Origin of the sequence: Pseudomonas resinovorans NBRC 106553, from assembly GCF_000412695.1 — a bacterium.
Classification (GTDB): Bacteria; Pseudomonadota; Gammaproteobacteria; order Pseudomonadales; family Pseudomonadaceae; genus Metapseudomonas; species Metapseudomonas resinovorans_A.
Genome location: NC_021499.1, coordinates 6,230,830 through 6,285,863, shown reverse-complemented (window position 1 = coordinate 6,285,863; position 55,034 = coordinate 6,230,830). Strand labels below are relative to the sequence as shown.

The window sequence follows — 55,034 nt, the reverse complement described above, 5'->3', positions numbered from 1 at the left end:
CGGGGGCCACTTCCGGCCCGTAGTGACCACCAGGTAAAGCATCATGAAACGCACTTTCCAACCCAGCACCATCAAGCGCGCTCGCACCCACGGTTTCCGTGCCCGTATGGCCACCAAGAATGGCCGCGCAGTCCTGTCGCGCCGCCGCGCGAAGGGCCGCAAGCGCCTGACCGTCTGATTATCCGGAACGGGTGGTGAGTCAGGACTTCGGTCGGGAAAAGCGTCTGCTGGTTCCCCGACAATTCAAGGCAGTCTTCGACTCACCGACCGGGAAGGTTCCCGGCAAGAATGTCCTGCTCCTCGCGCGCGAAAACGGCCTCGATCACCCCCGCCTGGGACTGGTGATCGGCAAGAAGAGCGTCAAGCTCTCCGTCGAGCGCAATCGCCTCAAACGCCAGATCCGCGAATCCTACCGACACAACCTCGAGTTGCTGGCTGGTTGGGACATCGTGATCGTGGCGCGCAAAGGCATTGGCGATCTTGAGAATCCTGAGCTGAGACATCAGTTCGGCAAGCTCTGGAAACGCCTTGCGCGCAGCCGGACCCGCCCTGAACCCGCTACCGGATCAGGGGTGTCCGACAGTCCCCATGCGTAAACTGGCCCTCGCTCCGATCCAGTTCTACCGCTATGCCATCAGCCCACTGATGGCCAGTCACTGTCGTTTCTATCCCAGTTGTTCCTGCTACGCGCTGGAAGCCATCGAACAGCATGGTGCCCTGCGTGGCGGCTGGCTGACCTTGCGTCGGCTCGGTCGCTGTCATCCGTGGAATCCGGGCGGTTATGACCCGGTGCCACCCGCCAACACATCCCAACCCTCTTCGATGGCCGAGTAATCATGGATATCCAACGCTCGATCCTGATCGTCGCCCTGGCAATCGTGTCCTACCTGATGGTTCTCCAGTGGAACCAGGACTACGGTCAAGCCGCGCTGCCGACCGCCAGCACCAGTGCTAGCAGCGCCCAGTCGACCCTGCCGGACGACAACGCAACCGCCAAGACCAGCGACGATGTGCCGACCGCCACCAACGCGGAACGCAGCGAACCGGCAGCCACCCAGGCCGTGGCTCCCAGCAACGACCTGATCCGCGTTGAAACCGATGTGCTCCACCTAGCCATCGATCCGGTCGGCGGCGACATCGTCCAGCTGACCCTGCCGCAGTTCCCCCGTCGCCAGGATCGCCCGGACGTACCCTTCCAGCTGTTCGACAACGGTGGCGAGCGCGTCTACCTGGCGCAGAGCGGCCTGGTCGGCGCAGGCGGCCCGGACGCCCGTGCCAACGGTCGCCCACTGTTCAGTGCCACCCAGCGTAACTTCAAGCTGGCGGACGGCCAGGACCAACTGGTGGTCGACCTGACCTTCAGCGAAGCCGGCGTCAACTACATCAAGCGCTTCACCCTGACCCGCGGCAAGTACGACCTGCAGGTCACGTACAAGATCGACAACCAGAGCGCGCAGCCCTGGACCGGCAGCATGTACGCCCAGTTGAAGCGTGACGCCAGTGCCGACCCGTCCACCACCACCGCTACCGGCGTGTCCACCTACCTGGGCGCCGCGGTCTGGACTCCGGACGAGCCGTACAAGAAAGTCTCCATGAAGGACATGGACAAGCAGCCCTTCAAGGAGACCGTCCAGGGCGGCTGGGTAGCCTGGCTGCAGCACTACTTCGTCACCGCTTGGATCGCCGACAAGGAACAGAACAACGTCATCCAGACCCGCAAGGATTCCAGAGGCAACTACATCGTCGGTTTCGTCGGCCCTACGCTGAACATCCCGGCTGGTGCCTCCGCCGAAACCTCCGCGACCCTGTTCGCCGGTCCGAAGGTCCAGAGCCACCTGAAGGAACTCTCCCCGGGCCTGGAACTGACCGTCGACTACGGCTTCCTGTGGTTCATCGCCCAGCCGATCTTCTGGCTGCTGCAACATATCCACAGCCTGCTGGGCAACTGGGGCTGGTCGATCATCGTCCTGACCATCCTGATCAAGGCCGCGTTCTTCCCGCTCTCCGCCGCCAGCTACCGCTCCATGGCGCGCATGCGTGCCGTCTCGCCGAAGCTGCAGGCGCTGAAGGAACAGTTCGGTGACGATCGCCAGAAGATGTCCCAGGCGATGATGGAGCTGTACAAGAAGGAGAAGATCAACCCGCTGGGCGGCTGCCTGCCGATCCTGGTCCAGATGCCGGTGTTCCTGGCGCTCTACTGGGTACTCCTGGAAAGCGTGGAAATGCGCCAGGCCCCGTGGATGTTCTGGATCACCGACCTGTCGATCAAGGACCCGTTCTTCATCCTGCCGATCATCATGGGCGCCACCATGTTCATCCAGCAGCAGCTGAACCCGACTCCGCCGGACCCCATGCAGGCCAAGGTACTGAAGCTGATGCCGATCATCTTCACCTTCTTCTTCCTGTGGTTCCCGGCCGGCCTGGTCCTGTACTGGGTGGTCAACAACGTCCTGTCGATCGCGCAGCAGTGGTACATTACCCGGCAGATCGAGGCGGCCAGCAAGAAGGCAGCAGCCTGACAGCGACGCCAGACAGCTTGAACATGACGCCCCCTCTGGGGGCGTCTTGCTATCCGCCATTCGCAGACCCAAAGGTATCCACAGATGAACCCTGTCCGTGACACCATCGTCGCCGTCGCTACCGCCCAGGGTCGTGGCGGCGTAGGCATAGTCCGCGTCTCCGGCCCGCTGGCCGCGCGCATAGCCGAGACCATCGGCGGCCGTGTACCCAAGCCACGCTTCGCCCACTACGGGCCCTTCCTGGATGGCGCCGGACAGACCCTCGACGAAGGTATCGCCCTCTACTTCCCCGGCCCCAACTCCTTCACCGGCGAAGACGTCTTCGAGCTCCAGGGCCACGGTGGCCCCGTTGTCCTCGACCTGCTGCTGCGCCGCTGCATGGAACTCGGCGCCCGCCAGGCCCGCCCGGGCGAGTTCAGCGAACGCGCCTTCCTCAACGACAAGCTCGACCTGGCCCAGGCCGAAGCCATCGCCGACCTGATCGAAGCCAGCTCCGAACAAGCCGCGCGCAACGCGCTGCGCTCCCTGCAAGGGGAATTCTCCAGGCGTGTCCATGGCCTGACCGAGAAACTGATCGAGCTGCGTATCTACGTAGAAGCCGCCATCGACTTTCCCGAGGAGGAAATCGACTTCCTCGCCGACGGCCATGTGCTGGGCTTGCTGGACGGCGTGCGGGAAAACTTATCCACAGTGATTCGCGAAGCGGGACAGGGTGCCCTGCTGCGCGACGGCATGACAGTAGTGATCGCCGGCCGTCCCAATGCCGGCAAATCCAGCCTGCTGAACAGCCTCGCCGGGCGCGAAGCAGCCATAGTCACCGACATCGCCGGTACCACCCGTGACGTGCTGCGCGAACATATCCACATCGACGGGATGCCCCTGCACGTTGTGGATACCGCTGGCCTGCGTGATACCGACGACCATGTGGAAAAGATCGGCGTCGAGCGCGCGCTGAAGGCGATCGAGGAAGCCGACCGCGTACTGCTGGTGGTGGACGCCACCGCACCGGAAGCAGCCGATCCCTTTGCCCTGTGGCCCGAGTTCCTCGACAGCAAGCCCGATCCGGCCAAGGTCACCCTGATCCGCAACAAGGCCGACCTCAGCGGTGAGGAGATCGGCCTGGAAGTCAGCGACGATGGCCATGTCACCCTCAGCCTTTCCGCCCGCTCCGGAGCAGGCCTGGATCTGCTGCGCGAGCACCTGAAGACCTGCATGGGTTATCAACAGACCGCCGAAAGCAGCTTCAGCGCCCGCCGCCGCCACCTGGAAGCGCTGCGCCAGGCCGGCAGCTTCCTCGACCATGGGCGTTCACAGCTCACGCTGGCCGGTGCCGGCGAGCTTCTCGCCGAAGACCTGCGCCAGGCCCAGCACGCGCTGGGTGAGATCACCGGCGCCTTCAGCTCCGACGACCTGTTGGGTCGTATCTTCTCCAGCTTCTGCATCGGCAAGTAAGCCGAAGCCCTCGACTTTTTATCCACAACGAACGCGACTGCCTGCTTGCCAGGCGGTCCGTTCCTGCCTGCGCGCCCCAAAAACCAGTGGATTAAACCCTGTTGATAACTGCCCTTCAACCCAGTCCATAACCCTGGTGAAAAGCCACTGGATAAAACCGCTGTGCATAACTTCCCTATCGGTGCACAGCTTGCTGACGGCTTACGCAGTGCCTACCGGCAGGAATATCACAGGATTATCATCCTCTGTAAGCAGCGTCGTAGATGGCCTTGAATCACTTATCCACAGAAAACCTCCTCCCCAATGCATAAACATAAAAACAGGCTTTTTAAGAAATTCTTCTCTTCTTTATATTTTTACCCACAAGGACTTTTCCACTTTTGGATAACTCACGCTAAAAGCAGGACTGGAGCAGGTTGGCTATTTTTTGGCCAGACGGCTTCATGAAAGGCGGTGATTTCCCCTATACTGTGCGGCTTTCTCTATTTCCCAGCCTTGAAGAGGCACGAGGTGCGTGGTGGATTTCCCTTCCCGTTTTGACGTGATCGTGATCGGCGGCGGCCATGCCGGCACCGAGGCCGCCCTGGCGGCCGCACGCATGGGCGTGAAGACCCTGCTGCTGACCCACAATGTGGAAACCCTCGGGCAGATGAGCTGCAACCCGGCCATCGGTGGCATCGGCAAGAGCCACCTGGTCAAGGAAATCGATGCCCTGGGCGGCGCCATGGCGACCGCCACCGACCTCGGCGGCATCCAGTTCCGTGTGTTGAACAGCCGCAAGGGCCCGGCCGTACGCGCCACCCGTGCACAAGCCGACCGCGTGCTCTACAAGGCAGCGATCCGCGAGATCCTCGAAAACCAGCCGAACCTGTGGATATTCCAGCAGGCCTGCGATGACCTGATCGTCGAGAACGACCAGGTCAAAGGCGTAGTGACCCAGATGGGCCTGCGCTTCGTCGCGGAGTCCGTGGTACTGACCACAGGCACCTTCCTCGGCGGACTTATCCACATAGGTTTGCAGAACTATTCCGGCGGTCGCGCCGGCGATCCGCCGTCGATCGCCCTGGCCAAGCGCCTGCGCGAAATGCCGCTGCGTGTCGGTCGCCTGAAGACCGGTACCCCGCCGCGCATCGATGGTCGCTCCGTGGACTTCTCGGTGATGACCGAGCAACCTGGCGACACCCCGATCCCGGTGATGTCCTTCCTTGGTTCCAAGGAGCAGCACCCGCGTCAGGTCAGTTGCTGGATCACCCATACCAACGCACGCACCCACGAGATCATCGCCAGCAACCTCGATCGCTCGCCGATGTATTCCGGTGTGATCGAAGGCATCGGTCCGCGCTACTGCCCGTCCATCGAAGACAAGATCCACCGCTTCGCAGACAAGGAAAGCCATCAGGTATTCATCGAGCCGGAAGGCCTGACTACCCACGAGCTGTATCCCAACGGCATTTCCACTTCGCTGCCTTTCGATGTGCAGCTGGAGATCGTGCGCTCCATCCGTGGCATGGAGAACGCCCACATCGTGCGTCCCGGCTACGCCATCGAGTACGACTACTTCGATCCGCGCGACCTGAAGTACAGCCTGGAAACCAAAGTGATCGGCGGCCTGTTCTTCGCTGGCCAGATCAACGGCACCACCGGCTACGAAGAAGCCGGTGCCCAGGGCCTGCTCGCCGGCGCCAACGCCGCCCTGCGTGCCCAGGGCAAGGAAGCCTGGTGCCCGCGCCGCGACGAGGCCTACATCGGCGTACTGGTCGACGACCTGATCACCCTCGGTACCCAAGAGCCCTATCGCATGTTCACTTCGCGCGCCGAGTACCGGCTGATCCTGCGCGAAGACAACGCCGACCTGCGTCTCACCGAGAAGGGCCGCGAACTGGGTCTGGTGGACGACCGGCGCTGGGCGGCCTTCGAAGCCAAGCGAGAAGGCATCGCCCTCGAGGAACAGCGCCTGAAGAGCACCTGGGTTCGCCCCGGGACACCGGCCGGCGATGCCGTCGCAGAGCGCTTCGGCACTCCGCTGACCCACGAGTACAACCTGCTCAACCTGCTGAGCCGCCCGGAAATCGATTACGCCGGCCTGGTGGAAATCACCGGCGGCGGCGCCGAAGACCCGCAAGTGGCCGAGCAAGTGGAGATCAAGACCAAGTACGCCGGCTACATCGACCGCCAGCAGGACGAGATCGCCCGTCTGCGCGCCAGCGAGGACATCCGCCTGCCGAACGACCTGGACTACGCCACCATCTCCGGCCTGTCCAAGGAGATCCAGCACAAGCTCGGCAACAGCCGTCCGGAAACCCTGGGCCAGGCAGGTCGTATCCCGGGCGTGACCCCGGCGGCGATTTCCCTGTTGCTCATCCACCTGAAAAAACGCGGAGCCGGCCAGAAGCTGGAGATAAGCGCCTGATGTCCTTGGTCAACCAACGCCACGCCGACGAACTGTCCCGTGGCGCGCAACAACTCGCTGTCGAACTCACCCCGCAAAGCCAGGATGGCCTGCTCGCCTACCTGGCCCTGCTGATCAAGTGGAACAAGGCCTACAACCTCACCGCGGTGCGCGATCCTGACGAAATGGTCTCGCGCCACCTGCTCGACAGCCTGAGCGTCGTGCCATACGTAGCCGCGCTCGGCGACAACTGGCTGGACGTCGGCAGCGGCGGCGGCATGCCCGGCATCCCGCTGGCAATCCTGTTCCCCGAGCGACGCTTCACCCTGCTCGACTCCAACGGTAAGAAGACCCGCTTCCTCACCCAGGTGAAACTGGAGCTGAAACTCGACAACCTCGACGTTGTCCACAGCCGGGTCGAGGCCTTCACCCCGGAGCGGCCGTTCAGCGGCATCGTCTCCCGCGCCTTCAGTTCGCTGGAGGACTTCAGCAACTGGACCCGTCACCTGGGTGACGGAGAAACGCGCTGGCTGGCGATGAAGGGATTGCATCCGAACGATGAGCTGCAGGCACTGCCCGCGGACTTCCGCGTCGAGTCGGCGCATCAGCTGGAGGTTCCCGGTTGCCAAGGTCAGCGCCATCTGCTGATACTGCGCCGCACGCTATGAGGGGGAAGGCAGCCATGGGCAAGGTATTCGCTATTGCCAATCAGAAAGGTGGGGTCGGCAAGACCACCACTTGCGTCAACCTGGCCGCGTCGTTGGTCGCCACCAAGCGTCGCGTGCTGCTGATCGACCTCGATCCCCAGGGCAACGCCACCATGGGCAGCGGCATCGACAAGCTGGCCCTCGAGCATTCGGTCTATGACGTGCTCACCGGTGAGTGCGACCTGGCCACCGCCATGCAGTATTCCGAGCACGGTGGTTACCAGCTGCTGCCGGCCAACCGCGACCTCACCGCGGCGGAAGTGGCGCTGCTGGACATGCCGAACAAGGAGCATCGCCTGCGCGAAGCCCTGGCGCCGATCCGCGAAAACTACGATTACATCCTCATCGACTGCCCGCCTTCGCTGTCGATGCTGACGATCAACGCCCTGTCCGCGTCCGACGGCGTGATCATCCCCATGCAGTGCGAGTACTACGCGCTGGAAGGCCTGTCGGACCTGGTGAACAGCATCCAGCGCATCGGCCAGCTGCTGAACCCGAACCTGAAGATCGAAGGCCTGCTGCGCACCATGTACGACCCGCGCATCAGTCTCACCAACGATGTCTCGGCGCAGCTCAAGGAACACTTCGGCGACAAGCTCTACGATGCGGTCATCCCGCGTAACGTGCGCCTGGCCGAAGCCCCGAGCTTCGGCATGCCGGCCCTGGTCTACGACAAGCAATCCCGTGGCGCCATCGCCTACCTGGCACTGGCAGGCGAGTTGGTCCGCCGCCAGCGCGCCAAAGCCAAATCCGCTACCGCATAAGGAATCCGCATGGCCGCGAAAAAACGAGGTCTGGGCCGTGGCTTGGACGCCCTGCTGGGCGGCAGTACCGTCACCAAGCTCGAAGACGAGGCCGTCAAGGTCGATACCCGCGAGCTTCAGCACCTGCCCCTGGACCTGATCCAGCGCGGCAAGTACCAGCCCCGCCGCGACATGGACCCCACCGCGCTCGAAGAGCTGGCCCAGTCGATCAGGGTCCAGGGCGTCATGCAGCCCATCGTCGTGCGCCCCATTGGTGCGGGCCGCTTCGAGATCATCGCCGGTGAGCGCCGTTGGCGCGCCAGCCAGCAGGCCGGCCTGGAGAAGATTCCGGCCATGGTCCGTGAAGTGCCCGACGAGGCCGCCATCGCCATGGCGCTGATCGAGAACATCCAGCGCGAGGACCTCAATCCCATCGAGGAAGCCATCGCCCTGCAGCGCCTGCAGCAGGAGTTCCAGCTCACCCAACAGCAGGTCGCCGAAGCGGTGGGCAAGTCGCGGGTGACCATCACCAACCTGCTGCGCCTGATCGGCCTGCCGGAAGAGATCAAGACCCTGCTTTCCCATGGCGATCTGGAAATGGGCCATGCCCGTGCCCTGCTCGGCCTGCCCCTCGAACGACAGGTGGAAGGGGCGCGACATGTTGTCGCACGAGGTCTGACCGTGCGCCAAACCGAGGCACTGGTACGGCAGTGGCTGAACAGCAAGGAGAAACCTGTCGAGGTGGTCAAGGCCGATCCCGACATCAGTCGGCTCGAACAGCGCCTGGCTGAGCGGTTGGGCGCTCCCGTGCAGATCAAGCATGGGCAGAAGGGCAAAGGCCAACTGGTGATCCGCTACAACTCCCTCGATGAGTTGCAGGGCGTCCTGGCCCACATCCGCTGAAACATTTGGCGCTGTAGCGACGGTCGGAAATCACTACCCGGCAGTTGAACGGGGGGGGTTCCCCCCCTATACTCTGCGCGCAATTTTGTCGGCACAAAGTATGCCAAGTCGTTGATTCCAGCGGCCGACACCAGAGGAACTGCTGCGATGGAAATCCGCACGCCAAACCGCTTGCCCTTCCATCGTCTACCGGTCTTTCCGGTCCTGTTGGTTCAGCTGGTCGTCCTGTTGCTTGCCGCTGTCGTTGTCTGGCAGTGGCGTGGCACGGTAGCTGGATACTCTGGCTTGTGCGGCGGCTTGATCGCCTGGTTGCCGAACTTGTATTTCGCCCGCAAGGCGTTCCGTTACAGCGGAGCCCGAGCAGCCCAGGCGATAGTCCGGTCTTTCTATGCGGGCGAGATGGGCAAGATGATTCTGACGGCAGTGCTGTTTGCACTGACGTTCGCAGGAGTGAAACCCCTGGATGCGCCGGCAGTTTTCGGCGTTTTCCTGCTGACCCAGTCGGTCAGCTGGTTCGCGCCCCTGCTGATGAGAACAAGACTTTCGAAACCTTAGGGCGTTTGAGGCAAACATGGCAGAGCAAACCGCTTCGGGCTATATCCAGCACCACCTGCAGAACCTGACCTTCGGTCGTCTGCCCAATGGCGATTGGGGCTTTGCCCACAGTGCCGAGCAAGCCAAGGAAATGGGCTTCTGGGCCTTCCATCTGGACACCCTGGGCTTCTCCATCGGCCTTGGCCTCATTTTCATCATCCTGTTCCGCATGGCAGCCAAGAAAGCCACTACCGGCGTTCCCGGTGGCCTGCAGAACCTGGTCGAAGTGATGGTCGACTTCGTCGACACCAACGTCAAAGACACCTTCCATGGTCGTAACCCGCTGATCGCCCCGCTGGCCCTGACCATCTTCGTCTGGATCTTCCTGATGAACGCCGTGGACCTGATCCCGGTGGACTGGATCCCGATGCTGGCCGCGAAGATCTCCGGTAACGAGCACCTGTTCTTCCGCGCCGTACCGACCACCGACCCGAACGCCACCCTGGGCATGGCCTTCTCGGTGTTCGCGCTGATCATCTTCTACAGCATCAAGGTCAAGGGCATCGGCGGCTTCATCGGCGAACTGACCCTGCACCCGTTCAGCAGCAAGAACATCTTCGTTCAGATCCTGCTGATCCCGGTGAACTTCCTGCTCGAATTCGTCACCCTGATCGCCAAGCCGATCTCGCTGGCTCTGCGTCTGTTCGGCAACATGTACGCCGGCGAACTGGTGTTCATCCTGATCGCTGTAATGTTCGGCGCCGGCATTCTGTGGCTGAGCGGCCTGGGCGTTGTGCTGCAGTGGGCGTGGGCTGTGTTCCACATCCTGATCATCACCCTGCAGGCCTTCATCTTCATGATGCTGACCATCGTCTACCTGTCGATGGCGCATGAGGACAACCATTAATAACGCGCAGCGCATCCGATGACCTTCTCCCCTCGGGGAGGAGGTGCCCGAAGGGCGGAAGAGGGTGTGCGGTCTGTTAGAGATGGTCCCGCGCCGCGAGGCAAGGGAAAGCCCGCAAGGGCAGTGGGAATAAAACGATTTCGCTTTACCGCTTCACTTAAACCTTAACCAACACGACATAAAGTCGGGAGGAAAAATGGAAACTGTAGTAGGTCTGACCGCGATCGCCGTAGCTCTGCTGATTGGCCTGGGTGCTCTGGGTACCGCCATTGGCTTCGGTCTGCTGGGTGGCAAGTTCCTGGAAGGCGCTGCTCGCCAGCCGGAAATGGTTCCGATGCTGCAAGTTAAAATGTTCATCGTGGCCGGTCTGCTCGACGCCGTAACCATGATCGGCGTTGGTATCGCTCTGTTCTTCACCTTCGCTAACCCGTTCATTGCTCAGGTAGCCCAATAATCCTCGATTTTCGAGGATTGGACTGACAACGAACGAGCGAGGTGTTGGCGTGAACATTAATGCAACCCTGATCGGCCAGTCCGTTGCTTTCTTCATCTTCGTACTGTTCTGCATGAAGTTCGTATGGCCTCCGGTCATTACAGCTCTGCAGCAACGTCAGAAGAAGATCGCTGATGGCCTGGACGCTGCCAACCGTGCGGCTCGTGACCTGGAGCTGGCCCATGAGAAAGTGGGTCAGCAACTGCGCGAAGCCAAGGCTCAGGCAGCTGAAATCATCGAGCAAGCCAAAAAGCGCGCTACCCAGATCGTCGACGAATCTCGCGATCAGGCACGTGCTGAAGGCGAGCGCCTGAAGGCGCAAGCTCAGGCTGAGATCGAGCAGGAACTGAACAGTGTCAAAGACGCGCTGCGCACCCAACTGGGTAGCCTGGCCGTTAATGGTGCCGAGAAGATCCTGGGTGCCACTATCGATCAAAACGCGCACGCGGAGCTGGTTAACAAACTGGCAGCCGAAATTTAAGCGAGGGCGATCATGGCAGAACTGACCACGCTGGCCCGACCTTACGCCAAGGCTGCTTTCGAGTACGCCCAGGCCCATCAGCAGCTGGCCGCTTGGTCGGCCATGCTAGGCCTGGCCGCTGCGGTGTCGCAAGACGACACCATGCAGCGTGTGCTCAAAGCCCCGCGACTGACGAGCGCAGAAAAAGCCGCCACCTTTGTCGAGGTGGTTGGTGACAAGTTCGACGCCCAGGCACAGAACTTCATCCACGTTGTTTCCGAGAATGGCCGCCTCGTGCTGCTGCCGGAAATCGCCGAACAGTTCGAGCTGTACAAGGCCGAACAAGAGAAATCGGTCGATGTGGAAGTAACCAGTGCCTTCGCATTGAGCGATGAACAGCAAGACAAACTCGCCAAGGTTCTCAGCGCACGGCTCAGCCGGGAAGTGCGTCTGCACGCCGTGGAAGACTCCAGCCTCATAGGTGGTGTAGTCATCCGCGCCGGCGACCTGGTTATCGATGGCTCGGTTCGCGGCAAGCTCGCGAAACTGGCCGAAGCGTTGAAATCTTGAGTTTGAAGGGGCAGCAGAGCAATGCAGCAACTCAATCCTTCCGAAATTAGTGAAATCATCAAGGGACGTATCGAGAAACTCGACGTCTCTTCCCAAGCCCGTAACGAGGGCACCATCGTTTCCGTTTCCGACGGCATCGTGCGTATCCACGGCCTGGCCGATGTGATGTACGGTGAAATGATCGAGTTCCCGGGCGGCGTCTACGGTATGGCGCTGAACCTGGAGCAAGACTCCGTTGGTGCCGTAATCCTGGGCAAATACACCGGCCTGGCCGAAGGTATGAGCGCCAAGTGCACCGGCCGCATCCTGGAAGTACCGGTTGGTCCGGAACTGCTGGGTCGCGTCGTTGACGCCCTGGGCAACCCGATCGACGGCAAAGGCCAGATCAATGCCCAAGCCACCGACGCTGTGGAAAAAGTCGCTCCGGGCGTGATCTGGCGTAAGTCGGTCGACCAGCCCGTACAGACTGGCTACAAGGCCGTTGACGCCATGATCCCGATCGGCCGTGGCCAGCGTGAGCTGATCATCGGCGACCGTCAGATCGGCAAGACCGCCCTGGCCGTCGACGCGATCATCAACCAGAAAGACAGCGGCATCCGTTGCGTCTACGTTGCCATCGGTCAGAAGCAATCGACCATCGCCAACGTGGTTCGCAAGCTGGAAGAGAACGGCGCCCTGGCCAACACCATCATCGTTGCCGCCAGTGCTTCCGAATCCCCGGCTCTGCAGTACATCGCTCCGTACTCCGGCTGCACCATGGGCGAGTACTTCCGCGACCGCGGCGAAGACGCCCTGATCATCTATGATGACCTGTCCAAGCAAGCTGTAGCCTACCGCCAGATCTCCCTGCTGCTGCGCCGCCCGCCGGGCCGCGAAGCCTACCCGGGCGACGTGTTCTATCTCCACAGCCGTCTGCTGGAGCGCGCTTCCCGCGTTTCCGAGGAATACGTAGAGAAGTTCACCAACGGCGCTGTGAAAGGCAAGACCGGTTCCCTGACCGCCCTGCCGATCATCGAAACCCAGGCTGGTGACGTTTCCGCGTTCGTTCCGACCAACGTGATCTCCATCACCGACGGTCAGATCTTCCTGGAATCCGCCCTGTTCAACTCGGGTATCCGTCCGGCCGTGAACGCCGGTATCTCGGTATCCCGTGTTGGTGGTGCTGCCCAGACCAAGATCGTCAAGAAGCTGTCCGGTGGTATCCGTACCGCTCTGGCCCAGTACCGTGAACTGGCTGCGTTCGCGCAGTTCGCTTCCGACCTGGACGAGGCTACCCGCAAGCAGCTCGAGCACGGTCAGCGCGTTACCGAGCTGATGAAGCAGAAGCAATATGCGCCCATGTCCATCGCCGACATGTCGCTGAGCCTGTATGCCGCCGAGCGTGGTTTCCTTGCAGATATCGAACTGACCAAGATCGGCGCCTTCGAACAAGCCTTGATCGCCTACTTCAACCGTGATCACGCCGCTCTGATGGCGAAGATCAACGAGAAGGGTGACTTCAACGACGAAATCGATGCCGGCATCAAGTCTGGTATCGAGAAGTTCAAGGCCACCCAAACCTGGTAAGCCGCAGCGGGGGGTCGCAAGATCCCCCGCCTGCTAACCCGAAAGGTGTTACATGGCAGGCGCAAAAGAGATTCGCAGCAAGATTGCGAGCATCAAAAGCACGCAGAAGATCACCAGCGCCATGGAAAAGGTGGCGGTCAGCAAGATGCGCAGGGCTCAACTGCGCATGGCTGCCAGCCGCCCCTACGCGGAGCGCATCCGCCAGGTGATCGGTCATTTGGCCAACGCGAACCCGGAATACCGCCACCCGTTCATGATCGACCGTGAAGTAAAGCGCGTCGGTTACGTCGTGGTGAGCAGCGACCGCGGTCTGTGTGGCGGCTTGAACATCAACCTGTTCAAGACCCTGGTCAAGGACATGGCGGGTTACCGTGAACAAGGCGTGGAGATCGACCTCTGCGTGATTGGTAGCAAGGGTGCGGCCTTCTTCCGCAACTACGGCGGCAACGTCGTGGCAGCTATCAGCCACATCGGCGAGGAACCTTCGATCAACGACCTGATCGGTAGCGTCAAGGTCATGCTCGATGCATACCTGGACGGCCGTATCGACCGCCTGTTCGTGGTTTCCAACAAGTTCGTCAACACCATGACGCAGAAGCCGACCGTGGAACAGCTGGTTCCGCTGGTGGCCGACGCCGATCAAGAGTTGAAGCACCACTGGGACTACCTCTACGAACCCGACGCCAAGGAGATCCTCGAGGGTCTGCTGGTGCGCTACGTGGAATCCCAGGTGTATCAGTCCGTGGTTGAAAACAATGCCTGCGAGCAGGCCGCACGGATGATCGCGATGAAGAACGCCACCGACAACGCCGGTGATCTGATCAGCAATCTCCAGCTGATCTACAACAAGGCGCGTCAGGCAGCGATCACTCAAGAGATTTCGGAAATCGTCGGCGGCGCTGCCGCGGTTTAAGACCGGTTCATATATTTAGAGGAACCAGATATGAGTAGCGGACGTATCGTTCAAATCATCGGCGCCGTTATCGACGTGGAATTCCCGCGTGATCAGGTGCCGAACGTATACGACGCGCTGAAAGTCAGCGGCGTCGAAACCACCCTGGAAGTTCAGCAGCAGCTGGGCGACGGCGTGGTTCGTTCCATCGCCATGGGTTCGACCGAAGGCCTCAAGCGTGGCCTGGACGTATCCAACACCGGCGCAGCCATCTCCGTCCCGGTTGGCAAGGCCACCCTGGGCCGCATCATGGACGTGCTGGGCAACCCCATCGACGAAGCCGGTCCCATCGGTGAAGAAGAGCGCTGGGTTATCCACCGCGACGCTCCGTCCTATGCCGAACAAGCTGGTGGCAACGAGCTGCTGGAAACCGGCATCAAGGTAATCGACCTGGTCTGCCCCTTCGCCAAAGGTGGCAAGGTAGGCCTGTTCGGTGGCGCCGGTGTGGGCAAGACCGTAAACATGATGGAACTGATCCGTAACATCGCCATCGAGCACAGCGGTTATTCCGTGTTCGCCGGTGTGGGTGAGCGTACTCGTGAGGGTAACGACTTCTACCACGAGATGAAGGATTCCAACGTTCTCGACAAGGTAGCCCTGGTTTACGGCCAGATGAACGAGCCGCCGGGCAACCGTCTGCGCGTGGCACTGACCGGCCTGACCATGGCCGAGAAGTTCCGTGACGAAGGCCGTGACGTTCTGCTGTTCGTCGACAACATCTACCGCTACACCCTGGCCGGTACCGAAGTATCCGCGCTGCTGGGTCGTATGCCGTCCGCTGTGGGTTACCAGCCGACCCTGGCCGAGGAAATGGGCGTTCTGCAAGAGCGCATCACCTCCACCAAGACCGGTTCGATCACCTCCATCCAGGCCGTATACGTTCCCGCGGACGACCTGACTGACCCGTCCCCGGCGACCACCTTCGCCCACCTGGACGCCACCGTCGTACTGTCCCGCGACATCGCCTCCCTGGGTATCTACCCGGCTGTCGACCCGCTGGACTCCACTTCGCGTCAGCTGGACCCTCTGGTAATCGGTCAGGACCACTACGACACCGCCCGTGGCGTACAGTACGTTCTGCAGCGTTACAAAGAGCTGAAGGACATCATCGCGATCCTGGGTATGGACGAACTGTCCGAAGCGGACAAGCAGCTCGTTAACCGTGCTCGTAAGATCCAGCGCTTCCTGTCCCAGCCGTTCTTCGTGGCCGAAGTCTTCACCGGTTCGCCGGGCAAGTACGTGTCGCTGAAGGACACCATCGCTGGCTTCAAAGGCATCCTCAACGGTGACTACGACCACCTGCCCGAGCAGGCGTTCTACATGGTCGGCGGCATCGAAGAAGCCATCGAGAAAGCGAAAAAACTGTAACCCCCTGAGCGCCCGGCAACGGGCGCTTACGTGAGGCAAGCGTATGGCTATTACTGTCCATTGCGATATCGTCAGCGCCGAAGCGGAGATCTTCTCCGGTCTGGTGGAGATGGTGATTGCGCACGGCCACCTCGGCGATCTGGGTATCGCGCCGGGCCACGCCCCGCTGATCACCGACCTCAAGCCGGGTCCGATCCGCCTGGTCAAGCAGGGTGGTGAGGAGGAGGTGTTCTACATCTCCGGTGGTTTCCTCGAGGTCCAGCCGAACATGGTGAAGGTTCTTGCCGACACCGTGCTGCGCGCCGGAGACCTGGACGAAGCCGCGGCTCAAGAGTCCCTCAAGGCTGCTGAGAAGGCCCTGCACGAGAAGGGCGCGGAGTTCGACTACTCCACCGCTTCCGCTCGTCTGGCCGAGGCTGCAGCCCAGCTGCGTACCGTCCAGCAGATCCGCAAGAAGTTCGGCGGCTAAGCCGGCGCACTTCAATGCGATCGAGTTAAAGGGTAGCCTTGGCTACCCTTTTTCTTTTCCGGCGTTCCGGTTTTCGCTTACCAGCCTGATTCGGTGATTCCCTCCATGTCCCTCGATATCGTCATCCTCGCCGCCGGCCAGGGCACGCGCATGCGCTCCGCCCTGCCCAAGGTCCTGCATCCGGTAGCCGGCAAAGCCATGCTCGGCCACGTCATCGACACCGCCCGCAAGCTCCAGCCCCAGGGCATCCACGTGGTGATCGGCCACGGTGCCGACACGGTGCGCGAACGCCTGGCCGCCGACGACCTGGACTTCGTCCTCCAGGCCCAGCAGCTGGGTACCGGCCACGCCGTGGCCCAGGCCCTGCCGCAACTGACCGCCGAGCGCGTGCTGATCCTCTACGGCGATGTGCCGTTGATTGAAGAGGACACCCTGCAGCGCTTGCTGGAGAAGGTGAAGGACGACCAGCTCGCCCTGCTCACCGTGGAACTGGACGACCCGACCGGCTACGGCCGCATCGTCCGCGATGCCCATGGCGTGGTGAAGGCCATCGTCGAGCACAAGGACGCCAGTCCCGAACAGCGTGCGATTCGCGAAGGCAACACCGGCATCCTCGCCGTGCCCGGCAAGCGCCTCGCCGAGTGGCTGGGCCGCCTGTCGAACAACAATGCCCAGGGCGAGTACTACCTCACCGACGTCATCGCCATGGCGGTGGCAGACGGCCTGGTGGTGGCCACCGAGCATCCCCATGACGCCATGGAAGTGCAGGGCGCCAACGACCGCATCCAGCTCGCCGAACTGGAGCGCCACTACCAGAAGCGCGCTGCCCGGCGCCTGATGGCCCAGGGCGTGACCCTGCTGGACCCCACGCGTTTCGACCTGCGCGGCGAAGCGAGCGTGGGTCGCGACGTACTGATCGACGTGAACGTCATCCTCGAAGGCCGCGTGGTGATCGAGGACGGTGTAGAGATCGGTCCCAACTGCGTGATCAAGGACAGCACCCTGCGCAGTGGCGCAGTGGTCAAGGCCAACAGCCACCTGGACGGTGCCGAGCTGGGCGAAGGCGCCGACTGCGGCCCGTTCGCCCGCTTGCGCCCGGGTGCCGTGCTGGGCGCCAAGGCCCATGTGGGTAACTTCGTCGAGCTGAAGAACGCCGTGCTGGGCGAGGGTGCCAAGGCCGGCCACCTGGCTTACCTCGGCGACGCCGAGATCGGCGCGCGCACCAACGTCGGCGCCGGCACCATCACCTGCAACTACGACGGCGCCAACAAATTCCGCACCGTCATGGGCGAGGACGTGTTCGTCGGCTCCAACAGCTCCCTGGTAGCCCCGGTCAATCTCGGCGACGGCTGCACCACTGGCGCCGGCTCCACCATCACCCAGGACGTGCCGGCCAATGCCCTGGCGGTTGGCCGCGGCAAGCAGCGCAACATCGAAGGCTGGAAGCGCCCGGTGAAGGTGAAGAAGTAAGGCTGTGGATAACCCTGGCTGTGGATAAATGACAGCCCAAGCAAAAGGCGGCCCAGGCCGCCTTTTGTCGTTTCCGGGGTTGACGTAGGAATCGTCTTAGGTTTTGATTCGCGCCATTATCTTTCGAAACGAAACTTTCGTTGATGACGAAACGCAACACACCCCAGCGTCGCCACGGAATCCTTGCGCTGCTCGACGAGCAGGGCGAGGTGAGCGTCGACGAGCTGGCCAAGGCCTTCTCCACCTCCGAAGTGACCATCCGCAAGGATCTCACCGCCCTGGAGAAGAACGGCCTGCTGCTGCGCCGTTACGGCGGCGCCGTGCCCATGCCCCAGGAGCTGATCGGTGACGCCACCTTGCCAGTGTCCTCGCGCAAGCTGGCGATCGCCCGCGCTGCCGTCGGCTGCATCCGCGAGCATGCGCGGATCATCATCGACAGCGGCAGCACCACTGCGGCGATGATCCCGGAACTGGGCCGCAAGCCGGGCCTGGTGGTGATGACCAACTCCCTGAATGTGGCCAACGCCCTGCGCGACCTGGAGCACGAACCGGTGCTGTTGATGACGGGCGGTACCTGGGACCCCCATTCGGAATCCTTCCAGGGCCAGGTGGCCGAGCAGGTCCTGCGTTCCTACGATTTCGACCAGTTGTTCATCGGCGCCGACGGTATCGACCTGGAGCGTGGCACCACCACCTTCAACGAACTGCTGGGCCTCTCGCGGGTCATGGCCGAGGTCGCTCGCGAAGTGATCGTCATGGCCGAGTCCGACAAGCTCGGTCGGCGCATACCGAACCTGGAGCTGCCCTGGAGCAGCATCCACACCCTGATTACCGATGAGCGCCTTGCCCCGCAAGCGCGCGAACAGATAGCCGCGCGCGGGGTCAAGTTGATCTGCGCGCGCATTGATTGAGAAAGGAGAACAGCCATGTGTGGCATCGTTGGCGCCATCGCCGAGCGCAATATCACCGCAATCCTGGTCGAGGGCCTCAAGCGCCTCGAGTACCGTGGCTATGACAGCGCCGGTGTGGCCGTCTTCACCAACGAGGGCACGCTGGAGCGCCGCCGCCGCGTCGGCAAGGTCGCCGAACTGGAGCAGGCCCTGGCTGAACAGCCCCTGGTTGGCCGCCTGGGCATCGCCCACACCCGCTGGGCCACCCACGGCGCGCCGAGCGAGCGCAATGCCCACCCGCATTTCTCCGGCGAGCAGCTGGCCGTGGTGCACAACGGCATCATCGAGAACTACGAGGCCCTGCGCGAGCAGCTCAAGGGCCTGGGCTACGTCTTCACCTCGGACACCGACACCGAAGTCATCGTCCACCTGCTGCACCACAAGCTGAAGACCGTCACCGACCTGGCTGACGCCCTCAAGGCCGCCGTGCCCGAGCTGCACGGCGCCTACGGCCTGGCCGTGATCAGTGCCAGCCAGCCTGACCGCCTGCTCGCCGCACGCAGCGGCAGCCCCCTGGTGATCGGCCTGGGCCTGGGCGAGAACTTCCTCGCCTCCGACCAGTTGGCCCTGCGCCAGGTCACCGACCGCTTCATCTACCTGGAAGAAGGCGATATCGCCGAGATCCGTCGCGACAGCGTGGCGATCTGGGATGAGCAAGGCCACCCGGTCCAGCGCGAGCAGGTGCAGTACCACGAAGGCGCCGAAGCCGCCGACAAGGGCGAGTACCGCCACTTCATGCTCAAGGAAATCCATGAGCAGCCCAAGGTCGTGCAGCGCACCCTGGAAGGCCGCCTGGGCAGCGACCATGTGCTGGTCAATGCCTTCGGCCCCCGTGCCGCCGAACTCTTCGCCAAGGTGCGCAACGTACAGATCGTCGCCTGTGGCACCAGCTACCACGCCGGTATGGTCGCCCGTTACTGGCTCGAAGGCCTGGCCGGCATCCCCTGCCAGATCGAAGTGGCCAGCGAGTTCCGCTACCGCAAGGTGGTGGTGCAGCCGGACACCCTGTTCGTCACCATCTCCCAGTCCGGCGAAACCGCCGACACCCTGGCCGCCCTGCGTAACGCCAAGGAGCTGGGCTACCTGACCAGCCTGGCCATCTGCAACGTGGGCACCAGCTCCCTGGTGCGCGAATCCGACCTGACCCTGCTGACCCAGGCCGGCCCGGAAATCGGCGTGGCTTCCACCAAGGCCTTCACCACCCAGCTGGTGGGCCTGATGCTCCTGACCCTGTCCCTGGGTCAGGTACGTGGCACCCTGCAGGCAGGTGTCGAGGCCGGCCTGGTGGACGAGCTGCGCCGTCTGCCGACCCGTCTTGGCGAGGCCCTGGCCATGGACAAGGTGGTGGAAAAGGTCGCCGAGCTGTTCGCCGAGAAGAACCACACCCTGTTCCTCGGCCGTGGTGCCCAGTATCCGGTGGCAATGGAAGGCTCGCTGAAGCTCAAGGAAATCTCCTACATCCACGCCGAAGCCTATCCGGCCGGCGAGCTCAAGCACGGTCCGTTGGCCCTGGTGGACAGTGACATGCCGGTGGTTACCGTGGCGCCGAACAACGAGCTGGTGGAGAAGCTCAAATCCAACCTGCAGGAAGTGCGTGCCCGTGGCGGCGAGCTGATCGTCTTCGCCGACCGCGATGCCGGTATCGACAATGGTGAAGGCACCCATGTGGTGAACATGCCGCACATCGACGATGCCCTGGCGCCGATCCTCTACACCATCCCGCTGCAGCTGCTTTCCTACTACGTCGCGGTGCTCAAGGGCACCGACGTCGACCAGCCGCGCAACCTGGCCAAGTCGGTGACCGTGGAATAAGGTCCAGCTGTTCGGAAAAGGCGCCTGCGGGCGCCTTTTTCGTTTTCAGCGCCCATGAAAAAGGCGCCCGGGGAGGGGCGCCTTGGATGCTGCGGCCAAGCCTGGCGGGACCCTTGCGGCCCCTGGGGAGTCGGCTCGGCGGGTGTCGCCTCAGCCTTTGCTGTTGTCGGCCTGGACGTCGCTGGTTTCGTCTTGTTCGGCGACCATTTCCTTTTCATGGATCTGGGCCTGGGATTCGCGGAATTCCGTGACCATCTGGGTGGAGCGCTCGGAGCCGCCTTCAGCCAGTGCGACGGAAGCGCCAAGGCCCATGAGGATTGCCAGAGTCAGTTGAGTTGCTTTCATAAGATTTGCCTCGTGTGTTTTCTCAAAGTGGTGTTTTCAAACTTCGAGGCCATCTTAGAAATCCACGGAAAGTTTGGATGCAAGGCGCGTAGTAGGAGGACGTAAGATTGTTCCTACGAGATTGTGAGGATTTCTTGCGGCCCTGCAGCGCGCTGTTCCAGCTCTTGGGGGAAGTAAAAAAAGCGCCCCTAGAGGGGCGCTTGAAGTTCATCTTCTTTTACAGGAGCAAGGCTTGGAAGATGAACGGCCTTGTCAGTGGCGGAGTCGCTACAGGACTCTCGAACAGGATGAAATCCGTTGCTGGATGGATGATCGATGTTGCCTTGAGTTCCACCGCAGCGATTGGGATGGCAAGTTCGCAGTTACCGAAGTGGCTGACAAGGCGAACCCGGATGCTCAACTTGAGTGAATAGTCGATTACGTCTGTAGGCAACCACGCCAGTGGTTTGAGTGGGCTGGCCCAGGCGCGGCGGAAAAGCCTGTGAGCGGTTACGCGCAATGAAGGGTCGAATGAATTGAGCAGGGGATGTTTGCGCATTGTCTCCCTGCATTGAGCACAACTATGGAATCGATAGCCTGACAACTGTTCAGGTTGGTCTACCTTTCCAATGTCCTTGGTAAAGGAGGAGTTCCCATGTTTGCGCAACTTCCACCGCTGCTACGCGACCTGAAACTGCCGCTGCGACTGCAGCTCTGGGATGGCAAGGAAATCGATCTCGGGCCCAACCCCACCGTCACCATGACGGTGAAGGACCCCAGTGTGGTCTCCCTGCTCAGCCGGCCAAGCCTCGACACATTGGGAACCGCCTATGTGGAAGGGCGCCTGGAGCTGGATGGGCCGATCCTCGAGGTGATCCGCCTGGGGGACGCCCTCAGCGAGGCCGTGCTGGGTGAGGAGGACGAAGGGGCTCCCGAGCGCCGCTCCCGTGACAAGGCCACCGACGCTGCCGCCATTTCCTATCACTACGACCTGTCCAATGATTTCTACCGGCTGTGGCTCGACCGGGAGATGGTCTATTCCTGCGCCTACTTCCCCACCGGCAGCGAAGACCTGGATAGCGCCCAGCAAGCCAAGCTGCACCATCTCTGTCGCAAGCTGCGACTGAAGGCCGGTGAGTATCTGCTGGATGTGGGGTGCGGCTGGGGCGGCCTGGCGCGCTTCGCTGCTCGTGAATACGGCGTACGGGTGTTCGGCATCACCTTGAGCCAGGAACAGCTCGCCCTGGGCAAGGAGCGGGTCCGTGCCGAGGGCCTGGAGGGGCAGGTGGAGCTGAAGCTCCTGGATTACCGTGACCTGCCCCAGGACGGTCGCTTCGACAAGGTGGTCAGCGTCGGCATGTTCGAGCACGTGGGCCACGCCAATATGCCGACCTATTGCCAGCGCCTGTTCGGCGCGGTGCGCGCCGGTGGGCTGGTGATGAACCACGGCATCACCGCCCGGCATCCCGACGGCCGTCCGGTGGGACGCGGTGCCGGTGACTTCATCGATCGCTACGTCTTCCCCCATGGCGAGCTACCGCACCTGGCCACCATGGTCACCGAGCTGAGCCTGGCCGGCATGGAGGTGGTGGACGTGGAGAGCCTGCGCCTGCATTACGCACGCACCCTCGAGTTCTGGAGCAGCAACCTGGAGGCCAATCTGGCCAAGGCAGCCCAGCTGGTGCCGGAACAGGCCCTGCGCATCTGGCGGCTGTACCTGGCCGGTTGTTCCCATGCCTTCCAGAAGGGCTGGATCAACCTGCACCAGATACTCGCCAGCAAGCCCCATGACGATGGCTCCCACGAGGTGCCCTGGAGCCGGGCAGACCTCTACCGATAGCGCCAGGCGTATTCGGCTACGGCGTCATGTGCGTGGAGGCTCTCCGCGTGCACGACCCGGAGCCTGAAGCCCGCCAGCCACTCCTGCTCCCGCAGGACGGCGCCCAGGCGCCGCGCGGCATCCTCGCAGAACATCAGGTTCTGGCCATTGGCCAGGGCGAAGGCTTGTTCGTCCGCCCGTTTCACCGCGGTCTGCACCGGGGTGCCCAGTGCCTGTTCCGCCAGGTCGACCAACCGGCCCAAGGGGATGCCGTCAACGTCGCCCAGGCGTGCCTGGAGGCTGGCAGTACTGCGCTGACTGTGGGGCGTCGCGAGCATGCCCCGGTCGCTGCCCAGCCAGGCAAGGATCTGTTCGCGCTCCAGTGGAATCTCGGCAGCGAAGTCCTCGGTGAAAGCTTGCTGGACCAGCTGACGGGCGAGTGCCGCGGAGCAGGGACAGGTGGAGGAATAGGCCAGTTGCACCCATAGTTCCACGTGAAACCCCCATCGATCCTGGTGTGCAAGGACTTCGAAGGGATAGGCCTTCCAACCCGAGAGGGCGCTGACCAGCGCCGGTCGTTGTAGCAAGGTTTCGCCCTGCAGCCTGAGGCTGGCGCTGCTGGACAGGCCCTGGTGGCTTTCGAGGAAGCTCGCCAGCACACGCCGCAACAGCGGGATGGACAGCTCTTCTCCTTCCAGTGCCTGCAGTGCCAGGTAGAGCCGCGACATATGGATTCCACGGGCGCTGCTGTCGTCCAGGCTGACGCCGGCATCGGCGCGGGCGGCAATGCGCTGGCCGTCCAGCAATAGCGGTTGGGCGATGCCGTGCATACCGACCCAGTCCAGGGGCAGGTCGAGGTCGGCGTCTTGTGCGGCGATATCCGGGAGGTGACGGGCGTTCATCGGCAGGGCTCTTGAAATCGACAGCAAATGTTATGTTATAACAAGTAAGATAAGCAACTCTCGTCGGTAACCCACGCCTGAAGGACATCACCATGGATTCACGCCTCCCCGTCACCCTGCTGTCCGGTTTCCTCGGTGCCGGCAAAAGCACCCTGCTCAACCACCTGCTGCGTAATCGAGAGCAATTGCGCGTGGCCGTGATCGTCAACGACATGAGCGAAATCAACATCGACGCCAGCGAGGTACAGCGTGACGTCAGCCTCAATCGTGGCGAGGAGCGCCTGGTGGAGATGAGCAACGGCTGCATCTGCTGCACCCTGCGCGAAGACCTGCTGGAGGAAGTCAGTCGCCTCGCCCGCGAAGGCCGCTTCGATTACCTGCTGATCGAATCCACCGGCATCTCCGAGCCGCTGCCGGTGGCTGAAACCTTCACCTTCCGCGACGAGCAGGGGCAAAGCCTGTCGGACCTGGCGCGCCTGGACACCCTGGTGACTGTGGTGGACGGGGTGAACTTCCTGCGCGACTACCAGGACGCGGAGAACCTCGCCAGCCGTGGCGAAGCCCTGGGCGAGGACGATGAGCGCTCGATCAGCGATCTGCTGATCGAGCAGGTGGAGTTCGCCGATGTGCTGCTGCTCAGCAAGGTCGACCTGATCTCCGGCGCCGAGCGCGAGGAATTGCTCGCGATCCTGCACCGCCTAAATCCAGAGGCCGAGGTGCTGCCCATGGTCATGGGCCAGGTGGACCTGGCGCGCCTGCTGGACACCGGCCGCTTCGACTTCGAGCGCGCGGCCCGGGCACCGGGCTGGCTCAAGGAGCTGCGTGGCGAGCATGTGCCGGAAAGCGACGAATATGGCATCGCCTCGACATCCTATCGGGCGCGGCGTCCCTTCCATCCGCAGCGCTTCTTCAGCTTCCTCGACCGTGAATGGTGCAATGGCCGGCTGCTGCGTTCCAAGGGCCTGTTCTGGCTGGCCAGCCGGTATCGCGAGGCGGGCAGCTGGTCACAGGCCGGCGGCCTGATGCGCCACGGCCTGGCTGGCCGCTGGTGGCGCTTCGTCCCACGGGAAAACTGGCCGGAAGACCCAGGCAGTGTGCTCCAGCACTGGACGCAGGAAGTGGGCGATTGTCGCCAAGAGCTGGTGTTCATCGGCCAGGGCATCGACTTCCAGCGCCTGCGTGCCGAACTGGACGCCTGCCTGCTGGAGGATCACGAAATGGCCCTGGGGCCGGAAGGCTGGAGCCTGTTGCCTGATCCTTTCGACCCCTGGCTGGTCGGGGAAGCCGCCTGATGGCGGATCGGTTGTGGATAACCTATTCGGGACCATGCGAAAGTCCAGCCAGGTTTATCCACAGACTGCCGCAACAGGCAGCGGCAAGGCTGAGCGCAGGGAAAGCGGGGACAGGCGTTGTGCTATTCCCACTTGCCCTTGCTCTGCACCTCGCAGAAGGGCTTGAGGTAACGGGAATCGCTGGCTACGCCGTAGTAGTGGATATCCTGGCGGTAGGGCTGGTTGCTGACCTGGGCGTTGCGGCAGACGCCGAAGGCACCGCCGGGGCAGTTATCCACATAGCTCACCTCGACCTTCTGCCCCTTCATCTCCGGCTTGCAGAAGCCGTCACGGAAGAGTTGCGACGGGATGCTACGGTTCTCCTGGCAGACCTTCACGTCCAGCCCCTCGCCCTGGCTGTGGACAACACAGGCTTGGGCATGGACTTCGACGGACAGCACGAGCAGCAAGGGCAGCAACCAGGCACGCATTGGAGGACATCCAGGCAATGAAGGCGGTGACTCTAGCACGACGCTTTCTAAGCCGGCTGTGAGCAAGCACCATATCCCGATGCTTACTCATATCCCGACTCATCTCATCGCCGGGCCCTTGGGCGCCGGCAAGACCAGCCTGATCCGCCAGCTGCAGGCGCAGCGCCCTGCCCATGAACGCTGGGCCGTGCTGATCAACGAATTCGGCCAGATCGGCCTGGACGCGGCCTTGCTGACCAACAGTGACGATTGCATCAGCCTCGCCGAAGTTGCTGGCGGCTGCGTCTGCTGCGTCAACGGCGCGCCCTTCCAGGTGGGCCTTGGCCGATTGCTGCGCAAGGCGCGGCCGGACCGGCTACTGATAGAACCCTCCGGACTCGGACACCCGGTCGAGCTACTGCGACAGCTACGCGAACCCCCTTGGGAGGGCGTTCTGGCGCTACAGCCAAGCGTCGTGGTGCTCGACGCGGCGGCCCTGGCTACGGGCCAGCTACTGCCAGACAGCCAGCGGGAGGCACTTTTGGATGCTGGCCTGGTGCTACTAAACAAGTCCGAAAACCTGAATTCTGCTATCTGTGAACAACTTTCCGCAAAACTACCCCCCGTACCCCTGCTGTGGACGACTCAGGGAAGGCTAGATATCGAGCTGCTTCCAGGTATTCATGCACAACGTGGAAAAGCTGTTGGTATCAACGAGTTACCAACAGGTGTGGATAAACCTCCGGTTCTGTGGAGGAATCCGGCCGAACCCATCTGCCAGATCCAGTCCGCAGCCGATGGCTGGAGCATCGGCTGGCGTTGGCATCCGAGCCAGGTATTCGAGCTGATGCGCCTGCAGAACTGGCTTTCCGGCCTGCCCTGGCGCCGCGCCAAGCTGGTGCTGCAGACCAACGCCGGCTGGCTTTCCGCCAATGCGCTGGACGGCGCACCGCTGCACTGGCAGGCCAGCGAGTGGCGCAAGGATTCACGTCTGGAACTGATCTTCGCCGGCCCCCAGGACGAGGCGGCGTTGAAGGCGGGCATGGCGGCGTGCCGGACTGAACCGCGGAGCTGACCTACGCTTGCACCTCAAAGGTCGATGGCGGAGGTGGCGGGTGATGCAGCCGGTGGACATGGAGCAGCGGGTACTCAAGCGGTCGATCGGCATGACCCTGTTCATCGCTTCGATGGGCGTGTTCTTCGGGTTGTGGTCCGGGTCCATCGCGATCATCTTCGATGGTTTCTTCAGCGCCGTCGATGCCAGCACATCCCTGCTGTCACTGCTGGTGGTGCGCTTGCTGATGGCCGAGGGCAGTCGGCGTTTCCAGTATGGCTACTGGCATATCGAGCCCATGGTGCTGGCGCTTTCCGGCAGCATCACCATGCTGCTGTGCCTCTATGCCTTCTTCAACGCGCTGACCACGTTCATGGCGGGCGGCCACAAGCCCGACCTGGACTGGGCCATCGTCTACACGGTGCTGATTAGCTGCATCGCCTTCGGCATGTTCCTGTACCTGCGCCGGGTGAACCGGCGGCTTAACTCCGGCTTCCTCAACCTGGATTCGCGCAGTTGGCTGATGTCGGCGTTGATCGCGTTTTCCCTGCTGATCGCCTTCGGCGTTGCCTGGCTGATGACCGGGACCCGTTTCGAACACCTCACGCCCTACGTGGATTCGGTCACCCTGATGGTGCTGAGCCTGTGCCTGCTCGTCGTGCCCGGAAAGATCGTCTTCCAGGCGATCAAGGAGGTATTCCTGGTGTCGCCGGACGACCTGAGCCAGCAAGTGCAGGACGTCATGACGGCCACCGTCGCCCGCCACCAGCTCGCCAGTTACAACAGCTACGTGGCGAAGGTGGGGCGCGCGCTGTTCATCGAGATCATCATCATCGTCCCGCCGGACTTCCGGCTGGACGGGATCGCGACCCTCGATGCCATTCGCGAGGAAATCAGGAAAGCCTTGGGCGATGCCGGACCGGAGCGCTGGCTGACGATCGCCTTCACGGGCGACCGGCGCTGGCTCTGAGCGACGGGCCAGCCGTGCTGCCCGCCAACGAAAACGGGCCCCGCAGGGCCCGTTCGCTATCGATCCCGTTCCGGGATCAGTCGTGGTTCATCCGCGAATGGGTGCGGGTGTCCTTCATGAACACGTACACCACCAGCGAGCAGGCGATGCACGCGGTGACGTACCAGTAGAAGCCGCTTTCCATGCCGATGCTCTTGAACCACAGGGCCACGTACTCGGCGGTGCCGCCGAAGATGGACACGGTCAGTGCATAGGGCAGGCCCACGCCAAGGGCGCGGATCTCGGTGGGGAACAGCTCGGCCTTCACCACCGCGTTGATCGAGGTGTAGCCGCTGACGATGATCAGCGCTGCCATGATCAGGAAGAACGCGCCCCACCAGGTATCGATGCTGTGCAGGGTGCTGAGGATCGGATAAGTGAAGAGCGTGCCCAGCACACCGAAGGCGATCAGGATCGGACGACGGCCGATCTTGTCGGACAGCGCGCCGACGATGGGCTGCAGCAGCATGAACAGGAACAGCGTGGCCGCCGAGATCATGGTCGAGTCGTTCTTGCTCATGCCCACGGTGTTGACCAGGTATTTCTGCATGTAGGTGGTGTAGGTGTAGAAGGCCAGGGTACCGCCCATGGTCAGGCCGACCACGGTGAGCAGCTCCTTGGGATGGCGCATCAGGGTGCGCATCAGGCTTTCCTTCGGCTTGTCCTTCCTCTTGGTGAAGGACTCGGTTTCCTCCATGCCGCGACGCAGGAACATGGCCACCACCGCACACAGGGCGCCGATGAAGAAGGGCACGCGCCAGCCCCAGCTTTCCAACTGCTCGGTGGTCAGCGTCTGTTGCAGGATGATCAGCACCGCCAGGGCGATGAGCTGGCCGGAAATCAGGGTCACGTACTGGAAGCTGGAGAAGAATCCGCGGCGTTCCTTGGTGGCCATCTCCGACAGGTAGGTAGCCGAGGTGCCGTACTCACCGCCGACCGACAGGCCCTGCAGCAGGCGCGCGACCACCAGCAGGATGGGGGCGGCGATGCCGATGGTTTCGTAGCTGGGCGTCAGCGCGATGATCAGGGAGCCGAAGCACATCAGCAGCACCGAGGCCAGCAGGGCGGCCTTGCGGCCCTTGCGGTCGGCATAGATGCCCATCAGCCAGCCGCCGATGGGGCGCATCAGGAAGCCCACGGCGAAGATCGCGGCGGTGTTCAGGAGCTGGGCGGTCAGGTCGCCCTGGGGGAAGAAGGCCTTGGCGAAGTACAGCGAGAAGGCGGCGTAGACGTACCAGTCGTACCACTCGACCAGGTTGCCCACCGAGCCGCTGAAAATCGATTTGATGCGTTGCGATGTCGTGCGGGGTTCTGCAGAGGCAGCCAGGGTGCTGGAGTTATCCATCATCTTTCCTCGACGCGTAGTTGTTGTTGTGGGCGCTGGCCATGGCCGCGCTGTGCGCCGGGCATATAGCAGGAGCTGTGCCAGGGGCGGAAAGTGCCGGAATAGAGGGGTTTCAGCGGGAAAATGCGAGGTTCATGCGCGGAATCCTGCCGAAGCCCGTAGGGCCATGAGCAAGATTCCGCCGATGGCGGGAAGGGGAAATTATTCTGTAGGGGCGATTTCTATCGCCAAGCGGACCGAAGGTTCGCAATGCGATGTGTCGTGGGGCAGCGATGCTGCCCTTGGCGAATGAATTCGCCCCTACAGGTCATCCCCGGGCAGGAACTCGCCCCGCTCCAGGCCGTGGCGCACCATCTTCTCGTTGAGGGTGCGGCGCGGCAGCTGCAGCAGGGCCATCACCGCCTTGATGTCGCCCTGGCTGCGCGCCAGGGCCTGGCGCAGGCATTGCGCCTCGTAGGTTTCCATCAGCTCGGCCAGGGAGGGTTCGCCCTCGGTGCGTTCCGCCTGGCCTGTGGATAACCCCAGCACATGGCGTTCGGCGGCGTTGGCCAGTTCGCGTACGTTGCCCGGCCAGTCGTGGGCCAGCAGTTGCGCCAGTTCCGCCGGGGTCAGGGTCGGCTGAGGGCGGCCCAGGCGCGCGCTGGCCTGGCGGGCGAAGTGCTCGAACAGCAGCGGGATGTCCTCGCGCCGCTCACGCAGGGCCGGCAGTTGCAGCTCGGCGACGTTGAGCCGGTAGAGCAGGTCCTCGCGGAAGCGCCCGGCGCGGACCTCGTCGCGCAGGTCCGGCTTGGTCGCCGCCACCACGCGGATATCCACAGCGATGCTCTGGTTCGAGCCCAGGCGCTCCAGGCGCTGCTCCTGCAACACCCGCAGGAGCTTGACCTGCTGCGCCAGGGGCATGCTCTCGATCTCGTCGAGGAACAGGGTGCCGCCATGGGCATGTTCGATCTTGCCGATGCGTTTGCCCTGGGCGCCGGTGAAGGCGCCGCTCTCATGGCCGAACAGTTCGCTCTCGAAGAGGTTCTCCGGGATCGCCGCGCAGTTCAGTGCCACGAAGGGCTTGCCGGCGCGCGGGCCGAAGTCGTGCAGGCAGCGCGCGACCATTTCCTTGCCGGCGCCGGTGTCGCCGCGCAGCAGGATGTTCACCGGGGTGGAAGCCAGGTCCAGCACCTGGCGCCGCAGTTGCGCCATGGGCCGGGACACGCCCAGCAGGCGGCCGTCGAGCTGGTCCTTGAGCTCCACCTGGACCCGCAGGCGGCGGTTTTCCTGCACCAGCCGGCGTTTCTCCAGGGCGCGGCGCAAGCTCTCCAGCAGGCGCTCGGGGGTGAAGGGCTTCTCGATGAAGTCGTAGGCACCCAGGCGCATGGCTTCCACCGCCTGGGGCACGTCGCCATGGCCGGTGATCATCAGCAGCGGCAGCTCGCGGTCCAGCGTTTGCAGCGCCTGGAGCAGGGCCATGCCATCCATGCCGGGCATCCGCAGGTCGCTGATCACCACGCCGGGGAAGTCGGCGTCGAGGCGCTTCAGGCAATCCTCGGCGCTGGATTCCACGCGCACCTCGAAGCCAGAAAGCTCCAGCCACTCACGCACGGCTTCACGGATGGCCGCCTCATCGTCGACGACGATCACCTGGGTTGTCATGGCTGTTCCTCTCTGGCTTTATCCACAGGCAGGCGCAGGGTGAACACCGCACCCGCGCCTTGGTTGGCGGCGCTCAGGGTGCCGCCCAGTTCATGGACGATGGCGTAGGACACCGCCAGTCCGATGCCCAGGCCGGCACCCGCCGGCTTGGTGGTGAAGAAGGGGTCGAACACCTGCGGCAGGGCCGATTCGCCGATGCCACCGCCATTGTCGGCCACTTCCAGCAGCCAGTGGGCGTTTTCCCGCCGCAGGCTTATCCACAGCGTCGGGTTGGGCACGTCGGCCACCGCATCCAGGGCGTTGCGCAGCAGGTTGACCAGCACCTGCTCCAGGCGGATGGCGTCGCCCGAGATCCAGGCCGGCACGCTCAACTCCTGGCTGATCGCCACCTGCGCGTCGCGCAGGTTGGGTGCCAGCAGTTGCAGGGCTTTCTCCACCACGCCGCCCAGCTCCAGGCATTCGCGCAGGCCACCGGGGGTCTTGCGGGCGTAGGTCTTGAGGTGGCCGGTGAGGGCGGCCATGCGCTGCAGCAGCTCGTCGTGACGCCCCAGGGCCTTGTGCGCCTGCTCCAGCTGGCCGTTGGCGAGCATCAGGCGCAGGCTGGCCAGATGCATCTGCAGCGCGGTGAGGGGCTGGTTGATCTCATGGGCCAGGGCTGTGGACATCTGCCCCAGGGCCGCGAGCTTGGCCGCCTGGATCAATCCGTCCTGGGCGGTGCGCAGGGCGGCGGTGCGCTGTTCCACCAGTTGCTCCAGTTCTTCCCGGCTGCGCTGGCGGATGCGCGCCACGCGCCAGCGCTGGTGCAGGAACAGGCCGAGGAAGTACAGCGCCAGCCAGGCACCGGCGGCGGCCAGGCTGGCGGTGCGGGCGCTGCTGGCTGCCTCCTGCGGGGTACGCAGCAGATGCAGCGTCCAGCCTTCGCTGGGTAGCGGCAGGCTTTCCCAGAGGAAGTCGGCGCGGCCGCCCGGGCCGTCGACACGGGCCAGTCGGCTGCCTTCGCCAAAGTCCTGCAGGGTGCTGTGGATAAGTGGCGCCAGGGGTTGCTTGTCGTATTGCCGGGTGGCGGCCATCTCGCGGCGGTCATCGGCAGAGATGGGCTTCAGCTCGCGGTAGCGCCAGCCCGGATGGTTGGCGATGAACACCACGCCACGGGCGTCGCTGACCAGGATGATGTCCGGGCGCTGGCCCCATTCCTGCTCCAGCTCGGGGAATTCCAGCTTCACCACCAGGGTGCCGATGAACTCGTCGTTGGCGCCGCGCACCGCGCTGGCGAGGAAGTAACCGGGGATCCCGCTGACCACGCCGACGCCGTAGAAGCGCCCGCTGCCATGGCTGCGGGCTTCACTGAAGTACGGGCGGAAGCCGTAGTTGTGACCGACGTAGCTGGTGGGCGAGCGCCAGTTGCTGGCGGCCACGGCGAGGCCGTCGCGGTCCAGCAGCTCCAGGGTGGTGGAGCCGGCGGCGCGGTTCATGGTTTCCAGCTTGAGGTTGAGCTGGTGTTGCAAGTGGTTGTCCACAGGTCCCTGGAGAATCGAGCGTATCTCGGGGTCCAGGGCCAGCACGGCGGGGAGGGCGCGGAAGCGATCGATCAGGGTGCGCAGGCTGCCGGCGTAGAGCGACAACTGCTCCCGCGCCTGCTCGGCCTCATCCCGCAGGGCCTGGCGCTCGGCCTGGCGGCCGGCCAGGTGCATCGCCAGGAACAGGCCCGCGAGCAGCAGCAGGATCAGCAGGGCGATACGCAAGGATCGGGAGATCAAGGCGGGGTGTCCGTGGGTCGAAGGCGCCGACGATAGCACGATCGGCAAGCGCCCCCTGCTGTTGCCGGTTGTCAGGAGATACACTTTGGCGTAGTCAAATCGAGGCACGTTCGATGCAATTGTTCCCCTGGTCCCACTCTTCTTCCGCCGGATTCACCCTGCGCGGCTGGCACACGCCGGCCTCCGGCAAACCGCTGTTGCACTTCCTCCACGGCAACGGCTTCTGTGGCCGGACCTATACCCCGCTGCTGGAGCGGCTGGCCGCGGACTTCGACCTCTGGCTCTGCGATATCCAGGGTCACGGCGACAGCGATCATGGTGGGCGCTTCCTCGGCTGGAACCGCAACGCGGAGCTTGCGGTGGAAGCTTTCGAGGCCGGGCGCGGGCAATTCGGCGAGGTGCCCAGGCTGGCGCTGGGACACAGTTTCGGCGGTGTCTTGAGCAGCCTGATCCTGGCCCGCCATCCGCACCTGTTCAGCCGCGCCGTGCTGCTCGACCCGGTGATCTTCACCCCGGCCATGATCGGCGTGATGGCCTTCTCCGAGGTCCTTGGCCTGCACCGCCGCACCACCATGGCCAGCCGCGCGCGGGCTCGGCGCAACCACTGGAGCGATCACCAGGCTGCGTGGAAGGCCCTGCATGGGCGCGGCATCTTCAAGGGCTGGACCGAAGACGCCCTGCAAGCCTATGTGGATCACGCCATCAAGGCTGTGGATAACGGCGTCGAGTTGAAGTGCCGGCCGAGCCGGGAGGCGGAAATCTTCAGTTCCTTTCCCAAGCGTCTGTGGCCGTCCCTGGGGCGTATCGTCACGCCAACCCTGATCCTCCATGGCCAGCACAGCTATCCCTTCGTCGCCAAGTCGGTGGCGCGCCTGTGCGCGGCCAACGGTCATGTCAGTGCGCAGGTGGTGGAGGGCGGTCACTGCTTCATGCAGGAATATCCACAGGCCAGCGCCGAGCGCGTAGCCGAGTTCCTCAACCGCGCTCCATGAGCGGTGGCCGGGAGCCTGAACGCAGGAAGTTGTCCACAGATCTGGGTGATTGGTCGCTGGTGCTGGCCAGGCATGGCGTAGAAGTACGTATCTGGCGGCCTACCGGTGGATAAGTCTGGGGGTCAGTCCACCCGACGTTGTTCGTCGGGCCGGGGGTGGTTGCGCCGCCACTCGTTCAGCACCACCACCTTGCCCTCATGCTGGGCGTCGGCATGGAAGGGGTGGGCCTCGAGGTCGATGCGGCCCAGGTGGTTGCCGAACATCTGGATGCTGCCGGTCAGGCGCTGCTCGCCGGTGACGGTGAACTCGAAGCCGTAGACCCGCGCCAGCCGGCGATTGCCCTTGGCGTCGCGCACCACGGCCAGGCGGCGGAAGGCGACGTTGCCGTCCAGCAGCTCCACATCGAGTCGCGCGCAGTGTTGCTTGGCCAAGGCCAGGGCGCGCTCGCGCACGCCATGACCGCGCCATAGCCAGGCCGCGCCGGCGGCGAACAACATCAGCAGGAAAACGTCGGCCAGGCTCAGCATGATCACTCCAGACAGTTCAGCCCAAGCTTAAACCATCCCTGGCGATTTCAGAGGGCCAGTTCGACGCGGTTTCGTCCCAGTTGCTTGGCCCGATAAAGCGCGGCGTCGGCCACGCCCTGCAGATGGTGCAGATCGTCGTGGGCGCCGACGCTGGCCAGGCCGATGCTCACGCTGACCCGGACGGGGCCGCCCGGCGCATCGATCTCCAGGCCCTGCAGCGCGATGCGCAGGCGCTCCAGCAGGTGGCGGGCGGATTCGGCGTTGGTGTCCGGCAGCAGGAAGATGAACTCCTCGCCGCCATGGCGGGCGAACAGATCGGTGCGCCGTGCCTGCTGCTGGCAGAGCTGGCTGAACCGGCGCAGTACCTCGTCGCCCACCTGGTGGCCGTGGCGGTCGTTGATTGCCTTGAAATGGTCCAGGTCCAGCAGGGCCAGGCAGAGTGGCGAATTCTGCCGTCGCGCCCTTTGCAGCTCCTGTTCGGCGCGCTCTTCGAAGGCGCGGCGGTTGAGCGCCCCGGTCAGCGGATCAGTGGTTGCCAGGTGCAGCAGTTGCAGCTCCAGAGCCTTGCGATGGCTGACGTCGCGGATCTCCACCAGCCGCTGCTGTGAATCGTCCAGGGCGGCGACCGCCACTTCCGCCGGGAAACCGTCGCCATCCCCGCGCCGCGCCTGGAGATCGTGGGGGCGGCCGTCAGCCCGTTGCAGCAGTTGGTGCAGCAACGGCGCTTCGTCGTCGTCCAGCAGCTTCGCCAGGGGCTGGCCGAGGAGTTGGTCCCGGCGCCGGGCGAAGAGCTGTTCGAGCATCGGGTTGGCGTCGAGGATGCGGCCGTCTTCCACCACGAGCATGCCGGCGTTCGCCACGCCCATCAGACGTTCGAAGCGGTGCGCACTGGCGTGGGCTTCCTGGGCGTGGCGCTGGCTGTCCAGGAGAATGCGGCGCATGGTCATCAGCGCCAGGCCCACCAGGGCGATGACCCAGAGCGGGATGCCGAAGTTGTACGGCAGCAGGTAGCTCACCGAACGGGTGACGTCCGCGTGCTCCACCTGCTGCAACCAGTCATGCACGCCGACTGCCGCGCGCAGCAGCGTCACCAGTGCGTAGCCCAGCAGGGTGATGCCAACGAATAGCCGCGCGCTACGCAGCGCCGGCTCACGGCGCTCGACCAGCAGGGCGTGGCAGGCCTGCAGCGGCAGGACGCCACCGATGACCGCGTAGATCGCGACCATCAGTTCGGTGTTGATCGGGCTGTACCAGTACCAACTGTTCACCAGGGCCATGGCGCCAGCGCTGGCCGGCACTGTCCAGTACGGAGGCGGCAGGCCGAGGAAGCGGAACACGCCGAGCAGCAGGATGGCTTCGCCGGCCAGTTGGGTGGCGTTGCCCAGCACATTGAGGAGCGGGCTGCCGCTGGCCATGAATCCCATGAACAACAGGATGCCGAGGATCAGGGTCCAGGCCCCGGCCATCCAGAATCCAGGACCGGGATAAGGTCGCGAGAAGTACCAGAGGCCGGTGCAGGCGATTGCGCTGGCGAGCATCAGGTTGAGCCCGAGCAGCATGGGGGAGAAGTAGAGGGTTTCCATCGAGGCCCTCCCGGGCCCGCTTTCCGACGCCTGGATTCTGGCATCGCCCGAAGACGTTGTCTTGTCGCTGCCGAACGGTGGCAATTGGCGGGTAGTCGGCCTGCGGCGTTCTGTCCCAGCGGCTAGGCTTCAACCCAGACGGGCGGCTAGCATAGGCGCCCCCATCGACCGGCATGGAACCTTCCCGTGACCTACGGCAGAGTTCGACAACGTGGTGCCTGGCTTGGCCTTCTGGCCATGCTGCTGGTGCTCGTCGGTCCGCTGGTGTCCCAGGCGCGGGAGATGGGGCAGGCCGGCGTGCCGGGATGGATGGACGAACTGGCGTGTGCCACCGAGCACAGCGCGCCGGGTCACGATTCGACAATGCCCGGGCACGAGATGTCCTGGGCCAAGTGCGGTTACTGCACGCTGCTCTTCAACTCCCCGGCCCTGAGCCCAGATACCCTCCATGGGCTAGACCTGGCCGACCTGACCACTGCGCCGCCAACGCCCGCGACCCAGTCCGGCCACGGCAGTCGCGCGGTCTTCCCCGGCGCCCTGACCCGCGCTCCTCCCGCCCTGCTTTCCTGATCCAGATACCCCTTTCCGCTTTGCGCCTGCAGCCGGACGATCCGGCATGCCCGCGCGGACCATCGGTTTCTCAGGGAGCACGACAATGTCGAAGAACACTGTCTCCTTTTACAACCTGGCGTGGCGCTGGCATTTCTATGCCGGGCTGTTCGTCATCCCCTTCATGATCATGCTGGCGGTCACCGGCGGCATCTACCTGTTCAAGCCGCAGCTGGACAACCTGCTCTACAGCGACCTGATGCAGGTGCGCCCGGTGGGCCAGGCGCTCACCGCCGACCAGCAACTGGAGAAGCTGAAGCTGGCTTATCCACAGGCCGGCGTCAGCCAGTACCTGCCGCCGGTGGACGCCGAGCACAGCGCGCAGTTCGTCGCCAGCCTCGACGGGCGCAAGACCAATCTCTTCGTCGACCCATACAGCGGCAAGGTGCTGGGCACCCAGGACGCACAGAACAACCTGCAGGCCATTGCCCGCTCGCTGCACGGCACCCTGTTGATCGGCACCTTCGGCGACCGCCTGATCGAACTGGCCGCCGGCTGGGCCATCGTCCTGGTGGTGTCCGGCCTCTACCTCTGGTGGCCCCGTGGCCAGGGGCTGCGCGGTGTGTTCTGGCCGCGTCTGGCCAGCCGTGGTCGCCTGTTCTGGCGTGACCTGCATGCGGTGACCGGTTTCTGGGGATCCTTGCTGCTGCTGTTCATGCTGCTCACCGGGATGACCTGGACCGGCTTCTGGGGCGAGAAATTCGCCGATGTCTGGAATCGCTTCCCGGCCGCCATGTGGAACGAGGTGCCCAAGTCCGACCAGCAGGCCCGCAGCCTGAACACCGCGGCCGACCAGACCGTGGCCTGGGCGGTGGAAAACACTCCGCTGCCGGTTTCCGATCCCCATGCTGCGCACAAGGGCCATGACATGGCTGGCATGAGCGCCCAGGGCGGCCAGGTAGCGCTGCAACAGGTTGTGGATATCGCCCGTGAACGTGGTGTGGTGCCGGGTTACAGCATCACCCTGCCGGCCGATGCCACCGGGGTTTTCAGCATCGCGGTGTTCGCCGATGACCCGCGCAACGACGCCACCCTGCACCTCGACCAGTACAGCGGCAAGGTACTGGCCGACATCCGCTGGCAGGACTACGGCCTGGTGGCGAAAAGCGTGGAGATGGGCGTGGTGCTGCACGAAGGCAAGTTCTTCGGCCTGCTCAACCAGTTGCTGATGCTCGGCGTCTGCCTGCTGATCCTGCTCAGTGCGGTGAGCGGCCTGGTGATGTGGTGGAAGCGTCGCCCACAGGGCAGTTTCGGCGTGCCGCCGCTGCGCCACGACCTGCCGTTGTGGAAAACCGCCGTGGTGATCATGATCGGCCTTGGTCTGGCCTTCCCGCTGGTGGGGCTGTCCCTGTTGGCGGTGTGGGCGCTGGACTGGCTGGTGCTGTCGCGTCTTGGCGGCAGCAAGGTGGTGGCCGGTTAGATCGGCGATGCAGGCGCGGCGCCGCCGCGCCCGCGATGGAGTGCAATCGGTGCCCGCCGGGGGCGGGTGCCAGACAATCGAATGAATGGAGTTCCGACATGCGCAAGACATTGCTGGCCCTGGGGGCCCTGCTGAGCTTTTCCGGCACCCTGGCCGCCCATGATTACAATCTGGGGACCCTGCATATCGAACACCCCTGGGCGCTGGCCGTGCCCGCGGTATCCCCTAACGGCGCCGCCTACCTGGTTATCCACAACAAGGGTAGCGCTGGCGACAAATTGCTCGGGGCCGATACCGCCCGCGCCGGCAAGACCGAGATCCATGAGCACCTGCACAAGGACGGCATGATGAAGATGCAACAGGTGCCGGGCGGCCTGGAGATCCCCGCCGGCGGCGAGGTGCGTCTGGAACAGGGCGGCTACCACCTGATGATGTTCGGCCTGAAGCAGCCGCTGAACGATGGCGACAAGTTCCCCATGACCCTGCACTTCCAGCAGGCGGGCGACCTCGAGGTGGAAGTCCACGTGCAGAAGCAGGCGCCGTCGGGCTCCGCCGAGCACCAGCACTGATCGTCCCGCGGGGCCTTTCGGCCCCGCGCTTCCCCTCCGGGTTGTCCACACCTGCCCCGCTAGCCCCGCCTTTCCCGCGTTGCGTCTGAAAAACCTGTCCGCGCCAGCCGCGACATTCCACCGCTTCGAATGGCTGTTCAAATTTCGATCAGTCCAGTCAAGGCACCGTGCCGCCTGGGCTGCAGCCTGGGCCACACAGCTTATCCACAGTTGGCCACACAGATTCTGTGTGCAGTCGGCTGGATAAGTCATTGAATCTGATCGAAAAATGCTCATATCGCCAGAAGCCGCGCACGCCGTGGACCCTGGCGTTCGATGGACAGGTTATGCACAGGTCGATCCACGAAATTTGGGCACAAGCCGGTAAAAGCCCGGCAGGGTGCTGTGGATGACTCGATCGCCATACGCGATTCCACCAGCGTCCGGCGGCGTGCCCGGTTGGGCACGGTGAGCTGGTCAAATGCTGACCACTGCTGTCCAGTCCACGCCATTCAAGGGCTGTAGCGATGCCTGAACAGCTTATCCACAGATACCTGCACAGATAATGTGTGCAAGGCATTGGCCAAGTCATTGATATAGAATGAAAAACGTACAACCAACGGGAAGCCTTGCAATGCTTGGCCCCGGGCGCTCGAACTACAGCTTATCCACAGCGGCATCCACTGTATTTGGGTAAAACAGCTGCCGCCCTGTGCTCAGATCCACTGATTCAGCACCGAACCGGGTGGAAGGGGTCTCCTGGACTCGATCCAGACACCGCTGAAGGCGCCGATGGGCGAGTGAAATACCGCCGTCGCCCGTGGGGCTCCCAATCGTTATGCACAGCATCGGTTCGGGATGAAGTGATTGATCGAAATATGATCGCATCCGTCAAGGCCGCGAGTTCCGTGGCTCTTGGCGCTGTCCGCACAAGATATCCACAGATGGCTGCACAGATAATGTGTGCAATGTGGGAGTTATCCCTATGATTTCGCTCGAAAAATAGCCGAGTAGTGGAAAGCTGCGCCGCTGCTGCGTTGCAGCCATCCATGGACAAGCTATCCACAGTGTCATCCACGGGAATTGGGGGGAAAGTCGCTGACCCGGGAGTTTGCGCGAGCAGGGCCTGGCGCTGGGAGCCTGGCGCCACGCGGGTTGTGAAAGCTGGTCAGTAATTGATCGCCTTCGTGCAGGCTACGGCTGGCGCGGCCTGCAGCGCTTACCGAACAGCTTATCCACAGTCTGCTGCACAGTATCTGTGTGCAATGCACAGTGCAAGTAACTGAAAAGGCTCAAAAAATCGCCAGATCCCGGCAGAGCCCACGGCTGTTGGGGCCTGGCGCTTGGTCTACATCTTATCCACAGCCTCTTCCACCGTTTTTGGGGATCAGCGTGAACAAGCGAAGGCTCAGTGGCCTTCGCGTACTTCCTGGTAGCGCTTTTCCAGTTCCTGGCGAATCTGCCGGCGTTGCTGGGCCTGGGCGAAGCGGCGCTTCTCGTCGACCGTGTGGGGCTGCAGCGGTGGCACCGGCGCGGGGCGACGCTGGTCGTCCACCGAGACCATGGTGAAGAAGCAGCTGTTGGTATGGCGCACCGAGCGCTCCTGGATATTCTCGGTCACCACCTTGATGCCCACCTCCATGGAGGTGTTGCCGGTGTAGTTCACCGAGGCCAGGAAGGTGACCAGCTCGCCGACGTGTATCGGCTCGCGGAAGATCACCTGGTCCACCGACAGGGTGACCACGTAGCGGCCGGCGTAGCGGCTGGCGCAGGCGTAGGCCACTTCATCGAGGTACTTGAGCAGGGTGCCGCCGTGGACGTTGCCGGAGAAGTTGGCCATGTCCGGGGTCATGAGGACGGTCATCGACAGTTGTGCGGTTCCGGGTTCCATGCTGGCCTCGAAGGTGTGTGGGCTGTCTGGGGTAGACGCAGACGGGCGCCTGGGCGCCACAGAATTGCGCGTCCGCCTGTGGATAAACCTCAAGGCAGCGCGCTGGGCTGCTGGCACGCCGGGCGCTCTTCTTCCAGGTCGCTGGGGCCGCAGGCCAGGCCGTGCTGGCGCCGCAGCTGCGCCAGTTCCTCGCTCTGTTCGACCAGGAAGCGGTCGAAGGCTTCGAGGAGCTCCGGGTGTTTCAGACTGCTGGCGTGGAAGGCGGTCCTGGCCTGGGGCAGTGCGGGGTCCAGTTGCAGGCGGTCGCCGTCCAGTTTGGTGCTGGCTTCCAGGTAGTGGTGCAGTACTTCCGGGTTGGCGTAGATCGCGTCGATGCGCAGGCGCAGCAGCATCCGCACCAGGCCGCCGACGTCGGGGGCTTCCACCAGCTGGACCTGGCCCTCGCGCAGGCGCTCCTGCCAGGCCTCGGGCGTGAAGCCGCGCACCGTGCCCAGCCGGCGTACGGCGTCTATGCCCCGTCCCAGGTGTTCGCGCAGCACGATGCTGCCGTCGACGATGCGGATCACCGGGCGGCTGTAGTGCAGGCGTGCGTCGCCCTTGAGCTGGCGCGACCAGTCGGGGTTGTCGGGGAACACCAGCATGAGCCGGTCGGTGGTCTGCATCTGGCGGTGCAGGCGGTTGATCGGCAGGGGCTCGAGTTCCAGCGCCAGGCCCTGGCTGATGGCGAAGCGCTGCAGCAGCGCGATGGCATAGCCCTCGGCGGGCTTGCCGGGGAGGGCGCGGTAGTAGGGCAGGTAGTCCTGGCTTTCCAGGCCGACGCGCAATGGGTCGGCCTGGCAGACGCCGAAGGCGAGGAATAGCAGCGTGAGGATCGCAGCTCTCATCGAACGGGCCTGGACGGGTGATGGATGTCCTTGAGCCTAGCAGCAGGTCGCGGAATCTTCAGCGCCCGGACTCGCCGGGCGCTGCGCCCATCAGGCGTGGGTCAGGTACCAGCGCCAGTCCTGCTCGCCCACTTCGCTGACGAACTGGCGGAACTCCTCCCACTTGATGGCGAGGAAGATCTTCAGGAAGTCCTCGCCCAGGGCGTCCCTGGCCCAATCCGAACGCTCCAGGTTGCGCAGGGCGGTCAGCCAGTCAGTGGCCAGGGTTTCGCGAGCCTGTTCATAGCCGTTGCCGACGATGGCCTCGCCCGGGTCGATCTGTTCGCGGATGCCCTTGTGGATGCCCGCGAGGATCGCCGCGGCGGCGAGATAGGGGTTGGCATCGGCGCCGCAGATGCGGTGCTCGACGTGGCGACTCGGCGCCGGCCCGCCCGGCACGCGGAAGGACACGGTGCGGTTGTTCACGCCCCAGCTCTTGGCCAGCGGCGCGTAGCTGTTGGCCTGGAAGCGGCGGTAGGAGTTGGCGTTGGGGCAGAAGATCGCCAGGGCGTCGTCCAGGGTGGCCATCATGCCGCCGATGGCGTGGCGCAGCAGGGGCGTGCCCTGGGGATCTTCGCTGGCCATGAGGTTGTTGCCCTGCTCGTCGGCCAGGCTCACGTGCATGTGCAGGCCGCTGCCGGCCAGGTCGCCGAAGGGCTTGGCCATGAAGCAGGCGACGTACCCGTGCTTGTTGGCCACGCCCTTGACCAGGCGCTTGTAGCGGATGCCTTCGTCCACCGCCTGGAGTGCGTCGAAGCGGTGTTCCAGGGTCAGTTCCAGCTGGCCGGGCGCGTATTCCGAGATCGCCGTGCGCACCGGCAGGCCCTGGGCTTCGCAGGCGGCGTAGAGGTCGTCGAGGAAGGGCTGCAGCTGTTCCAGTTCGTAGACGCCATAGACCTGCGGCGCCTGGGGGCGAACCCCGTTCATCTGCAGCGCCGGCTGCGGCCGGCCAGTGGCATCACGCTGCTTGTCCAGCAGGTAGAACTCCAGCTCCACCGCCATCACGGGGTGGTAGCCGTCGGCCTTGAGCCGATCGATGGCGCGGGCCAGCACGTGGCGCGGGTCGCCGGGAGTGGCCGGCAGGCCCTGGGTGGGGTGCATGCTCACCTGCACCTGGCCGGTGGGCGTGGCGCGCCAGGGCTGCAGGGCCAGGGATCCGGGCACCGGGTAGGTCCAGCAGTCGGCGTCGGCGACTTCCCAGACCAGGCCGCTGGCTTCTACATCCTCGCCCTGGATGGTCAGGGAGAGGATGGAGCTGGGCAGCGGACGGCCGTTCTCGAAGATCGGCAGCAGCTCGTCGCGGTGCAGCAGCTTGCCGCGGGGGATGCCGTTGGCGTCGATCAGCATCAGCTCGATGCTGCGCACCTCGGGGTGGCGTTCGAGGAAGTCGCGGGCTTCCTGGGGATTGGCGAATTGCATGGTCATGTCTCGGTTGGTCGGCGATGCCCATCGCCGGGCTTGATGGGTATCGCTTCGCTCAACCCATCCTACGAATCGGTTACGGGATCAGAGTCTGGCGCCGGGGATGGCCAGCAGCTCGCCGATGGCCTGGTCCAGCGTGGCGATCAGCTTGTCCACATCGGCCTCGGAGGTGTCCGGGCAGCACAGGGTCATGTTGTGGAACGGCGTAATGAGGATGCCGCGGTTGATCAGGTAGAGGTGCAGGGCCATCTGCAACTCGTCATGGAAGGCGGCTTCGGCTGCGGCGCCGGTGCGCGGCGACACCGGGCAGAACTGGAACTCGCTGCGCGCGCCCAGCTCGGTCACCGACCATTTCAGCTCGTACTTGCCGATCAGGCTGCGGAAGCCGTCGGCCAGGCGCTTGGCCAGCGGCAGCATGTGGTCGTAGGCGGCCTGGGTCATCACCTCTTCGAGGTTGGCGCGCATGCAGTGCATGGCCAGGGCGTTGGCCGAGAGGGTGGTGCCCATGCCGCTGTGGCCGTGGCCATGGCTGTCCTGCTGGGCCTGCTTGCGCGAGGCGAGCATGCGTTCGGCCATCTCGGCGCTGCAGCCGAAGATGCCGCAGGGCACGCCGCCGGCGATCGGCTTGCCGACCACGAAGAAGTCCGGGTCGAGGTTCCACAGCCTGGTGCAGCCGCCGATGTCGGTGGAGATGGTGTGGGTTTCGTCGATGATCAGCAGGCTGCCGTACTTGCGGGTCAGCTCGCGGCACTTCTGCATGAAGCCCGGATCCGGCAGCACCATGCCGATGTTGGTCATCGCCGGCTCGCAGAGCAGGGCGCAGACGTCGCCCTGGGCCAGCGCGGCTTCCAGGGCCTCGACATCGTTGAAGGGGATGGCGCGGCTGTACTGGGTCAGGTCGTAGGCCTGGCCGACGAGGCCGGAGCGGTGCACGGTCTCGCCGTCGCGGCTGCGCACCATCACGTCGTCCACGGTGCCGTGGTAGCAGCCGTCGAACACCAGCAGGGTCTTGCGCCCGGTGATGGCGCGGGCCCAGCGCAGCACATAGCGGTTGGAGTCGGTGGCGGTGGCGGTCACCTGCCAGTAGGGCAGGCCGAAGCGCTCGGCCAGCAGCTCGCCGCACACCACCGCGTCCTCGCCCGGCAGCATGGTGGTCAGGCCGTTGTTGGCCTGTTCGGCGATGGCGCGGGCCACCGGGTCCGGCGAGTGGCCGAACATGGTGCCGGTGTCGCCCAGGCAGAAGTCGATGTACTCGTGGCCGTCCACGTCATAGAAGCGGGCGCCCTTGGCGCGCTCGACGAACAGCGGGCAGGGCGTGGACCAGTCGGCCATCCAGTGCATCGGCACGCCGGCGTAGAGGGACTTGTGCGCGCGTTCGGCGAGGGCAACGGATTTCGGGTTGCGCTCGAGGAACCGGGCGCGCTCGCGTGCGGCAAAGGTTTCCACGGCGGCTTGGCTGATACCACTGGCAGTCATTTTGAACACCTCGTTCGAATTTCTGCACATCGTCTTTTGTGATCACAAATCTGTCAAGACTTGCGAAAACAGGTTATGAAATTTAACGTGAAACCCTATTTGTGATCACAGCATCGGACGAAAGACCAGATAGAAAGCCTCCACCGCTCCGCAATCGTCCTGTGAACCCAGCAACCCACCTGCCGAAGAAGGCGACCAAAAACATGCGTAACTGCAGCCTGACCCTGAACCAACTGCCGGCGCCGCCGGCCCTTGCACGGTGATATGCCCATGGCCGACAACCTGCAGGAACAGCTTTACCAACGATTACGCGAGGGCCTGCTGGCAGGCCATTTCCAACCCGGCGAGCGGCTGAAGATCCGCGATCTTGCCGCCGCCTGGGGCACCAGCCCGATGCCGGTGCGCGCCGCCTTGCAGCGCCTGGTGGCCGAAGGCGCCCTGGAGGGCGAGCCACAGCGCTCGGTGCGCGTGCCACCGATGACCCGCGAACGCTTCAAGCATATCTTCCAGGTGCGCATGGCGCTGGAAGGCATGGCGGTGGAAGCGGCGGCGGGCCGACTCTCCCGCGATGAGCTGGAGATATTGCGGGGCTGCATGGAGCGCATGGACATCGCCATCGAACAGCGCGATGTGCAGGGCTACCTGACCGACAACAGCCAGTTCCACCGGGTGCTCTACGGCGCCTGCGGCAATCCGGTCCTGCTGCGCACCATCGAGAATCTCTGGCTGCAGGTCGGCCCCTTCTTCAACCGCCTGTTCACCGAGGCGGACCTCTCGCTGCGACTCAACGACTTCCACGAGGACGCCTTCAAGGCGTTGCAGGATGGCGACGGCAAGGCCGCGCGCTTCGCCATCGAGCAGGATCTCACCTACTTCGGCCAGTTCCTCCTCAACCTGCTGGAACTGGACTTCGCCCAGGCCCGCAGCGGCTGACCCAGCCTCCACGGGGGCGAGCTGGCCTCGTTCCCGTAGGACTCTTCAGGCAAGTGTTTCTGCATATTGCGCCGTCATGGCGAGACAGGTCGCAGTGATAATCTGCGAACGTTCCTTGCATGAATTTCCCTATTTCCTACATGGCTCCACAGGAGCCGAGCGAGTTGCCCGCGCGCGGGTCCGCTGTGCCGCGCATTGCAGAAGAAGGAGTCCGTCGCCATGCATGCCGTTGCTTTCATCCAGGATCTTGCCGTGATCATGCTGGTCGCGGGCATGGTGACCATCCTCTGCCACCGCTTCAAACAGCCGGTGGTGCTGGGCTACATAATCGCCGGCTTCATCATCGGCCCGCATACGCCGCCCTTCGGGCTGATCCACGACGAGGAAACCATCAAGACCCTCGCCGAGCTGGGGGTGATCTTCCTGATGTTCTGCCTGGGCCTGGAGTTCAGCCTGGCCAAGCTGTTCCGGGTCGGGGCCACGGCCTTCATCGCCGCCTTCCTGGAAATCGTGCTGATGATCTGGATCGGCTACGAGATCGGCAGCTACTTCGGTTGGAGCACCATGGATTCGCTGTTCCTCGGCGCGATCCTGGCGATCTCTTCCACCACCATCATCGTCAAGGCCCTCAGCGACCTGAAGATGAAGAACGAGCGCTTCGCGCAGCTGATCTTCGGCGTGCTGATAGTCGAGGACATCCTCGGCATCGGCATCATCGCGCTGCTGTCGGGTATTGCCGTGAGCGGCTCGGTGGAAACCGGCGAAGTCTTCGCCACGGTGGGCAAGCTCAGCCTGTTCATGATCGTCGCCCTGGTCATCGGCATCCTGCTGGTGCCGCGCCTGCTGGCCTACGTGGCCAAGTTCGAAAGCAACGAGATGCTGCTGGTGACGGTGCTGGGCCTGTGCTTCGGCTTCTGCCTGCTGGTGGTGAAGCTGGAATACAGCATGGTGCTGGGTGCCTTCCTGATCGGCGCGATCATGGCCGAGTCGCGCCAGCTGGTGCAGATCGAGCGCCTGGTGGAGCCGGTGCGCGACCTGTTCAGCGCGATCTTCTTCGTCGCCATTGGCCTCTTGCTCGACCCCGCGGTGCTGGTGGAGTACGCCTGGCCCATCGTCGTCATCACCATCGCCGTGGTGCTGGGCAAGATGGTCTCCTGCGGCCTCGGTGCCTTCATCGCCGGCAATGACGGGCGCACCTCGCTGCGGGTCGGCATGGGCCTGTCACAGATCGGCGAGTTCTCGTTCATCATCGCCGCCCTGGGCGTCACCCTGCAGGTGACCAGCAACTTCCTCTATCCGGTGGCGGTGGCCGTGTCGGTCATCACCACCCTGCTCACGCCCTACCTGATCCGCGCCGCCGACCCGCTCTCGGCCAGGCTGGCCAAGGTGATGCCGCGCCCGCTGGCGCGGGTGTTCGGCTACTACGGCGACTGGCTGCGCAGCATCCAGCCCCAGGGCCAGAGTGCGGTGCTGGCGGGGATGATCCGCAAGATCCTGCTGCAGGTGATGGTGAACCTGGCACTGGTGGTGGCGATCTTCCTCGGCATCGCCTACTTCGCCGGCACCCTGGCCGAGTACCTCAGCCAGTGGGTGGCTTCGCCCAACTCGCAGAAGGCGCTGATCTGGGGCGGCGCGTTGCTGCTCTCGCTGCCCTTCCTGATCGCCGCCTACCGCAAGCTCAAGGCGCTTTCCATGCTGCTGGCGGAAATGGGCGTGACCCCGGACAAGGCCGGCCGCCACACCGAGCGGGTGCGCAAGGTGATCGCCGAGGTTATCCCGTTGCTCTCGTTGCTGGGCATCATGCTGCTGCTGATGGCGCTCTCCGCGAGCATCCTGCCCACCCTGGAGCTGCTGGTGCTGATCGCCCTGGTGGCCGCCAGCGTCAGTGCGCTGCTCTGGCGCTGGCTGATCCGCGTGCATTCACGGATGCAGATCGCCCTGATGGAGACCCTGGAACAGAAGCGCGATGGTCATCATTGACCCTACTCCGGGGCGAGAATCTCGCGAGCTGGAGCGAGGCCAGGAAGAAGCAGCCGAGAGAGCGGAGTTTACGACTGTAAATGAGCATCTCGAGGCTGTTTCCGACAACGCATCGCCGACGCGCAGCAGAGCGATCGGGGCTCAGTCGGCGAGCCAGACGTCTCGCGCCCAGTGCCAGACGGTGTCCCAGCTCTCATCGGTGAGCTCGCCCTCGTCGCCGTCCCACAGCAGGACTTCGCCTTCGCCATCCACCAGGTAGTAGTTGCGACCGTCCTGGCACAGCGGCACGAGGTCGCGGGGCACGCCCAGGTCCCAGGCGACGGCGGCGACTTCCGGCAGGTAGGTATGGGATTGCGGGTCGGTGGCGGTCACCGGCTCCAGGCGGCCGTAGACCACGTCGCTGACCTTGAGCAGGAATTCGCGCAGCTCGAAGGGCAGGTTGATCAGCATCTGCTCCTCGATTTCCACCAGCAGCTCCTCGTCCGGCAGCTCCAGGGGAACGGGAACCGGCTCGTTGAGTTCGCGCAGCTGTTCGATGACTTCTTCCATGGCGACAGGCCCTCATGCATTGGGATGCGCTTTATACAGTAGCCCGCCGGTACAGAAAATCGCAGGCGTGATACTCCGCGCGGACGGGCCAGCCATTATCCTCATGCTTTTCGCCAAGGAGTCCGACATGGCCATCGACTGGAGCTGCAAACACCACCGTGAACTCGACAAGGAGGAGCTGTACGCCTTCCTCGCCCTGCGCTGCCAGGTGTTCGTGGTGGAGCAGAACTGCCCCTACCAGGACGTCGACGGCCAGGACCTGGAAGCCGATACCTGCCACCTGATGGCCTGGGAGGACGGCAAGCTCCTGGCCTACCTGCGCCTGCTGGACCCGGCCACCCAGGACGGTGACGTGGTCATCGGTCGGGTGGTCAGCTCCCTCGAGGCGCGCGGTCGTGGCCTGGGCCACGGGTTGATGGAGCGCGCCCTGGAGGAGGCCGGGCGGCGCTGGCCGGGCATGCCGGTGTACCTCTCGGCCCAGGCGCACCTGCAGGGCTATTACGGGCGCTATGGCTTCACTTCGGTGACCGAGGTGTACCTGGAAGACGATATCCCCCACATCGGCATGCGCCGGGCTTAGGCCCAAGGCTGCTTTGGCACAGTCTTTTCAGTACCAACTGCTCGGTCCTGCCGGGTCATGCTGACTAAACTTTGATCACCTGAACCGCTGCCCGAGGCAGCCCCACCCTGGTTATCCACAGGAGGTGCATCATGCGAATGGCCGCAACCCTGCAGCGCAGCCTGGAACGGGCGCATGCGCGTTTCGACCTGGTGCCGCACCCGCATTCGGCTACCAGCCTGGAGTCGGCGCGGGTGGCCAATGTACCCGCCGAGCGCCTGGCCAAGTCGGTCATCCTCGACGACCGCCACGGTCATTTCCTGATGGCGGTGCTTCCTTCCAGCCGCCATCTGGACATGGGCAAGGTGCGCAAGGACTCGAAGATCTGGCAACTCACCCACGAAGCCGACCTGGCCCGCCTGTTCAAGGACTGCGAGCTTGGCGCCGTGCCCGCCGTGGGCGACGCCTACGGCATGAACATGCTGGTGGACCCGCAACTGACCCGGCAGCGGGACATCTACCTGGAAGCGGGCGACCACGAGAACCTGGTGCATATGCGCATGGACGACTACCTGAAGCTGGTGCCGGATGCCGAAGTCTGCGAGCTCTGCCACTAAAGGCCAAGATTTGCTGCGCGTCGGAATAACTGCGTTGCAAATGGCTTCGGGCTGCTCATTTACAACTCGTAAACTCCGCGCCCTCAGCCATTTGCGCCTTGTTCTTCTCTAGCTCGCTAAATCATGAAGAAGCTCAAGGGTGTTCTGCCGCCGGTGCCGCCGCCGTTCTGGTTCCGTCGATCCCTCGCTCGCCGCCGCTGGCGGCGGGGCGGTGGCCGGCGCCAATGAAAAACCCCGGGACAGGCCCGGGGTTCTTTTGTTGCGAAGACGCTCGATCAGTTCTGACGGATGCCCGCCACCAGCCAGGGCTGGTTGTCGCCGTTCACACGCTCCATGCGCCAGCTCTCGCTGAACGCCTCGCCCTGGTCGAAGCGCGAGGACTTGGAGACGCCGACGAAGGTCAGGGTGGCGACGGTCTTGTCGGCCAGTTCGTCGATGCCGTCCAGTTGCACCTGCAGGTTGTCGATGTAGGTGGACTGGTAGGCGTCGCCCAGGCTGGCGCGTTCTTCTTTCAGGAAGCTGAGCATCTGCGGGGTGACGAACTCGGCGATCTTGTCCATCTCGGCCGCGTCCCAGTGCTGCTGCAGCGACAGGAAGTGCTCGCGGCCGGCTTCGATGAAGCGCTGCTCGTTGAACCAGCTCGGGGCGTTGAAGGCCGGCTGGGCCACCGGGGCGGAGCTGCCGAAGATCGGCGACTGCTGCTGGGGCATCTGCGGCATTTCACGCTGGAACGGCGCATGGCCGGCCATGGCCGGGCGGCCCTGCTGCTGGGCACGCTTGCGCGCGGCCAGGAAGCGGAAGATCAGGAAGGCGATCAGGCCGATGATCAGGAAATCGAAGATCTGCATGCCGTCGAAGCCGTCGCCCATGAACATGGAGGCGAGCAGGCCACCGGCGGCGATGCCGGCCAGCGGGCCGAGCCAGCGGGACGCGCCACTGGCGGCGGCCGCTTTACCGGCGACGCCCGGAGCGGCGGCGTTCGGCGCCTGCTGGGCGGGTGCTGCCTGGCGGGTCTGGTGGGTCGGCGCGGAGCCGAAGGACTTGCCGCCGCCCATACGCTTGGCGGCGTTGACATCCAGGCTGAGCGTCAGGCTGACGCAAAGGGCCAGGGCAATACTGAGAAATCGGCGCATCAGAGGCTTCTCTTGGTTATGGATCTACGCGCGCCATGCTGCACAGTCGCGCCCCTGATAGCTAGCGGCAGAATGTTTCGGGATTTTGTCGCACAGCTCGGTCGGGCGTTTCCGGGCATGCCGTTCATCTGCGCAGTAGGAACACCAGGGGACCACAACGCAATTGGCGACGCAGCAGGGCGCGCAGGTCGGCGTCGTCTTCCAGGGGGTGGCGCAGCCAGTGGACGAAGGTCCGCAGGTAGGCGCCGGTGAGCAGGCTTTCTTCGGCGATGCGGCACAGGTGCAGGGTTTCCCGCTGCGCCGCCTCGCGCCACCACTGCACGGTACGACTGACCCGCAGCAGGCCCTGGACCTGCAGGTGGACGTGCCCCGGCTCCAGTTTGTAGAGCAGCATCTGCCCGGTGACCTCACGGTGCTTCGCGAGGGCGCCGAGCCAGGCCATCAATAGTTCTTCCAGGCGCTTCTCGGCGCTCAACTCGGCCAGGTCGCCGCCCTTGCCGCGCTCCAGCAATGCCAGGTCGGCGCGGTCGAACCAGGCTTCCACCAGGTCGTCCTTCTGTTGGTAATGCTTGGCGATGGCGTCGAGGCCGACCTCGAGCTCCCTGGCCACCTCGAACAGGTGCAGGCGTTCCCAGCCGCAGGTGTCGGCGAGGTTGAGGGCGCAATCGAGTATCTGTTGGGCGCTGGGGGAGCGGGGCATGGACGTACCTCCGCCACTGAGTATGACCAAGCGCGCGATGATGGCGACGGGACCGGACGGGCGGAGGATGGGTTGAGCGCAGCGATACCTGTAGGTTGGTGCAGAGCGAAGCGAAGCCCAACGTGAGGATGCTGGGCCCGGATCGTTGGGCTTCGCGTAGCTCAGCCCAACCTACGAGCGCGCTCCTACACGGATCGAGGGTCGCTTACAGCGGCTGCAGCTTGGCGTAGGCCAGCATCAGCCACTTGCTGCCCTCGCTCTCGAATTTCACCTGCACCCGTGCCTGGGCGCCGGCGCCTTCGAAGTTGAGGATGGTGCCCTCGCCGAACAGCGCGTGCTGGACCCGCTGGCCCAGGGAGAAGGGGGTTTCCGGTACCGCAGCGCCATCGAAGATGGAGCCGTGGCGGCTGCCGCCACCCATGGGACGGCTGATGCTGTTGTTCAGCCGCACTTCGCGGATCAGCGGCGACGGCACTTCGCGGACGAAGCGCGAGACCTTGTTGTAGGTCTCGCTGCCGTACAGGCGGCGGGTCTCGGCGTAGGTCATCACCAGGCGCTGCATGGCGCGGGTCACGCCCACGTAGGCCAGGCGGCGTTCCTCTTCCAGGCGGCCGGGTTCTTCCAGACTCATCTTGTGCGGGAACAGGCCTTCTTCCATGCCCACCAGGAACACCAGGGGGAATTCCAGGCCCTTGGCACTGTGCAGGGTCATCAGCTGCACGCTGTCCTCGAAGGCGTCCGCCTGGGTCTCGCCGGCCTCCAGGGAGGCGTGGCTGAGGAAGGCCTGCAATGGCGTGAGGTCTTCCTCTTCCTCGTTGTTCTCGAAGGCGCGGGCGGCGCTGACCAGTTCTTCCAGGTTTTCCACCCGGGCCTGGCCTTTCTCGCCCTTCTCGTCCTTGTGGTAGGCCACCAGGCCGCTCTGCTCGATGACCGTCTGGGTCATCAGGTGCAGGGGCATGTCCAGTGCCTTGGCGGTGAGGTTCTCGATCAGTTCCATGAAGGCCGACAGGGCGCCCGAGGCGCGGCCGGGCAGGGCCTTGTTGGCGATCATCAGGCGGATCGCCTCCCACATGGAGACTTCATTGACGCGGGCGAACTCGCGGATGCTCTCCACGGTTTTCTCGCCGATGCCGCGCGGCGGCACGTTGATCACCCGCTCCAGGGCGGCGTCGTTGCCACGGCCGTCGAGCAGGCGCATGTAGGCCATGGCGTTCTTGATTTCGGCGCGCTCGAAGAAGCGCTGGCCGCCATAGATGCGGTAGGGGATCTTCTCCCGCAGCAGGGCTTCTTCCAGCACCCGCGACTGGGCGTTGGAGCGGTAGAGGATGGCCATTTCGCTGCGGGTCATGCCGTCTTTCAGCGCGCTTTCGATGCTTTCCACCACATAGCGCGCTTCGTCGTGCTCGTTGTAGGCGGCATAGAGGCCAATGGGCTCGCCGTCCTCGCCGTCGGTCCAGAGCTCCTTGCCCAGGCGCCCGTTGTTGTTGGCGATCAGGGCGTTGGCGGCTTTCAGGATGCTCGCGGTGGAGCGGTAGTTCTGCTCCAGGCGAATTACCTCTGAATCGGGGAAATCGCTGGAGAACTGCTGGATGTTCTCGATCCGCGCGCCGCGCCAGCCGTAGATCGACTGGTCGTCGTCACCCACCACCATCAGGCTCTGGCCGCCCTTGGCGAGCAGGCGCAACCAGGCGTACTGCACGGCGTTGGTGTCCTGGAACTCGTCCACCAGCACATGGCGGAAGCGCCGCTGGTAGTGCTCCAGCAGGCTCGGGCGGTCGCGCCAGAGGTCGAGGGCGCGCAGCAGCAGTTCGGAGAAGTCGATCACCCCGGTGCGCGCGCAGGCGGCCTCGTAGGCTTCGTAGATCTTCAGCATGGTGCCGAGGAACAGGTCGCCGCCGGCCTGGATGTGCTGCGGGCGAATGCCCTCGTCCTTCTGTCCGTTGATGAACCACTGGGCCTGGCGTGCCGGCCAGCGTTGCTCGTCGAGGCCGAGGTCACGGATCACCCGCTTGACCAGGCGTTGCTGGTCGTCGCTGTCGAGGATCTGGAAGTTCTCCGCCAGGCCGGCTTCCTGCCAATGGGCGCGCAACAGGCGGTGCGCCAGCCCGTGGAAGGTGCCGACCCACATGCCCGCCGGGTTGATCCCCAGCAGCTGCTCGATGCGCTGGCGCATCTCGGCGGCGGCCTTGTTGGTGAAGGTCACCGACAGGATCGAGTGGGGCGAGGCCTGCTCCACCTGGATCAACCAGGCGATGCGGTGCACCAGCACGCGGGTTTTGCCGGAACCGGCGCCGGCAAGCACCAGTTGACGCCCCAACGGGGCCGCTACGGCCTGGCGTTGAGCATCGTTGAGGGAGTTCAGGAGGAGGGAGAGATCGTCATGCATCGCGGCATTCTATTGGGGTGGCCGGGGGAGGGCAAACCGATGACCGGATGGTCAGCCGGACGGTCGCCGAAGCCCGGACCAGAGACCCCGCCAAAGTTGCGGCTGCGACCATTGGCCGCCTCGCGCATAAAGCTATTGCAGCTTCTCCCCGCTCGGGTAAGCTCCGGGCTCGCTTAGGCAGACCACTACAAAAAAGCGCCTATGACCGCCAATTCCATGCCCGCCGACCAGGCTTCGCCGCTGGTCGACAGCCGCGAGATTCGCCAGCAGTTCGCGACCGATATTGCCGCCGAACGAACTCGCCTGCTTTATCAGGGATCCCAGGTCCCGACCCTGTTCATGCTGCTCAATGGCCTGGCGTGCGCCTATCTGCTCTGGGGGCCGGGCAACAGCCTGCTGCTCGGCGGCTGGCTGGTCTGGCTGGTGCTGCTGGCCATCCTGCGCCTGATCCAGGTCGCCGCCTTCAAGAACGTGGCGCCCTCGCAGCAGGCCAACCCGCGCTGGCGCCGCGCCTTTCTCCTCGGCGCCGGCGCCTCCGGCCTGACCCTGGCGTTCGCCGCCGTGGCCCTGGTGCCGCCGGACGCCTTCCTGCAACAGGCGCTGGTCTACGGCCTGATCGCCGCCGCCATCCTCTCCGCCAGCGTCGCCTACGCGGTCAGCCTACCGGCCTTCCTCACCTTCGCCATGCCCTGCCTGCTTCCCGCCACCAGCTACCTGCTGCTGGCGGATACGTCGTTGCTCAGGGGTTGGGGCGTGCTCGGGGTGATACTCACCGTCTCGCTGCTGGTGGTGGCCTGGCAGGTCAACCGGCTGGTGCAGCGCAGCCTGCTGCAGCGCTTCCAGAACCTGGCGCTGATCGGCAACCTGGAACTGGCCAAGGCCCATGCCGAGGGACTCAACGAAGAACTGGGCCGCGAAGTGGAACAACGCCGTCGCGCCGAGCGCGACCTGCGCCGCGCCCATGGCGAGCTGGAAATGCGCGTGGCCCAGCGCACCCTGGAGCTGGCCGATGCCAGCCACGCCCTGTCCAAGAGCGAGGCGCGCCTGGGGCTGGCCCTTGAGGCCAGCGAACTGGGGCTGTGGGACTGGAACCTGGAAACCGACGAGGTCCACCATTCGCAGCTCAAGGCGATCTTCGGCATCGAGGGCGACGACATCACCCGCGTGCTCAGCGACCTCAAGCCGCGCCTGCACCCGGAGGACCTGCCGCTGCTGCGCCGGGCCCTCGTGGAGCACCTGAAGGGCCGCACCGACGGCTATTCCATCGATTACCGGGTGCGTCACGCCGACGGCCACTGGGTCTGGGTGGAAGACCGTGGCCGCGTGGTGGAGCGGGACGAGCACGGCAAGGTGCTGCGCATGCTCGGCACCCGTCGCGATATCACCGCGCGCAAGGCCCAGGACGAGGAACAGCGCCTGGCGGCCACCGTGTTCGAGGCGGCCAGCGAAGGGATCATCATCCTCGACCCGGAGTACCGGGTGATCCAGGCCAACGCGGCCTTCAGCCAGGTCACCGGCTACCGCCAGGAAGAGGTGATCGGTCATAGCGTCGCCACCCTGCTGGGAACCCGCGAGACCCGTCGCCGCTACCACCTGATCCGCCAGGATCTGGAGCAGAGCGGCAGCTGGAGCGGCGAGCTGATGGATACCCGCAAGAATGGCGAGCTCTACCCCCAGTGGTTGCAGCTCAACGTGGTGCGCGACTCGCGGGGCTGCGTCAGCCATGTGGTCGGCTTCTTCGCCGACCTCACCGCTCGCCGCGAAGCCGAGGAACGCCTGCGCTACCTGTCCAACTACGACGAGCTCACCGGCCTGGCCAACCGCACCCTGTTCAAGGACCGCCTGCACGAGGCCAGCCAGCGCGCGCGCCAGAGCGGCCGTAGCCTGGCCCTGCTGCACATCGACCTCGACCGCTTCAAGGTGCTCAACGACAGTCTCGGCCATGAAGTGGCCGACCAGTTGCTGCGCCAGGTCAGCCGCCGCCTGACCCAGGCGGTGCCCGAGGCCGATACCATCGCGCGGCTGTCCGGCGACGAGTTCGCGGTGATCCTCGACGCCTATGGCAGCGTCGCCAGCCTGGCGCGCCAGGCCAGCCGCCTGCTCGGCAAACTGCGCATGCCGATGACCGTGGGCGGCCACGAGCTGGTGATCAGCGGCTCCCTGGGCATCAGCCTGCTGCCCGACAACGCCCGCGACATCTCCGCGCTGATCAGCCAGGCCAACATGGCCATGCAGCACGCCAAGCACCTGGGCGGCAACAGCTTCCAGTTCTTCACCGACAACCTCCAGGCCTGCACCCTGGAGCGCCTGCAACTGGAGAACCAGCTGCGCAAGGCGATCGCGGAAGGCCAGTTGGAGGTCTTCTACCAGCCCAAGCTGTGCCTGGCCGACAACAGCCTGAATGCCGCCGAGGCGCTGGTGCGCTGGCGCCATCCGCAACAGGGGCTGGTGCCGCCGGGGGACTTCATCGGCCTGGCCGAGGAAACCGGGTTGATCGCCCCCATCGGCGAGTTCGTCCTGCGCCAGGCCTGCCAGCAGGCCCGCGAGTGGCAGCGTCAGGGCCTGGCGGATATCCGTGTCTCGGTGAACCTGTCGATGCATCAGCTGCGCCAGGGCAACCTGGTCAGCCTGGTGCGCGAGGTGCTGGCGGAAACCGGCCTGGCGGCGCACCTGCTGGAACTGGAGCTGACCGAGAGCCACCTGCTGGAAAACGTCGAGAACGTCATCGCCACCTTCCACCAGCTGCGCAAGCTGGGGGTCAAGCTGGCCATCGACGACTTCGGCACCGGCTACTCGTCGCTGAGCTACCTCAAGCGCTTCCCGGTGGATTACGTGAAGATCGACCAGACCTTCATCCGCGACCTCTCCGCCGGCAGCGAGGACGCCGCCATCACCCGCGCGATCATCGCCATGGTCCACAGCCTGGAACT

Annotated in this window: 51 protein-coding genes (1 of these 51 running past the window's edge); 34 read left to right on the top strand and 17 right to left on the bottom strand. The window is 64.2% G+C overall.

The genetic code is table 11. The features are described 5' to 3' along the window. Positions 1 to 43: 43 nt before the first annotated feature. The 21 genes from rpmH (at position 44) to glmS (ending at position 20,264) form a co-directional block, all read left to right on the top strand. Entirely contained in the window at positions 44 to 178 is a 135-nt protein-coding gene (gene rpmH / locus PCA10_RS28185; protein WP_003246698.1) for a 50S ribosomal protein L34, read from the top strand. Between the two features lie 13 nt (positions 179 to 191). Next, complete coding sequence (gene rnpA, locus PCA10_RS29905) at positions 192 to 596, top strand: ribonuclease P protein component (protein ID WP_016495502.1); 405 nt, start codon at positions 192 to 194, stop codon at positions 594 to 596. Further along, a complete protein-coding gene (gene yidD / locus PCA10_RS28175) occupies positions 589 to 834 on the top strand; it encodes a membrane protein insertion efficiency factor YidD (RefSeq protein WP_016495501.1) in 246 nt (81 codons plus the stop codon). The genes rnpA and yidD overlap by 8 nt, the downstream gene beginning before the upstream one ends. A gap of 2 nt (positions 835 to 836) precedes the next feature. Beyond that, the gene (gene yidC / locus PCA10_RS28170) at positions 837 to 2,519 is read left to right on the top strand and encodes a membrane protein insertase YidC (protein ID WP_016495500.1); all 1,683 of its coding nucleotides are present in this window, start codon (positions 837 to 839) and stop codon (positions 2,517 to 2,519) included. An 84-nt stretch (positions 2,520 to 2,603) separates the two neighbouring features. Further along, positions 2,604 to 3,971: a tRNA uridine-5-carboxymethylaminomethyl(34) synthesis GTPase MnmE gene (gene mnmE / locus PCA10_RS28165; protein ID WP_016495499.1), complete on the top strand. Its 1,368-nt coding sequence runs from the start codon at positions 2,604 to 2,606 to the stop codon at positions 3,969 to 3,971. A gap of 517 nt (positions 3,972 to 4,488) precedes the next feature. Further along, positions 4,489 to 6,381 carry a tRNA uridine-5-carboxymethylaminomethyl(34) synthesis enzyme MnmG gene (gene mnmG / locus PCA10_RS28160; RefSeq protein WP_041770471.1) on the top strand — a complete coding sequence of 631 codons (1,893 nt, stop codon included), beginning with the start codon at positions 4,489 to 4,491 and terminating at the stop codon, positions 6,379 to 6,381. After that, complete coding sequence (gene rsmG, locus PCA10_RS28155; protein ID WP_016495497.1) at positions 6,381 to 7,028, top strand: 16S rRNA (guanine(527)-N(7))-methyltransferase RsmG; 648 nt, start codon at positions 6,381 to 6,383, stop codon at positions 7,026 to 7,028. The genes mnmG and rsmG overlap by 1 nt, the downstream gene beginning before the upstream one ends. A gap of 14 nt (positions 7,029 to 7,042) precedes the next feature. Continuing rightward, the gene (locus PCA10_RS28150; RefSeq protein WP_016495496.1) at positions 7,043 to 7,831 is read left to right on the top strand and encodes a ParA family protein; all 789 of its coding nucleotides are present in this window, start codon (positions 7,043 to 7,045) and stop codon (positions 7,829 to 7,831) included. Positions 7,832 to 7,840: 9 nt separating this feature from the next. Next, positions 7,841 to 8,713, top strand: a complete 873-nt coding sequence (locus PCA10_RS28145) for a ParB/RepB/Spo0J family partition protein (RefSeq protein ID WP_016495495.1) — start codon at positions 7,841 to 7,843, stop codon at positions 8,711 to 8,713. Between the two features lie 147 nt (positions 8,714 to 8,860). After that, the gene (locus PCA10_RS28140) at positions 8,861 to 9,268 is read left to right on the top strand and encodes a F0F1 ATP synthase subunit I (protein WP_016495494.1); all 408 of its coding nucleotides are present in this window, start codon (positions 8,861 to 8,863) and stop codon (positions 9,266 to 9,268) included. A 16-nt stretch (positions 9,269 to 9,284) separates the two neighbouring features. Beyond that, the gene (atpB, locus tag PCA10_RS28135) at positions 9,285 to 10,154 is read left to right on the top strand and encodes a F0F1 ATP synthase subunit A (RefSeq protein ID WP_016495493.1); all 870 of its coding nucleotides are present in this window, start codon (positions 9,285 to 9,287) and stop codon (positions 10,152 to 10,154) included. Between the two features lie 196 nt (positions 10,155 to 10,350). Then, positions 10,351 to 10,608: a F0F1 ATP synthase subunit C gene (gene atpE, locus PCA10_RS28130; protein ID WP_003457994.1), complete on the top strand. Its 258-nt coding sequence runs from the start codon at positions 10,351 to 10,353 to the stop codon at positions 10,606 to 10,608. A 49-nt stretch (positions 10,609 to 10,657) separates the two neighbouring features. After that, positions 10,658 to 11,128 carry a F0F1 ATP synthase subunit B gene (locus PCA10_RS28125; protein WP_016495492.1) on the top strand — a complete coding sequence of 157 codons (471 nt, stop codon included), beginning with the start codon at positions 10,658 to 10,660 and terminating at the stop codon, positions 11,126 to 11,128. Positions 11,129 to 11,140: 12 nt separating this feature from the next. Then, positions 11,141 to 11,677: a F0F1 ATP synthase subunit delta gene (locus tag PCA10_RS28120; RefSeq protein ID WP_016495491.1), complete on the top strand. Its 537-nt coding sequence runs from the start codon at positions 11,141 to 11,143 to the stop codon at positions 11,675 to 11,677. Positions 11,678 to 11,698: 21 nt separating this feature from the next. Then, positions 11,699 to 13,243, top strand: a complete 1,545-nt coding sequence (gene atpA / locus PCA10_RS28115; protein WP_016495490.1) for a F0F1 ATP synthase subunit alpha — start codon at positions 11,699 to 11,701, stop codon at positions 13,241 to 13,243. 52 nt (positions 13,244 to 13,295) lie between these two features. Next, on the top strand, positions 13,296 to 14,156 hold the full coding sequence (gene atpG / locus PCA10_RS28110; RefSeq protein WP_041770470.1) for a F0F1 ATP synthase subunit gamma: 861 nt from the start codon (positions 13,296 to 13,298) through the stop codon (positions 14,154 to 14,156). Positions 14,157 to 14,186: 30 nt separating this feature from the next. Next, positions 14,187 to 15,563 carry a F0F1 ATP synthase subunit beta gene (gene atpD / locus PCA10_RS28105; protein WP_016495488.1) on the top strand — a complete coding sequence of 459 codons (1,377 nt, stop codon included), beginning with the start codon at positions 14,187 to 14,189 and terminating at the stop codon, positions 15,561 to 15,563. A 43-nt stretch (positions 15,564 to 15,606) separates the two neighbouring features. After that, the gene (locus PCA10_RS28100) at positions 15,607 to 16,032 is read left to right on the top strand and encodes a F0F1 ATP synthase subunit epsilon (protein WP_016495487.1); all 426 of its coding nucleotides are present in this window, start codon (positions 15,607 to 15,609) and stop codon (positions 16,030 to 16,032) included. Between the two features lie 105 nt (positions 16,033 to 16,137). Beyond that, entirely contained in the window at positions 16,138 to 17,502 is a 1,365-nt protein-coding gene (gene glmU, locus PCA10_RS28095; protein WP_016495486.1) for a bifunctional UDP-N-acetylglucosamine diphosphorylase/glucosamine-1-phosphate N-acetyltransferase GlmU, read from the top strand. A gap of 140 nt (positions 17,503 to 17,642) precedes the next feature. Next, positions 17,643 to 18,413: a DeoR/GlpR family DNA-binding transcription regulator gene (locus PCA10_RS28090; RefSeq protein WP_197539860.1), complete on the top strand. Its 771-nt coding sequence runs from the start codon at positions 17,643 to 17,645 to the stop codon at positions 18,411 to 18,413. A gap of 15 nt (positions 18,414 to 18,428) precedes the next feature. Continuing rightward, positions 18,429 to 20,264, top strand: coding sequence for a glutamine--fructose-6-phosphate transaminase (isomerizing) (gene glmS / locus PCA10_RS28085; RefSeq protein WP_016495484.1), 1,836 nt, complete (start codon positions 18,429 to 18,431; stop codon positions 20,262 to 20,264). A gap of 150 nt (positions 20,265 to 20,414) precedes the next feature. Here the strand turns inward: glmS and PCA10_RS30540 are convergent, their stop codons facing one another. Together PCA10_RS30540 and PCA10_RS30535 are read right to left on the bottom strand one after the other, a co-directional pair. After that, complete coding sequence (locus PCA10_RS30540; RefSeq protein WP_016495483.1) at positions 20,415 to 20,609, bottom strand: hypothetical protein; 195 nt, start codon at positions 20,607 to 20,609, stop codon at positions 20,415 to 20,417. Between the two features lie 217 nt (positions 20,610 to 20,826). Then, complete coding sequence (locus PCA10_RS30535; RefSeq protein ID WP_144277013.1) at positions 20,827 to 21,147, bottom strand: hypothetical protein; 321 nt, start codon at positions 21,145 to 21,147, stop codon at positions 20,827 to 20,829. Between the two features lie 96 nt (positions 21,148 to 21,243). On the opposite strand from PCA10_RS30535, the gene cfaB reads away from it, so the two are divergent. Beyond that, a complete protein-coding gene (gene cfaB / locus PCA10_RS28075) occupies positions 21,244 to 22,428 on the top strand; it encodes a C17 cyclopropane fatty acid synthase CfaB (protein ID WP_016495482.1) in 1,185 nt (394 codons plus the stop codon). Here the strand turns inward: cfaB and folE2 are convergent. Next, positions 22,419 to 23,309, bottom strand: coding sequence for a GTP cyclohydrolase FolE2 (gene folE2 / locus PCA10_RS28070; protein ID WP_016495481.1), 891 nt, complete (start codon positions 23,307 to 23,309; stop codon positions 22,419 to 22,421). The genes cfaB and folE2 overlap by 10 nt on opposite strands. A 92-nt stretch (positions 23,310 to 23,401) precedes the next feature. On the opposite strand from folE2, the gene zigA reads away from it, so the two are divergent. Next, complete coding sequence (gene zigA, locus PCA10_RS28065) at positions 23,402 to 24,601, top strand: zinc metallochaperone GTPase ZigA (RefSeq protein ID WP_016495480.1); 1,200 nt, start codon at positions 23,402 to 23,404, stop codon at positions 24,599 to 24,601. A gap of 122 nt (positions 24,602 to 24,723) precedes the next feature. Here zigA and PCA10_RS28060 read toward each other — a convergent pair whose 3' ends face one another. Further along, positions 24,724 to 25,071, bottom strand: coding sequence for a hypothetical protein (locus PCA10_RS28060; protein ID WP_016495479.1), 348 nt, complete (start codon positions 25,069 to 25,071; stop codon positions 24,724 to 24,726). A gap of 79 nt (positions 25,072 to 25,150) precedes the next feature. Between PCA10_RS28060 and PCA10_RS28055 the strand changes: the two genes are divergently transcribed. Together PCA10_RS28055 and PCA10_RS28050 are read left to right on the top strand one after the other, a co-directional pair. After that, a complete protein-coding gene (locus tag PCA10_RS28055) occupies positions 25,151 to 26,125 on the top strand; it encodes a CobW family GTP-binding protein (protein WP_016495478.1) in 975 nt (324 codons plus the stop codon). Positions 26,126 to 26,216: 91 nt separating this feature from the next. Further along, positions 26,217 to 27,074: a cation diffusion facilitator family transporter gene (locus PCA10_RS28050; protein ID WP_197539859.1), complete on the top strand. Its 858-nt coding sequence runs from the start codon at positions 26,217 to 26,219 to the stop codon at positions 27,072 to 27,074. Positions 27,075 to 27,150: 76 nt separating this feature from the next. Here the strand turns inward: PCA10_RS28050 and PCA10_RS28045 are convergent, their stop codons facing one another. The 3 genes from PCA10_RS28045 to PCA10_RS28035 all read right to left on the bottom strand — a co-directional run bounded on the left by PCA10_RS28045 (position 27,151) and on the right by PCA10_RS28035 (position 31,856). Continuing rightward, positions 27,151 to 28,458 (bottom strand): MFS transporter, encoded by a 1,308-nt coding sequence (locus PCA10_RS28045; RefSeq protein ID WP_016495476.1) that lies wholly within the window; start codon positions 28,456 to 28,458, stop codon positions 27,151 to 27,153. 300 nt (positions 28,459 to 28,758) lie between these two features. Then, positions 28,759 to 30,099: a sigma-54-dependent transcriptional regulator gene (locus PCA10_RS28040; RefSeq protein ID WP_016495475.1), complete on the bottom strand. Its 1,341-nt coding sequence runs from the start codon at positions 30,097 to 30,099 to the stop codon at positions 28,759 to 28,761. Beyond that, positions 30,096 to 31,856 (bottom strand): sensor histidine kinase, encoded by a 1,761-nt coding sequence (locus PCA10_RS28035; protein WP_041770468.1) that lies wholly within the window; start codon positions 31,854 to 31,856, stop codon positions 30,096 to 30,098. The genes PCA10_RS28040 and PCA10_RS28035 overlap by 4 nt, the downstream gene beginning before the upstream one ends. 113 nt (positions 31,857 to 31,969) lie before the next feature. Here PCA10_RS28035 and PCA10_RS28030 point away from each other — a divergent pair, with 113 nt between their 5' ends. Then, positions 31,970 to 32,848, top strand: coding sequence for an alpha/beta fold hydrolase (locus PCA10_RS28030; RefSeq protein ID WP_016495473.1), 879 nt, complete (start codon positions 31,970 to 31,972; stop codon positions 32,846 to 32,848). Between the two features lie 122 nt (positions 32,849 to 32,970). On the opposite strand, the gene PCA10_RS28025 is transcribed toward PCA10_RS28030, so the two are convergent. Both PCA10_RS28025 and PCA10_RS29310 read right to left on the bottom strand, forming a co-directional pair. Beyond that, a complete protein-coding gene (locus PCA10_RS28025; protein ID WP_016495472.1) occupies positions 32,971 to 33,375 on the bottom strand; it encodes a DUF3301 domain-containing protein in 405 nt (134 codons plus the stop codon). A gap of 47 nt (positions 33,376 to 33,422) precedes the next feature. Next, positions 33,423 to 34,958 carry a GGDEF domain-containing protein gene (locus tag PCA10_RS29310; RefSeq protein ID WP_016495471.1) on the bottom strand — a complete coding sequence of 512 codons (1,536 nt, stop codon included), beginning with the start codon at positions 34,956 to 34,958 and terminating at the stop codon, positions 33,423 to 33,425. Between the two features lie 186 nt (positions 34,959 to 35,144). On the opposite strand from PCA10_RS29310, the gene PCA10_RS28015 reads away from it, so the two are divergent. The 3 genes from PCA10_RS28015 to PCA10_RS28005 all read left to right on the top strand — a co-directional run bounded on the left by PCA10_RS28015 (position 35,145) and on the right by PCA10_RS28005 (position 37,556). After that, positions 35,145 to 35,528, top strand: coding sequence for a DUF2946 domain-containing protein (locus PCA10_RS28015; protein WP_016495470.1), 384 nt, complete (start codon positions 35,145 to 35,147; stop codon positions 35,526 to 35,528). Positions 35,529 to 35,613: 85 nt separating this feature from the next. Then, positions 35,614 to 36,987, top strand: coding sequence for a PepSY-associated TM helix domain-containing protein (locus PCA10_RS28010; protein WP_016495469.1), 1,374 nt, complete (start codon positions 35,614 to 35,616; stop codon positions 36,985 to 36,987). Between the two features lie 98 nt (positions 36,988 to 37,085). After that, a complete protein-coding gene (locus PCA10_RS28005) occupies positions 37,086 to 37,556 on the top strand; it encodes a copper chaperone PCu(A)C (protein WP_016495468.1) in 471 nt (156 codons plus the stop codon). Between the two features lie 1,387 nt (positions 37,557 to 38,943). Here PCA10_RS28005 and PCA10_RS28000 read toward each other — a convergent pair. From PCA10_RS28000 to PCA10_RS27985, 4 genes are all read right to left on the bottom strand, one after another. Continuing rightward, positions 38,944 to 39,426, bottom strand: a complete 483-nt coding sequence (locus tag PCA10_RS28000; RefSeq protein WP_016495467.1) for an acyl-CoA thioesterase — start codon at positions 39,424 to 39,426, stop codon at positions 38,944 to 38,946. Between the two features lie 89 nt (positions 39,427 to 39,515). Further along, on the bottom strand, positions 39,516 to 40,310 hold the full coding sequence (locus tag PCA10_RS27995; RefSeq protein WP_016495466.1) for a substrate-binding periplasmic protein: 795 nt from the start codon (positions 40,308 to 40,310) through the stop codon (positions 39,516 to 39,518). 90 nt (positions 40,311 to 40,400) lie between these two features. Then, positions 40,401 to 41,768 carry a glutamine synthetase family protein gene (locus tag PCA10_RS27990; protein WP_041771017.1) on the bottom strand — a complete coding sequence of 456 codons (1,368 nt, stop codon included), beginning with the start codon at positions 41,766 to 41,768 and terminating at the stop codon, positions 40,401 to 40,403. Positions 41,769 to 41,855: 87 nt separating this feature from the next. Then, a complete protein-coding gene (locus PCA10_RS27985; protein ID WP_016495464.1) occupies positions 41,856 to 43,247 on the bottom strand; it encodes an aspartate aminotransferase family protein in 1,392 nt (463 codons plus the stop codon). A 270-nt stretch (positions 43,248 to 43,517) separates the two neighbouring features. On the opposite strand from PCA10_RS27985, the gene PCA10_RS27980 reads away from it, so the two are divergent. Together PCA10_RS27980 and PCA10_RS27975 are read left to right on the top strand one after the other, a co-directional pair. Beyond that, on the top strand, positions 43,518 to 44,180 hold the full coding sequence (locus PCA10_RS27980; RefSeq protein WP_016495463.1) for a GntR family transcriptional regulator: 663 nt from the start codon (positions 43,518 to 43,520) through the stop codon (positions 44,178 to 44,180). A 219-nt stretch (positions 44,181 to 44,399) separates the two neighbouring features. After that, complete coding sequence (locus PCA10_RS27975; RefSeq protein WP_016495462.1) at positions 44,400 to 46,160, top strand: cation:proton antiporter; 1,761 nt, start codon at positions 44,400 to 44,402, stop codon at positions 46,158 to 46,160. Positions 46,161 to 46,301: 141 nt separating this feature from the next. Here the strand turns inward: PCA10_RS27975 and PCA10_RS27970 are convergent, their stop codons facing one another. Further along, the gene (locus tag PCA10_RS27970; RefSeq protein WP_016495461.1) at positions 46,302 to 46,709 is read right to left on the bottom strand and encodes an SMI1/KNR4 family protein; all 408 of its coding nucleotides are present in this window, start codon (positions 46,707 to 46,709) and stop codon (positions 46,302 to 46,304) included. A 127-nt stretch (positions 46,710 to 46,836) separates the two neighbouring features. On the opposite strand from PCA10_RS27970, the gene PCA10_RS27965 reads away from it, so the two are divergent. Continuing rightward, positions 46,837 to 47,289, top strand: a complete 453-nt coding sequence (locus PCA10_RS27965; protein ID WP_016495460.1) for a GNAT family N-acetyltransferase — start codon at positions 46,837 to 46,839, stop codon at positions 47,287 to 47,289. A 131-nt stretch (positions 47,290 to 47,420) separates the two neighbouring features. Beyond that, positions 47,421 to 47,885 carry an aminoacyl-tRNA deacylase gene (locus PCA10_RS27960; protein WP_016495459.1) on the top strand — a complete coding sequence of 155 codons (465 nt, stop codon included), beginning with the start codon at positions 47,421 to 47,423 and terminating at the stop codon, positions 47,883 to 47,885. Between the two features lie 275 nt (positions 47,886 to 48,160). On the opposite strand, the gene PCA10_RS27955 is transcribed toward PCA10_RS27960, so the two are convergent. The 3 genes from PCA10_RS27955 to uvrD all read right to left on the bottom strand — a co-directional run bounded on the left by PCA10_RS27955 (position 48,161) and on the right by uvrD (position 52,104). Next, on the bottom strand, positions 48,161 to 49,018 hold the full coding sequence (locus PCA10_RS27955) for a Tim44 domain-containing protein (RefSeq protein WP_016495458.1): 858 nt from the start codon (positions 49,016 to 49,018) through the stop codon (positions 48,161 to 48,163). Between the two features lie 124 nt (positions 49,019 to 49,142). After that, positions 49,143 to 49,718 carry a TetR/AcrR family transcriptional regulator gene (locus PCA10_RS27950; protein WP_016495457.1) on the bottom strand — a complete coding sequence of 192 codons (576 nt, stop codon included), beginning with the start codon at positions 49,716 to 49,718 and terminating at the stop codon, positions 49,143 to 49,145. A gap of 205 nt (positions 49,719 to 49,923) precedes the next feature. Then, positions 49,924 to 52,104: a DNA helicase II gene (gene uvrD / locus PCA10_RS27945; RefSeq protein WP_016495456.1), complete on the bottom strand. Its 2,181-nt coding sequence runs from the start codon at positions 52,102 to 52,104 to the stop codon at positions 49,924 to 49,926. A 201-nt stretch (positions 52,105 to 52,305) separates the two neighbouring features. On the opposite strand from uvrD, the gene PCA10_RS27940 reads away from it, so the two are divergent. Further along, positions 52,306 to 55,034, top strand: partial view of a putative bifunctional diguanylate cyclase/phosphodiesterase gene (locus PCA10_RS27940; protein WP_016495455.1) — the 5' portion only. Its footprint extends 157 nt past the window's final position; the window shows 2,729 of its 2,886 coding nt (coding positions 1–2,729); it begins with the start codon at positions 52,306 to 52,308; its stop codon lies off the right edge, out of view.

Excerpts from the sequence above, each read along its gene's own strand:
- rpmH (WP_003246698.1), top strand. The coding sequence starts at position 44 with ATGAAACGCACTTTCCAACCCAGCACCATCAAGCGCGCTCGCACCCAC.
- yidD (WP_016495501.1), top strand. The coding sequence starts at position 589 with ATGCGTAAACTGGCCCTCGCTCCGATCCAGTTCTACCGCTATGCCATC.
- yidC (WP_016495500.1), top strand. The coding sequence starts at position 837 with ATGGATATCCAACGCTCGATCCTGATCGTCGCCCTGGCAATCGTGTCC.
- mnmE (WP_016495499.1), top strand. The coding sequence starts at position 2,604 with ATGAACCCTGTCCGTGACACCATCGTCGCCGTCGCTACCGCCCAGGGT.
- rsmG (WP_016495497.1), top strand. The coding sequence starts at position 6,381 with ATGTCCTTGGTCAACCAACGCCACGCCGACGAACTGTCCCGTGGCGCG.
- PCA10_RS28150 (WP_016495496.1), top strand. The coding sequence starts at position 7,043 with ATGGGCAAGGTATTCGCTATTGCCAATCAGAAAGGTGGGGTCGGCAAG.
- PCA10_RS28145 (WP_016495495.1), top strand. The coding sequence starts at position 7,841 with ATGGCCGCGAAAAAACGAGGTCTGGGCCGTGGCTTGGACGCCCTGCTG.
- PCA10_RS28140 (WP_016495494.1), top strand. The coding sequence starts at position 8,861 with ATGGAAATCCGCACGCCAAACCGCTTGCCCTTCCATCGTCTACCGGTC.
- atpB (WP_016495493.1), top strand. The coding sequence starts at position 9,285 with ATGGCAGAGCAAACCGCTTCGGGCTATATCCAGCACCACCTGCAGAAC.
- atpE (WP_003457994.1), top strand. The coding sequence starts at position 10,351 with ATGGAAACTGTAGTAGGTCTGACCGCGATCGCCGTAGCTCTGCTGATT.
- PCA10_RS28120 (WP_016495491.1), top strand. The coding sequence starts at position 11,141 with ATGGCAGAACTGACCACGCTGGCCCGACCTTACGCCAAGGCTGCTTTC.
- atpA (WP_016495490.1), top strand. The coding sequence starts at position 11,699 with ATGCAGCAACTCAATCCTTCCGAAATTAGTGAAATCATCAAGGGACGT.
- atpG (WP_041770470.1), top strand. The coding sequence starts at position 13,296 with ATGGCAGGCGCAAAAGAGATTCGCAGCAAGATTGCGAGCATCAAAAGC.
- atpD (WP_016495488.1), top strand. The coding sequence starts at position 14,187 with ATGAGTAGCGGACGTATCGTTCAAATCATCGGCGCCGTTATCGACGTG.
- PCA10_RS28100 (WP_016495487.1), top strand. The coding sequence starts at position 15,607 with ATGGCTATTACTGTCCATTGCGATATCGTCAGCGCCGAAGCGGAGATC.
- glmU (WP_016495486.1), top strand. The coding sequence starts at position 16,138 with ATGTCCCTCGATATCGTCATCCTCGCCGCCGGCCAGGGCACGCGCATG.
- glmS (WP_016495484.1), top strand. The coding sequence starts at position 18,429 with ATGTGTGGCATCGTTGGCGCCATCGCCGAGCGCAATATCACCGCAATC.
- PCA10_RS30540 (WP_016495483.1), bottom strand. The coding sequence starts at position 20,609 with ATGAAAGCAACTCAACTGACTCTGGCAATCCTCATGGGCCTTGGCGCT.
- PCA10_RS30535 (WP_144277013.1), bottom strand. The coding sequence starts at position 21,147 with ATGCGCAAACATCCCCTGCTCAATTCATTCGACCCTTCATTGCGCGTA.
- cfaB (WP_016495482.1), top strand. The coding sequence starts at position 21,244 with ATGTTTGCGCAACTTCCACCGCTGCTACGCGACCTGAAACTGCCGCTG.
- folE2 (WP_016495481.1), bottom strand. The coding sequence starts at position 23,309 with ATGAACGCCCGTCACCTCCCGGATATCGCCGCACAAGACGCCGACCTC.
- zigA (WP_016495480.1), top strand. The coding sequence starts at position 23,402 with ATGGATTCACGCCTCCCCGTCACCCTGCTGTCCGGTTTCCTCGGTGCC.
- PCA10_RS28060 (WP_016495479.1), bottom strand. The coding sequence starts at position 25,071 with ATGCGTGCCTGGTTGCTGCCCTTGCTGCTCGTGCTGTCCGTCGAAGTC.
- PCA10_RS28055 (WP_016495478.1), top strand. The coding sequence starts at position 25,151 with ATGCTTACTCATATCCCGACTCATCTCATCGCCGGGCCCTTGGGCGCC.
- PCA10_RS28050 (WP_197539859.1), top strand. The coding sequence starts at position 26,217 with ATGACCCTGTTCATCGCTTCGATGGGCGTGTTCTTCGGGTTGTGGTCC.
- PCA10_RS28045 (WP_016495476.1), bottom strand. The coding sequence starts at position 28,458 with ATGGATAACTCCAGCACCCTGGCTGCCTCTGCAGAACCCCGCACGACA.
- PCA10_RS28040 (WP_016495475.1), bottom strand. The coding sequence starts at position 30,099 with ATGACAACCCAGGTGATCGTCGTCGACGATGAGGCGGCCATCCGTGAA.
- PCA10_RS28030 (WP_016495473.1), top strand. The coding sequence starts at position 31,970 with ATGCAATTGTTCCCCTGGTCCCACTCTTCTTCCGCCGGATTCACCCTG.
- PCA10_RS28025 (WP_016495472.1), bottom strand. The coding sequence starts at position 33,375 with ATGCTGAGCCTGGCCGACGTTTTCCTGCTGATGTTGTTCGCCGCCGGC.
- PCA10_RS29310 (WP_016495471.1), bottom strand. The coding sequence starts at position 34,958 with ATGGAAACCCTCTACTTCTCCCCCATGCTGCTCGGGCTCAACCTGATG.
- PCA10_RS28010 (WP_016495469.1), top strand. The coding sequence starts at position 35,614 with ATGTCGAAGAACACTGTCTCCTTTTACAACCTGGCGTGGCGCTGGCAT.
- PCA10_RS28005 (WP_016495468.1), top strand. The coding sequence starts at position 37,086 with ATGCGCAAGACATTGCTGGCCCTGGGGGCCCTGCTGAGCTTTTCCGGC.
- PCA10_RS28000 (WP_016495467.1), bottom strand. The coding sequence starts at position 39,426 with ATGGAACCCGGAACCGCACAACTGTCGATGACCGTCCTCATGACCCCG.
- PCA10_RS27995 (WP_016495466.1), bottom strand. The coding sequence starts at position 40,310 with ATGAGAGCTGCGATCCTCACGCTGCTATTCCTCGCCTTCGGCGTCTGC.
- PCA10_RS27990 (WP_041771017.1), bottom strand. The coding sequence starts at position 41,768 with ATGCAATTCGCCAATCCCCAGGAAGCCCGCGACTTCCTCGAACGCCAC.
- PCA10_RS27985 (WP_016495464.1), bottom strand. The coding sequence starts at position 43,247 with ATGACTGCCAGTGGTATCAGCCAAGCCGCCGTGGAAACCTTTGCCGCA.
- PCA10_RS27980 (WP_016495463.1), top strand. The coding sequence starts at position 43,518 with ATGGCCGACAACCTGCAGGAACAGCTTTACCAACGATTACGCGAGGGC.
- PCA10_RS27975 (WP_016495462.1), top strand. The coding sequence starts at position 44,400 with ATGCATGCCGTTGCTTTCATCCAGGATCTTGCCGTGATCATGCTGGTC.
- PCA10_RS27970 (WP_016495461.1), bottom strand. The coding sequence starts at position 46,709 with ATGGAAGAAGTCATCGAACAGCTGCGCGAACTCAACGAGCCGGTTCCC.
- PCA10_RS27965 (WP_016495460.1), top strand. The coding sequence starts at position 46,837 with ATGGCCATCGACTGGAGCTGCAAACACCACCGTGAACTCGACAAGGAG.
- PCA10_RS27960 (WP_016495459.1), top strand. The coding sequence starts at position 47,421 with ATGCGAATGGCCGCAACCCTGCAGCGCAGCCTGGAACGGGCGCATGCG.
- PCA10_RS27955 (WP_016495458.1), bottom strand. The coding sequence starts at position 49,018 with ATGCGCCGATTTCTCAGTATTGCCCTGGCCCTTTGCGTCAGCCTGACG.
- PCA10_RS27950 (WP_016495457.1), bottom strand. The coding sequence starts at position 49,718 with ATGCCCCGCTCCCCCAGCGCCCAACAGATACTCGATTGCGCCCTCAAC.
- uvrD (WP_016495456.1), bottom strand. The coding sequence starts at position 52,104 with ATGCATGACGATCTCTCCCTCCTCCTGAACTCCCTCAACGATGCTCAA.